This window comes from Cupriavidus sp. 09_S30, from assembly GCF_056930435.1.
This window is the reverse complement of the sequence record NZ_JBXOWI010000002.1, coordinates 909,970-967,039: the sequence shown is the minus strand read 5'-3', so window position 1 is coordinate 967,039 and position 57,070 is coordinate 909,970. Positions and strand designations below refer to the sequence as shown.

Genomic DNA, 57,070 nt, shown 5'->3' with positions numbered 1-57,070 from the left:
CGTTTATGCATGAAGCCTCGTTGATGCCGAAGTGGACCGTATCCTCTGTCGCACCTACTGCGCCAGTATCCCTGGTGTACCAGCCGAGCTTCGAGTCACGATATTGCAGAAGCGCGGGAACCAGCTCCGGTCGAAACCAAAGCCATTGCCCCTTCCTCGAAAGCGTTAGGCGAGATTCGCGAGTTCCGGAACCATCTACAGCGAAAAAAGCGGTTGGGGGGACATCATCGCCCTTGACTCGCGGGCTAGCGTCCGCCGGCGGAATCCACTCTTCCTTCCACAGCTCGCCCATCACACGGAAGAGTCTGCGACCTTGCGCTTGCACTCGCCACGTACTCGTCTTCCCGTCGACGTTACCAAAATCAAACTTTGGTACGTCCTCTTCAGTGTCGAGGCTCGAATTCGCGACGTGAAACACTGCTGTTTCGCTGTCATAGTGCTCTCCTCGACCTTCGTGGATTGCCCATGCTCGGCCCTCCCAGCGGCCACCTTCCCATTCTGTCTTCCTACCGTTTTCGGCCCAGTCGAGCGCAGAGACATCCTCCATAATCTCGTCCCGTGAGACGAATGTGGCGACGAAGAGACCCATTCCGCGCGCACACAAGTAGTCTCGAAGATGTTCCATGCGTATCAGCAATTCGACGGGGCGACCTCGCTCGTTCCTGGTGAGCTTTGCGACGGGCAAGTATCCTTCTCCAGGGCAGACCCAAATATCTGCCTCACGAAAAAGGCCAAATGCCAGTACTATGTCTTGATGCAGGTGCCACTCGGTATCCTTTGAGCCCTGGCCTTCCTGCTCCAAAACCAGATGTAGTCCTGCCAGGTTGTCTCCAAAGCCCTCAAAACGGTCGGAAGGTAGGTATTCCTTGTCACGAATCCACGGCCGGTGGCTATGGCTGGGGCTGACATCCATCCACCCAAGTTTTTTGGTACCGGGTTCACAGGCGACAGGGAATGCTACCGAACCGGCGCCCCAATACTCTTCAAGATACCCGGCGTAAGCGTACCTCCCCTTCTGCTGAATGGACATTGATTGCCGCAGCGGAATCCAAGAGGCATTCACTAGACGCCGCTTGCAGATTGCATCCATCTCGAACCATGCTTGGTCCATACTTGTCCTAGTTCAATCGCTGTGCTCAAAATTCCTCGGGAAGTTCTTCTTCCATGTCAGGCAACTGGAGTCCGAGCAGACGCCGCAACAACATCGTTAGTGGCGTGTCGTCTCCAAGTACGTTCGAGGCTAGCTCTTTGAGTCGAGCGAGGTCTTCGTTACGCAGTTTCAGTCGACCGGTATGTAGTGCGAGAGCGAACTCTGCAGCGGCCTCACCTTGGCGCTTCGATGACTGCTGAAAGATTCTCAATAGGAAATCGAGCATGAAGCCACTGCATGTGGCCTCTCGCGAATAATCGAGTTCGCTGGGATGCGCCGCACGAAGCATTGCAGTCTGAATAATTCCGTCGTTGTACCGCGCAAAGTTGTCTGGCGCGAGCACCACCTGCTGAAATGCGTCGGTGTTTAACCGGTGTTCCGACTCGGTGAACTGCTCGTCCCGAGCTCGCTGAAGGATTGCCGCAATGGTCGCGAAGACAGCCGGGCCGCTATCCTCGTCTTCCGTATAGATAGCGGGCCAATACGCAAAATCCTCTCTAAGGTGAAGAGGCACATCAAGAGATGCCCCTGACGGTAGAAAGCAGTTGGCTGTGAGCCCGTCAGTGCTGCCGGGAAGGAGCTTATGTCGCTGAGATACGTAGTTGCCTAGCGAGCTTGCTATGCTCTGGAAGGAGGAATACTCAGCATCAAAGGAGTCTGACAGTCCCTTCCCGACCGCCAATGAAAGATAGGGCTCGACACCAATGACGGCCTTTTCGGCGGAGTACTTGAGGTTGTGGCCAAGGGTCGTAGTCTCAGAGCGCGTTTCAGCAATCTGCACCCCAATGATGTACGTCCGTGCTCCCTTATGCACATTGCGCAGGTCGCGGCTGATTGATAGCAACTTTGTTCCGCGGCCAACAACTGCTGCCACGACCACAATAGCATCGTGCTCATCGAGAGAAATGGCCCCGTCCTCAAGAGACATTTGCGAAATGACTGGAAGCGGCCCTTGACGCTTTGCAAACTTCGCCAGTCTCTCACTACATGCCGTTGCAAGCCTCAAAGAAGCTTCGTCATCCTGGTGGACAATCGCTTGAACGCTAGCAGCGACTTTCTGGCGAAGAATCTTATCGAGGTGCTTCGAGAACGCGTCGACCTCGAGTAGCTTGTTTCCGTCAAAATAGATAGCACGCGGCTTTGCTGTCGGATGCACACGAGTCCTCACGCTGAAGCATCCGAACCTAAAATGTTTGGCAATGAGGTCAGCCTCCTTCAGTTCGTGCTCCTTCTTTCGCAAAATGACCTTCTTGGGGAGGAACTCCTCAGGCAAAAAGCGCTCGCCAACAATTGGAAGGTCCTTGAGAACTGTGGACCCGCCGGAACCGTCTTTGGAAATGGTGTTGCCATCCAGTGCGTGAAGTGCTTTCACAGCATTCTCAGCACTATCCAGCGTCAAGAGCGTGACAACTTCGCTCGGGAAGCAGTTGGTCTGGTCTCGCCAATCCTTTTCCAGGCTCATCGACGAGGATGCGGATATCAAACAGAACGAGGTACCAGGGAGAGGAGACCTCAGCTTTGCCAGACCTTCATGCGAATGAAAGCTCTCAACGCGCGGATGGCGCTGCTCGTAGAGGGCACAGTAGAGGTCACGAAGGGCGTAGGCGACCGTAGCAATTGCCATCGAATCGATAAATATGACGTCGATGGGAGCTTTCACCTCCTGTTGACGCGTAGCGATTCGTTGTAGCAGGCAGAAGGCTAGAAACTGTACGTTCTCGGTTTCAGTCAGTGCCTCTTCAGCGCGAAGAAAATATGTCGAGCGCTTTTGAGACGGCTTCACGAAAGTGAATCCCGGTGGGGCCGTAACAAGCACGTGGGGAGATGAAAAGAGTTCTGCGAGGCCCGCTTTCCTGATGTCGTCCGAGTGCGTATTGAGAAGCAACGGAAGCCCATCGATGGGGTTGCGAATTTGCTTCCTCATTCGAATTGAGCCGGACTTGTCGAATGAGCACAAAGCAATGCAAACCTTCGACGATGCTCGCCGTGCCGCCTGTACGAGTTCGGCGCGCTTAAACGCGTCGAGTAGCTCTTTTACCTCGGACTCCGCGCAGATGAGCACAATAATGTCAGGTGCAAGGACTGCATCTAAACACTGTTCGATGGCGCTTGCCAACTCAGCGTCATTACAAGACCCCGACGGCTTAAACAGGACGCGAACGTTTGTATGAGCGCCGTTGGCCTTCGTCACGCCAGCCCATTCAAAGGCAAAGTATCCTTTCATGGCTGCGTCCGGGAGAGTGGAATAATGATGGAATAGACAGCCCCTGCGGTCAGGGGTAGTTCCTCTTGAGCAGTGTCCCAGTGACGAGGCGAGAAGGTGCGGGACTTGTCCGAGGAAAAATCCTGAACAAGACACACGCGTCCCGTCCGAAGGCGTAGAAATCCTTTGAGTTCCATGAGAGTCTGGACGACGCGGTCAAGGCCGCCACCACTGGAACGATTCTCTTTCGTTGAAGCATGCATCTCGAAACAGCGCTTGACGATTTCTACCTCGTCCTCAATGGACAAATCACTCAATGCCTTCCCTGGGAATCTAGAGAGCCAGCGACGGACCAAGCCCGGTCCCGTATCCAGAACGGTCAATTCTAGGAAGTGGGATTGCACTCCCGAACGGAGACGTCCATCTTCTTGCATATGCCGCTGTTTGTTTGCGAGGTTCCTCAGGAAAAAGAATGCATGGGAAGAGTCCTCACTAGATAGAATTCCCTCGGCATCCTTGTTGCCTTGAACGGAAACGAACTTGGCTAAAACTGCTCGGATATTCTTCTCATACCGAACACCCGATTCATCCGTAACCGCGTGTTCGTGGGTGTTTTTGAATAGCTCATATAAGAGCGCGCCGATGGCATTCAGTCTGTTCTCAGTCAGTCTCTTTTCGGTCAACGGAGCACAGGCACCAATTATCTTTCCGGTCAGCGTTATAAATTCATCACGAGAACGAAGACTCCCCTCAGAACCCGCAGCATAGAACGGCTTCAAATACTCGTTCTTCGCTCCCGCGAAACAAGCCAGAAATACCCCCCGACCGTGCATGGTCTCGAGATAGCGGCCTTCTTGCATCGCTGCGATACGTGGGACTGCAGGCTGTAAGGCCAAGCGCTTAGGTATTGACCCATCACTAGCATCACTCGTCTGTGACGCAAAATACAGTGCCGCTATACCATGTGGCTCCTGCGCCAACGATTCACTCGAAGCTTGCGTTTCAGCACTGCCATACAAGCGCAGATGGGAATGGGTAATTGCACGAGCCCAGTACGATATAAACTGGATTAACGCCCCTGGCACACCAATATTCCCACCAAATCTCAATGCAGAAGGCACGCGAAGAATAGCGCCCCTTTCGTCACCAACTAATTTGTAGGCCTCTTCGATTTCATGAAGAGTCACCTTCTGGCGAAACGAAATCATGTCTGTTTCTTATGCGTGAGTATTCTACGTTTGTTTCAGAGCTATAATTTCCAACGGTAGTATCGCACGTTTTCATCGGCTTTTTCATGACGCAACAGGAATCTACCCACAACACCCCTCTTTGGTGGGGAGGTCACACCTTATGAACTGCCGATGTAAACTATTCGCCTGAAGTTTAGTAGACATAAATAACGCTTATGCCTGGACTACGTTAGGTCGTCGCAGGTGCGCCGCCAGGACCCGTAAGCGTGCTCATAGGTATATCGCGGAATGCAAGAGAAGTCCTCATCGACAGGTTCACTGGCGGGCGCGTTTGACCGTATGGTTGAGCGTCATCCCATCGATGCTCGCATCAAGAGGGTTGACTTTGTCTCGCCGACGCAACCTTGCGTACGTGCCCATTTTCTGTACCCCATCTTCAAGGGGCGCAAACCGACAATGGAAGCGTTAGCGAAGATGCTAGTCCGAGAGATAACCAAGTTCTGCGCTACCCGTTCGGAGCGACGTGAGGCTCGACGTCGGGATGAAGAAGTTAGCGACTTAGAAACAGCGGCTTCTGAAGAAGTAGGGGCGATGGCTCGAAAGCTGTTCATGACCGCGGGAGGTGAGCGGTCTGGAGAAGGCGGGGAGCTCTTGCTGTACGCGCTTATCGAACACTATCTTAAGGCCCCCTTGGTTGTCTCCAAGATGCGACTGAAGACTAATCGCAACATGCCCGTCCATGGGGCAGATGGCCTGCATGCGGCGTGGTCTACTGAGACCGACTCGCTGATTCTCTACTTCGGGGAATCAAAGATGCACAAAGTCTTCGCGAACGCCATGAGGGATGCTGCAGAGTCGGTCGCAGGTCTGGCCTCAAATGAGGAAGGCCGGCTGGACCAAGAGCTGCGATTGATTGCGGCCTTTCAAGATTTGGACAAATTTCCACAGGCCGGTGTTGACCAATTACTTCGATTTCTGAATCCGTATGAAACGGAAGAGGCGAACCGAAGAATCGACCGCTTTGCAGTTCTGGTTGGTTTCGACTATCACGCTTACGGAAAACTAGAAAGCATTGCGCTGGCTGATATAGAAAAGACGTTTCTTCATTACTACAAGGCTGCAATGGCGTCGAAAATCCACACGGCACGAGGCCACTTGACGAGCAATGGTATCGAACTGGAGAACGTTGATTTGTTCATCTTCCCTGTGCCTTCGGTGGACGATTTCAGAGAGCAGTTCCAGGAGGCGATGAATGGCTGACTTCGCTTATAGGCTCGCAGAGCGCATCGAGACTAGTCCCTTGTTCCGTACAGCGCTGGCCGAGCTTCAGCATCAGAGCCTCGCATCACTGTTGGGCGAGGTTCCGACGCTTGCACCAATTCAGACTGCGAAGCTGAGCCAGGCAGCCGTCGCATTGGCGCGTTCATCTGACCCCAGACACATGGGGCTTGCTCAGGAAATTGCGTACTCTCTGGCGGCCTGCGAGTCCGAAGAATCGGACCTACGGAGCGTTTGGCGTCATGTTCTTGCTGAAATCGGAAACTTTCCTGCCGGCGACTACGTTTCGAACGGTTCGCTTGCGGATGACGATTTGCCCTGGTTGCTCAGGCTTCGCGAGGCGGCTCGCCGGCGTCAAAACACCATATCCGTTCTAGACCAAGAGATTGTGCTCACGGATTTTCAAGCTGACGTGTGGTCGCGGCTACATGCGCATCAGTTCGTAAATGTGTCGGCCCCGACGTCGGCTGGCAAGTCCTTTTTGGTACAGACCTTCCTGCTTGACCAACTGGCTAGTAGCAAGACGCCTAAAAATATTGTCTATGTCGTACCCTCTCGCTCTCTCATCTATGAGGTACAGGCGAGCCTGACGCAGGCACTTAAACCACTATCAGATAGGGTCGTCGTTACTAGCGCTCCTCTCCTGAACGACGAGCTATATGCTGCAAAGAGCCTCGTCTTCGTCATGACTCAGGAGCGGTGGCAAACGATTCTAAACGAATCTGACACCTGCTTCGATATGGTCGTAGTTGATGAGGCGCAGCAGATTGGGGAGGAAGACCGCGGCATCCTTCTGCTTGGCTGCTTGGAAGAAGCTCTTGAACGGTCCGCCACGACGAAGATGCTCTTCATTACGCCCAGCTCGAAGGATGCTCGTACGATTGCCCCACTGTTGGGTACAGCAAAACTCGAGACTATCCGAGGTGCCATCAGGCCTGTACGCCAAAACTTGCTCTTTGTTGCGGGCGCGGGCCGTGGCGCAGAGAAGCATCTGACGGTTCAGCTTTACCGACCAGGGCAAGATGCGTTGTCACTAGGCCGTGTACTCACCAAAAGGAGCATCGCGGACAGGAAAAGGCTCGTAACTGCAGCCTTAGAGTTGGGGCGAGAAGGGCAAAGTATCCTATACGCGTGGCGACCGTCTGCTGCAGACGCTTCGGCCTTTGAGCTCTCGTCCGAGTTGCCGGAGGTCGCCGACTATAAGGGGTCACCGCTGGAGGACCTCGCAAACTTTGTGGCTGAGCACATTCATCCAGAGTTCGCGCTGGCGAAAGTACTGAAGCATGGGGTAGGCATCCACTACGGAAGGCTGCCGACAACCATTTCGAAGTCCGTTGAGGAGTACTTCGACGATGGCCACATCAAGTATCTTGTCTGTACATCTACGCTCTTGCAGGGAGTCAACCTCCCCGCACGAAACATCTTTCTAAAGAATCCACGAAAGGGAAGTGCAGGCCCGCTAGAGGCCGACGAGTTTTGGAATCTCGCCGGAAGAGCCGGGCGACTGAAACGCGATACGCATGGCAATGTGTTTCTGGTTGACTACGACGATTGGGAAACTAAGCCAGTTGAAGACCAGCAGACGACCGATGTGGAGCCGGCCATATGCGATGCACTGTGCGCTAGACAGGATGCTCTTCTGGCATTCGCAACCGACCACGAGCACCCTTCCGGCGACAAGAAGTTGGCGCTCGCCGAGAGCGTATTTTCGAGATTGTTTATTGACGCTCGAGAAGGAGTAATTGAACAAACCATCTCTCGTGCGTTGGCTCGACATCCAGATGTGGACACATCCGCATTAAAGGATGCGATTCTTGCCGTGCAGGGCAAGGTGTCGTTGCCGACATCACTACTTCGGCGAAACAATCTGGTGTCTCCTCTACGTCAGCAAAAGCTCTATGACCATTTCTCTCGGCAGCACAAGGAAGGGTTCTTGGACAGCTTGATTCCGGTTCATCCTTGGCAGAACTATCCTGAACCGCGCACGCGCCTCGAGGCTGTCTTCCGCGCAATTCATACACATCTCGAAGGCAAGCTGACGAGCGAAGAGGAGTACTACGGTTGGTTTGCACTGGCATGGATGCGTGGCGAGACTCTCCGCAATCTGATTGACAATCGCGTGAGCAGGGAGCGACGTGTGCGGAACCTTGATGAGGCCGATGCGAAGCTGGTCGGCTCGGTTGCACGCAAGGTTATGGAGCAGGTCGAAACCAAACTTCGGTACCACTATGTGAAGTTCTTGCGATGCTACCTCGATATCCTGAAATTCAAACTGGAGGAGGAGGGGCTTCATGAGGAAATGCCACCCATTCCACTCTTCTTGGAACTCGGAGCATCGGCGAAGACCATGGTGTCAGCAATGGAACTTGGGATGTCCCGAATTGCCGCTATGGAGGTTTCCAACCTCCTGCCGCGAGACAGGGATGCGGTGTACGTTCGGAATGAATTGAAGGCTTCAAACTTTAGGCGAGGAGGCCTCTCGCCATTTGTTCTGCGTGAGATTGACAGGCTAGGCTTGCTGAACTGAACCCTACTGATTGCGCCAGCGCGGCGCATATGAAGCCCTATCGCCTGGCGACATGGCCAGCCTGATGCTCCTTGCCGCTACAGTGAGTTGGCTGGACGTTTCACTACTGAGCCCCTTACGGAAGCTCTTCGTTTTCCGAATCATCATGGCGCCCGACGTTATAGTGTCAATCCGCAAGCAAGGCGTTCCGCTGGAAACGGCGACGGAGCAGGCAGACGGATACCGTCCGGGTCATCGCTAAGTACGGTACTCTGGACGCTACCCCATATGTGGTGAGACTGTGCATCTGCACGCAGAATGGAGGGAAATCCTGGGAAACTTGACCGAGTGATGCGAGGAGCACCCCGCCGAACAAGTCTTCTCTTTCGGAAGATAAGAAGTGGAAGCCCGCTAAGATAGTCCATCACGTCTCAAGGCGTACCGTCCAAGCCTAGTTGTCAATGACGAACCGCTTACCAGTGCCAGGATTCACCGCTCAATCCTTCCCCGCGCCCCTGCATGGCTCAGAGGTGCAGCTGCTACGGCAGCGTGCCGACGCAATTCTCTGGGTCAAGTCGCAAATGGCCCGCAACGGCATCTCCATTGATGACCTGGTCGCAGCCGGATGTTTCTCAGAAAGACCCTCTCCTGCCAATGCAGAAGCTGTAGCCTGCGTTCGCTATAAGGACGCCGATGGCCACACATGGGACGGCAACGGTGTTCTACCTGATTGGCTTCAGCGCGCGGTGAATGCAAGCCAGTCCGCCGAGCATTTCAAGGTAGGGGAACAAAGCACCTAACGGTGGTGACCCGAGAGCAATTGGCAGTTCCTCAAGGCGACCAAGACGCTAAGACGCCTCTGAATAGCATCGCACCGCCCGAAGCGATTCGGCGTGGCATGCTCCAACAGCTCATTGACGATGTCGAAGCTTTCGCTGAGGCCTAGTAGGCTACCTCAGGGCGCGGCTCATAGGAGCGAGCCAATTTCCCGTAAGTCGGCATCGGGTACGAAGATGTACCCATCATGGGCTTCCCCGTAAGCTCGCGTTTTCCCCTGGAGCAAGAGCCGTGCTGTCAATGCACAGAGCGCGGCGTCTATAGCATCAATCGAGGTTAGAGACCTAGTATCGATGCCGGCATCTTCCAGCAACTTGCGCCGCTGAATGCGCTTCAGTTTGGCCGACGCGACTTCCTTGCCCAGAAGCGCCCAGGTAATTGCGTGCGGAAATGTCTCGAAGGTGATTCGTCCCCCGGAGTAGCGCTTCTCAGTCAGCAGAGGGTACCCCGGCGCAAAGGTCTGAAAGACTCTCTCGCCGCTGAACATCCAACTATAGAATCCGCTGGTGCTTGCCAGGGCTCGCTCCTGTGTTGGAGTCGAAAAGCAGAATATCCTCTCCCTAGCGAGTTCCTTTTCCGCAAGCCTCCCCGCCCCTTCCAGACTCCATCGACATGGGGAATCGATGCCAACAGCTGCAACTTCGTGCCGAACACATTGCTCGTGCAAATCTTCCGGATTGCTGCTATTCACAACGCAGACAACGTCGCGACCTCGCAAGATGACAAGGTGACACCCCTTCCGTGTGCCGCCGATGTCAATGCCGGCCACAGTACCTGGAGCATTCATCTTCAATAGCGTCTCCTACTCTTGCAGAACGATTTGGCTCGCGTACCCGAAGGGTGGCTTTCCAAGCGCGGAGGTCCCGAGGTTCTTAGCCTCTAAGGGATACTGTGAGCACCGTTCCGACATGCTTTCCAAAGCCGTCCACAGGCGGCTTTGTCTTTTGCAGCGAGCAGTCCAACCCCATGTTGGTGAATTCGACGGTACCGCCGGACACCCGCCACGCATCCAGGGCTCCCCGACTCGTGTGCCAAGGTATTAGTGCCCCCAGCCAATCTCTCTAATCACGAACCCCGTTGCGTGCAACGCAAGCTCGGCGTCCGCGTTTGACACTGCCCGCAAGCTGTACCTCTCCCGCTCGTTGTCCTTCCCTCGAGGATGGAGAAGATTCACTGCCTCAAGAGCAGCGCGGACGAGCCGTTGTCCCTTGTCCCCAAAGTGGCTCTTGACAGCTGATATGCCCCCTCCAAGGTCATCGTGGAGCGATTTCTCGTTTCCCGTCAGCTGATATAACCAGCGAGCAATGAGAACCGCGCAGAGGTTCCGGCATTGGTCTACAACCGAGGTCGGGGAATCCCGATACGCTACGTTCATGACCCGGTCGTAGGCCTCGGTTACAGCTTGCCGCCCGTCCCCCGGGATTTGAGCCAGGTCGAGAGTAGGTAGAACGCCGTACGCGGATTCCGCTCGAAGGGTTACCAGCACGTCTTGGTTGACCGTTTGCTCAGTCTGCAGAATTCGCCAGAGCGAGTACGCCCCCGCGTGACCGATTGCAAGCTGAAGGCCTTCTCCTCGGTCGGAACGTGCCACAAGCTGAGTGCAGTGAATGAAGACCGTCATCTCCTTCTGCAATCGACCATCACCCCTGCCCCGGTTCAAGTCCGACGGTAGAAATGGATGCGCATCAACGGAGACCAACTCCCGATTAGTTCCGCTTAAGTGCTGAAACACGCGACCCCGACGCACTCGGGACACCGGGTCGAACGAGTCCTCTCTGAAAACCCAGCGAAACGGGTCGCCATCCATTCCTCGTGGTAGGTTTTGAAGGTCAGAGGGGGACTCTATGAGCGCGCACTGCGAGACCATCGGCGTCGGAACAGCGAGATTACTCGGATTGTCCCTGCCCTCGTAGATTAGGCCGTTCTGGTGTTCGATTCCCAAGCGAGACATGGCATTCGGTGCAGTGGAGGAGCACCTCACTATATCGCTTGAGCGCAACGCTGGGCACACCGCCGCCGACCGCATGGCCGATTTGCCCGCTTGGCTACAAAAATGGCCAGTCCGAGAGGACCCGCCATCTGGGGAGACGCGGCTTCCGACACTTTGGGCCTCAAGGTGGCGCCGCGAGCGCGCTCCCCCGGCTTGGCCGAGTATCTGGTATGGCGCCAGCCCGAGTTGCGAGTGACTCAAAACCGACACAGCCTCATCCTCTAGTTCATTGCGTACCAACCCTTGCGTGTTCTCGCAGGTGCGGCGCATGTAATCACTCGATGCCCCGCGCCAGATATGGAGAATCGAGTATCAGTGCGCTCGCTTACGCTCTTCGCGCCCATAGTGCCTCGCTCCCCAAACCCATCGTCCTCGGTCACGCACACCAGTTGGTAGCTGCGGCTCTGGGCTATAAGTCCCTGGCTGCTTACCAGGCTTCGCAAGAAGAACGGCCTGACTTGTCCGGCACGAAGCACATCGTGCTCGATGAAGAGTTGCTCCTGCAGCGTGCGCAAGAGCTTGGCATCGGCTACGCTGAGGAGGCCTTGGCTACCCTGCTGGTGGACACGTTCAAGCAAGCCTTGCATACCGTCCAAGTTCATAAAACCGATGACGCCCTCAACGATGCGTTAAGGGCCTACATTGACCACACAGTCTTGAACGACGGCGACACCGTCAGCGAGATGACCATGTCCAATGGCACTCTCGGCGAGGTCTACTTGCCCTTCGAAACATCGCTCAAGGACATCCCTTACGACGACGTTGAGGAGTTTCACATTTACGGACACGTCGGCATGGAGCAGGACCCCAACCGGCCGTACGTTGGGCATGTCGTCCGCGTGGACGCGTCACTGTTCCTCACCCGCTACGGTCGAGTCTGTGTGGGCACCCCTGAGTGCACGGTCAACTCTGCAAAGCTCCGGTGGTTCGGAGATGACGACCACGATGATGAGGGGCCAAAGCTGACTCTCGCGCAAGCGCTAGCCGGTGAACTCGGCATCGACCAGGAGGATGCGGAAGTCCTAGCAGACGCAGAGATTTTGCCGAACGAGAGCGACGATGGTGGGCTGGTTTACTCCCATACCCTCTACGCGGAACAGGTGGCCTCGCCCGAACTCGCAAAGAAGCTGCTGGATAAGTTCGGAACGTTGAACATCGAATTGCCATCGGACCTCTACGACCGGGTCCATTGGTCGCCTTATAACTAGGCTCTGTCACTAATCTGTGTTGGTGACCGGTACTCCAAACGCGTCTAGCAAGAGTTGGCGCGGCTCTGCGGCACCCGGCGCCCGGTCGAAGAATCGGAACCGGGCAAGGTAGACCGGCAGGTTTTTCGTCGCCACTCCTCGGAACGGACGCATGCGGGCCTTGATACGGCTGTGCAGCGCGTTGACGTTCTGGATGTGGTACGGGCCAAGCTTGTGGGTCCCCCGTGGAATCTGCCGGACCGTAATCATGAGGGCTCTTCCAGCCGTCTCTTGTAGGCGCTCGCCGAGTCAGAGCAGAGGACCGTATCGGGCTCCACAGTCGGAGCCAGGGCGGAAGTCACAGAGGCTGCGTTGGGCACGGAAGGCAGGGCGGCGATGAAGCTGTTGCGGAGTGACAGAGCCTTTTCAGGATTTGTTTCAGTTTGCCACAAGGGACCGCACCTCCCTCTTGGCCGCGAGCAATACTGCCAAAGTCGCCTTCGCATCATCAAGGGCGCGATGCGTCGGTGCAGTCGCTCCGACCTTTTCAGCCAGCACGGCGAGTCTGTACGAGCGCAGTCCGGGCCATGCCTGCCTTGACATTGATAAGGTGTCGTAGATGGGATTGGTCCATTTGACTTTGCACTGGGCAGCGGCATTCTGCAGAAACCCTTCGTCAAATGGGGCGTTGTGGAAGAACACGGGCAGGCTGCCAGCAAAAGTCAAGAAACCTGCCAATCCCTCATCGAGCGGTTTCCCCTGCTCATCGAGCATCCTCTGGGTAATACCGGTCAGAATAGTAATCTCCGGGGGGACGGGCTGTCCGGGCCGGACAAAGACAGCGTATTCGCCGCTTATCCTGCCGCTCGCGTCAACTTGAACGGCGGCAATCTCGATGATTTCGTCCTCGCTGGCGTCAAGGCCCGTGGTTTCCAGGTCGGCCACTATGAGGGGGCCATCTATGGCGACCCAGGCCTTGGCAAGAGTGTCCTCTTCCTTGGCAAATTCCGCATCGTGTGCAGCCATCCGCTGTTCCCATTCTTTGTAGTAGCTAATGTTCCTGCGGACCAGTTTGGTTAGCCAGTTCCGCATCGCCGTATCCGGGTCAGGCAGGCTTTTCTGCGAGCAACGAAGTTCTTGCCAGCAATAGCGGCTAATCGCGTTTTGTCTGAGGTGCGGGTAAGCAGCATCAAGAGACTGGTGTTCAGCCGGCTCTCCGAATGCTTCAACAAGCCACTTCACATCCGTTTTGCCCAAGGTCGAGATGGACTGGTAGCCCAACGTTGGAAAGCTGAATGCAGCGGCCTGTACCTCGGTGGTGGCCACAAAGCGCGCCATGTAGTGTGGCTGCAGACCTTCGAACGCAAGAGCGTTCACAAAGTCAGCAACTACCGCTGCCCCGTACAACGCCTGCAGCAAATCGGAGTGTGGCTCTTTACCCTTCCTTTTGGCGCGTATCTGGGCTCTCAGTGTTTTGACTGCCACGTGAGCTGTAGAGAGGCCCCATTTGGCCTGAATTTCAATCAGCTCGGGGAGCTTAAGAAGCCCCAATGGCACGAACGGGGTTAGCCAGGCATAGGCCTTGTCTGAACCGTCACGCATCCGGCGTTTCTGGGTCTCCTCATTCCACCATTGCTCTGCTGTTTTGAGTTCAGGCAAGTCATTTCGAAGAACAAAGTTGTATCGACCAACGCGTTCCTCGATTTCCGCTTGCTGGATAGTGACATCCACAGGTCCTTGGGGCCCCATGACCGATACGGAAACGGAGGCACTCCCAACCGCTTGACCTCGTTCCGCCGGAGAGGCCGCCTGAGAGGCAGGTGGTGGGCTTGAGGGGGGGTCTTGAGCAACCCAAACCTGTTCTGCTTCGCTTGGGGTACTTCTCTCTGCTTTGCTTGGGGTATTACCCCCGGTCAGTTTGGCAATCAAGCTGCTCAAAAAACCCATATCAGTCTCCTCGCCTAGTCGTAGAAAAAGTCCTGAAATGAAGAAGGCCCTGTAAGTCGTTGAACTTACAGGGCTCAACTATACCAACTAAGGCCCGAAGTTCCTGCCGACCATCAGCTTGTCTTCTATTATTCGTTTCCCCAGCTACGAGCATATTTGGGGTCATGAGCCAGCAGCAGGGCGCAGGTTTCGCCAACGGTCTGTCGCAAGTCTGGTCCTTGCGCATTCAGGATGAAAAGCTTGGACTTCGTTGGTTCAAACCGACGACGAACTGGGAGGACTTTGGTGAAGTCGTGCAGCAGGTTGAGCTGGTAACTTCGACGCACCCCTCTATGATGAGGACGAGTCTGACAGTGACGAAATCATGGGCTACTACTGTCGTTGCCACGGCTCGAAGCGACGGCCATCCGACGGTTGCCCGCAAGCCGACGTGATGCGCGATTCATTGCATGTGCGCCGGATATGGGTGTGAGTGCGGACTCGGTACAGGCCGCACTGCACTCCAGGCTTTCAGAAAGGTTCTGTCACTATCTTGTGTTGATGAAGCTACCTCGGAGCGTGTAGAGCCATATTCCAGGCGCCTTTGTGGTTTCGTGGCTGAGGGGGCAGCTGCCATCCGTCTGAAAGCCGTAGCGGACAACGCGTAGGCCCAATATGGGCACGACTACCAACACGGTTTGGTGACAGAGCCCATAACTAAGGGCTCAAAAAAGGGCTCAAAAAAAACAGCGGAAGCTTCTGCCTCCGCGCAGTCAGTTTCACGCCCGGACTTGCCCGACAACACGTAGCTCCGACCACTCATAGTGATTCCAGTGCGCGTGCTGGCATCAAGCGAGACGATGCCCTCCGCGAAAACCATAGGATTACCCGGTGGCGAGGCCTTCATGAAGCATTTGCGCTCCTGTTCTGGTCGGCAATAGGCGCTTGGTGGGTGGTACAGTTCTCGCCCTTGCTCGCAGGAGCCCTGCTGAACTCTCGCCAAGCCGAATCAGACTAGATTGGAATCATCGAGCCCTCCAGTGCGCTCGTCACCACATGTGATAACTCTACAATTGCGCTCCCAGGCAAAGGCAGCCGCAATCTCGCCCTCCCTCAGGTAGCCAGCACAACACCTCGTCCCGTCGCCAGCGCAGCGGGAAATTTGGTCCCAAATAGGCCCTTGGTGGCAAGGTCCAGGGTGCGAGCCGGTAGCGGCGGAGGATGGTCGCGGGGAGAACGCCCAGTAGCGAGGCTAGGTCGTGGGCGTCGAGGTAGTCGGGCAGCGCGACCGGGACCGGATTAGTGCCCGTGGAGGTGGTGGAGAATGTTTGCATTCTCCGTATAGCAACAACCCGCACCACTTCTCCCGGGCATCTGGACAGGCGTTTGAATCTCGGTCCTAAACTCTACTAACAGATGCCCAAGGCCCCCCGTCTCCGTGAGGGGTGCTCGGGAGGCAGCCTGATGCGGGCCACCTCCATTCAGAACGCTGCTTATAAGCTTTAACGGCCGGCGAACCCCAGGCCTTCATTATTCGAAATTATTCCGACCTAGGCCCAAAAACGCCCCTGTGGAGCCACATTGAAATGAGACTGATAATGCTCCCACTTGGCAAAAAAAGATGGGCCGGCCAATGGCGGCCGGCCCTGATTTTTGCCTACGCCAACTGAACCGGAACAGTTCCAAATAATGGTGTCTGACTGCGGTCCGCGAGCAGATTCGTGCCTCGTTATGCGAATCTTCCGGGAGGCATTATGAGAATCTGTTTGTAGATTGCATGTCTGAAGCACTCGTCTTCAATGACGTCTCCTGGTCTTGCAGACCCCTTTAATTATCCTAAAGTTGTGCTAATGGAGCCGATTGCGCAGCGCAGTGGCATAGGAAACCGGCTTCCCGGCATCGCTTGGAATGCACACTGAACTGGAGACTGCCATGCGCCGTCGCACGCCCGCCGCCGCAGCCGCCCACGCGGCGCTTGCCGAAGAACTCCCTGAACTCTGGCGCAACGGCTCGTGGCTCGTGTTGTCAAACCGGTTGCGACTACCGGACCGCGCCCCGGTCTTTCTGCACGTGCTGATTGATGTCCCGGCGGGCGCGTGCCGAGCAATCGCCATAGACGACGCCCCGCTCGGGGCACGGGTCGGCAGCTGGCTCGACGCCGCAGTGAAGGACGGCGGCCGACCGGTGCGGGTCTTTACTGACAATGCAGAGCACATTCATTTAGGCACGCTAGCGAGTTGGGGCCTTGCCCACTGCGTGTCAACAAAGTTCCATCGAGGCTGTTGTGCCCCTGACAGCGTGCACATGCTGATGGAATCGCTGGTAGACGCCCTCAACGGCTTGCTCATTGTCAATCCGACTGACAAGGCTGCCTACCAGGCGCTCGCACATGGGCTCGAGGATTGGCGACTGCGCTACAACCGTGCTGTAGCCGGCCGGCCTGCGGCGGCGCCATGAAGCCGCAACCAAGACAGCTAAAGGGCCTTCTGCGTTAGCCAGAAGGTGACGTCCGTCTGGTGCCATCGCAGCGGGAAATCTGGTCCCAAATAAGCCCTTGGTGGCAAGGTCCAGGGCGCAAGCCGGTAGCGGCGGAGGATGGTCGCGGGGAGAACGCCCAATAGCGAGGCTAGGTCGTAGGCGTCCAGGTAGTCGGGCAGTGCGACCGGATGAGTGCCCCCCGTGGGGATGGAGAATGTTTGCATTCCCCGTATAGCAACGGCCCGCCCGCGCACCTCATGGCACCGTCTTTAGAGGCATGCATCAAATTCATGACCTCATTCTCACACAGAAGCGTCTTACCGGATTTTTCGCAATGCGGGAACACTTGTGGCGAATTACCAAAATGGGTGAGGGGTACCAGCGACTCTATTTTGGGGGTGTGGTCCCCCATCGAATCGCCCGGAAAGTCTTACAGCACAAGACTTTCCAGGTTGATGTGTGCGGCTTTCGCGAGTGGCTTTTGTGCACTAGTGTTACAAAGCCGCAGACGAGGCGCACTCGAATCCCCCTACTCCACCGTGACCGACTTCGCCAGGTTGCGCGGCTTGTCGATATCAGTCCCACGCGCCAGTGCAGCGTGGTAGGCCAGCAGCTGCATCGGGATGGTGTGCAGGATCGGCGAGAGCGGTCCGTAGTATTCGCAGGCGCAGCACCTCGATGCCGGGGCTGGGCGCGATGCCGCAGTCGCTGTCGGCGAAGACGAAGAGCTGGCCGCTGCGCGCGCTGACTTCGTGCATGTTCGACTTGAGCTTCTCCAGCAGACGGTCGTTGGGCGCCACGGCCACCACCGGCATGGCGTCGCTGACCAGCGCCAGCGGTCCGTGCTTCAGTTCGCCGGCCGCGTAGGCTTCGGCGTGGATGTAGGAGATCTCCTTCATCTTCAGCGCGCCTTCCATCGCTACCGGATAGTGCATGCCGCGACCGAGAAAGAGTATGTTCTCGCGCCGCGTCAGCCGCTCGGACCAGGCGATGATCTGCGGCTCCAGCGCCAGCACCTTGCGCATGGCATCGGGCAGGTGGCGCAGCGCGCGCAGGTGTTCCTGTTCCTGTGCATCGGTCAGCCGCCCGCGAAGCTGAGCCAAGGTCAACGCCAGCAGAAAGAGCGCCACCAGTTGCGTGGTGAAGGCCTTGGTCGACGCCACGCCGATCTCGATGCCGGCGCGCGTGATGAAATGCAGCGCGCATTCGCGCACCAGCGCGCTGGTCGGCACGTTGCAGATCGCCAGCGTGTGCGGCATGCCCTGCTGCTTGGCGACTTCGACGGCGCCCAGCACATCGGCGGTTTCACCGCTCTGCGAGACGGCCACCACCAGCGTGCGGGGGCTGGGCACGCTGTCGCGATAGCGGAACTCGCTGGCGATCTCCACGGTGGCCGGAATGCCGGCCAGGCTCTCGAGCCAGTACTTGGCCGTCAGGGCGGCATGGTAGCTGCCGCCGCAGGCCAGCAGCAGCACGGCATCCACGCCATTCAAGGTGCGCCAGGCGCTGTCACCGAACAGCTCGGGCATGATGGCCGTAACGTCCTGCAGGGTGTCGGCCACGGCGCGGGGCTGCTCGAAGATCTCCTTTTGCATGTAGTAGCGGTACGGCCCCAGTTCGGCGCTGGCGCCGTGGGCGGCGACCTGCTGCACCGGCCGCTCGACGCGCTGCCGCGCAGCGTCGACGATCCAGTGCCGGTGCAGTTGCACGTCGACCACATCGCCGTTTTCCAGGTAGGCGATCCGGTCCGTCACGTTGGCGAGCGCGATAGCGTCCGAGGCGAGGAAATTCTCGCCCTCGCCCACGCCGACCACCAAGGGCATGCCGTCGCGCGCGCCGACCAGCCGGTGCGGCTCGTCGCGGCAGAGCACGGCGATAGCGTAGCTGCCGCGCAGGCGCGCCACGGCTGCCTGCACTGCCGCGAACAGGTCGCCTTCGTAAAGATGGTCGATCAGGTGGGCGATCGCCTCGCTGTCGGTCTGGCTGGAGAACACGTAGCCGCTGCGCTCCAGGCCGGCACGCAGTTCCTCGTAGTTCTCGATGATGCCGTTGTGCGACAGCGCGATGCGCGCGCCCTCCTCGCGCGGCGAGAAGTGCGGGTGGGCATTGTCGGTGACGGGCTTGCCATGGGTGGCCCAGCGCGTGTGGGCGATGTCGGTGTAGCCGGCCAGCGCCCGCGCGGCCACGTCTTCCTGCAGCCCGGCTACGCGCCCGACACTGCGCGCCCGCGCCAGCCGCCGGTCCTGGTGCACAGCCACGCCGCAGGAGTCATAGCCGCGGTACTCCAGACGCTTCAGTCCGTTGACCAGGTCCGGGACGATGTCCCGCTGCGCGACGGCGCCGACGATTCCGCACATGTTCTTTCCTTTTGACGGGCCCCGGATGGGGCGTTGCTCAGGATCTTATGTGCGGTGTTGTGTTATTTTCTTTCATAATTATCGCTGCTGTGAAATCATTGGACACGTCCTGGCCCCCATGAAATTTTCTTTCAAACCCTGCAAACCCCGACTTCCGTGACCCAGCCCGGCCTCTACCTGGACGATCTCGACCTGCGCATCCTGCGGGTCCTGCAAAGCGATGCGTCGCTTTCCAATGCCGCGCTGGCCGAGCGTGTCCATGCCTCCGCCCCGACCTGCCTGCGCCGCGTGCGCCGGCTCAAGGAGGAGGGCGTGATCCAGCGCGAGATCGCGCTTCTCGACGCCGCCCGACTGGGCGCCACGCTGACCGCCATCATCGAGATCACCCTGGATCGGCAGACGGCGGAGGACTATGCCGCCTTCGAGGCCTACATCTGTGCCGAGGGCGCGGTCACGCAGTGCTACCGGGTCTCGCCCGGACCGGACTTCGTCGTGGTGGCGGAATTGACCGACATGCCTGCCTACGATGCGCTGGCGCGCCGGCTCTTCACGGGCGTCGCCAATGTGCGCAACGTGCGCACCTTCTTCGCCACCCACTGCGCGAAGTTCGAGGGCAACGCGCCGGTTTCGGACGCCGCCGCAAGTGGGCGCGCGGCGGGTACGTGAGGGTCGTGGATCGCCCGCACCGCGCAGCCGCCTGAGACGCTGCGGCGGGGCAGCCGGCCGGGCCGGCGCCAGTACCGCCACGGCCCCGCACCCGCGGCCAACTTTGCCGCAGCCCAGGCCATCTTGCCGCCCGGCCAGCGCCCGCCGCTGTCGCGCGCGCGTATAGTCTTGCCCATGCCCGCGCGCTGCCGCAGCGCCGCCGCCCCACCCCCAAAGGAGCACGACATGAAGACCAAAGCCGCCATCGCCTGGAAAGCCGGCGCCCCGCTGACCATCGAAGACGTGGACCTGGACGGGCCGCGCGCCGGCGAGGTGCTGGTCGAGATCAAGGCCACCGGCATCTGCCACACCGACTACTACACGTTGTCCGGCGCCGACCCCGAAGGCATCTTCCCGGCCATCCTCGGCCACGAGGGCGCCGGCATCGTCACCGACGTGGGCCCCGGCGTGACCTCGCTCAAGCCGGGGGATCACGTGATCCCCCTCTACACGCCCGAGTGCCGCCAGTGCAAGTTCTGCCTGTCGCGCAAGACCAACCTGTGCCAGGCCATCCGCTCCACCCAGGGCAAGGGCCTGATGCCCGACGGCACCTCGCGCTTCTCCATCGACGGCAAGCCCATCTTCCACTACATGGGCACCTCGACCTTCGCCAACCACATCGTGGTGCCGGAGATCGCGCTCGCGAAGATCCGCCCCGACGCCCCCTTCGACAAGGTCTGCTACATCGGCTGCGGCGTGACCACCGGCGTGGGCGCGGTGATCTTCACCGCCAAGGTCGAAGCCGGCGCCAACGTGGTGGTGTTCGGCCTGGGCGGCATCGGCCTGAACGTGATCCAGGGCGCGAAGATGGTGGGCGCCGACAAGATCATCGGCGTGGACATCAACCCCGCGCGCGAAGCCATGGCGCGCAAGTTCGGCATGACCCATTTCGTCAATCCGAAGGAAGTCGAGAACGTGGTCGACCACATCGTGCAGCTGACGGACGGCGGCGCGGACTACTCCTTCGAGTGCATCGGCAACACCCAGGTCATGCGCCAGGCGCTGGAGTGCTGCCACAAGGGCTGGGGCAAGTCCATCATCATCGGCGTGGCCGAGGCCGGCGCGGAAATCTCCACCCGCCCCTTCCAGCTTGTGACCGGACGCGAATGGAAGGGCTCGGCCTTCGGCGGCGCGCGCGGCCGCACCGATGTGCCGAAGATCGTCGACTGGTACATGGAAGGCAAGCTCAACATCGATGACCTGATCACGCACACGCTGCCGCTGGACCGCATCAACGAAGGCTTCGACCTGATGAAGCGCGGCGAGTCGATCCGCTCGGTGGTGCTCTACTGAGAAGCCAGGCCATGCTCGAACTGCTCTCCGAACACTCCTGCCACGGCGGCGTGCAGCGCTTCTACCGGCATGATTCGGCGACCATCGGCCTGCCGATGCGCTTCTCCGTTTTCCTGCCGGCGCAAGCCCTGGCCACGCCAGCTCGGCGCGTACCGGCGCTGTTCTACCTGGCCGGCCTGACCTGCACCGAGGAAACCTTCGCCATCAAGGCGGGCGCCCAGCGCTTTGCCGCCGAGCACGGCCTGATGCTGGTGGCACCCGACACCAGCCCGCGCGGCGCCGGCGTGCCGGGCGAGGCGGACAACTGGGACTTCGGCCTCGGCGCCGGCTTCTACGTGGATGCGACTGAAGCCCCCTGGTCCGCCCACTGGCGCATGGAAAGCTACGTCGCGCAGGAACTGTTCGGGCTGGTCACCACCGCGCTGCCTGCCGATGCCTCGCGCATCGGCATCTTCGGCCACTCGATGGGCGGCCACGGGGCGCTGGTGCTGGCGCAACGCCATCCGCAGCGCTTCCGCTCGGTGTCGGCCTTCGCGCCGATCGCCGCGCCCATGCACTGCCCCTGGGGCCAGAAGGCCCTCTCGGGCTACCTCGGCCAGGACCGTGCCCGCTGGGCGCAGTACGACGCCAGCGCACTGATGCAGGCCCAGGCAGCGGCACCCTTCCCGCGCGGCATCCTTGTCGACCAGGGCCTGGCCGACAAATTCCTCGCCGAGCAGCTCCACCCGGAGGCCTTCGAGACCGCCTGCGCGGCGGTGGGCCAGCCGCTGACGCTGCGCCGCCATGCCGGCTACGACCACGGCTACTACTTCATCGAAACCTTTATCTCGGACCATATCCGCCATCACGCCGCGCAACTCGCGGACTGATCTGGCGGCAGACCGTTCTGCCAGGCGTTGAAGCTTGCTCCCCTTGGTCCCCGCGCAGGCCGGGACCAAGAGGAGCAACGGCCGCCGACGCACCCAAGACGCTGAGTGGCGGGCCGGGGCCCGCGCTGCGGCATTGCGGCATCTCCCGCGGACGTCCGATGACCTGTGGCCGTTTACCTGCCCGCGCAAAACCATGGCCCCTGTTTGACTGAACGCAATCGGCCATCCGGCGGGCCTTTTGTCGTCTGTGAGCTACGCGCCTAGAATGAAACCAGGCGCTCACTCAGGAGACCGCCATGCTCACCGCGCTAATTCTCGCCGCCGTCATCGTCGCGCTCTACGTCTTCGCCATCCGGGCCGAGTTCTTCCACAAGTCCCTGCTCTACCCCGAACACGAGCACCCGATCCAGTATTGGTGGGACCGCCTTATCCATCACAAGAAATAGCGCCGCCATGACGCCGGCAAGGTGACGCCCGACACCGGCAAGACAGGTCGTGGCAGCGCCCGGAATGGAAGATGGCCCCAGATGGATTCCAGGGTGGCCGCGATGCTCAAGCTCCTTCTGTATGTGGCAACCGTACTGGTTGCCTACCACCTGATGAAGCAGGCTGGCGGCTTCAGCCAACCTGTCCTGTATCCGGACCCCGACCACCCCTTGCGCTACTGGTGGGCCCGGCGCATTTCGCAGCACCGCCCACGGGCGCCCACGGCCATCCCTCGCGGCCGATGAGCCAGCAGCCGTTTCGGATCCCACCCTCACTCTAGACTTGCCAGACCGGCCGGCACGACCGACATGCGCCTCCGTGGCGGACCGGCGGGCAGAACGGCGAAACCCGCCCTCGGCCCTAGCGCCCTGCGCCGAATCGCTCGCGGTATTCGCGCGGAGTCACGCCCACGCGGCGCAGGAAGGCGCGCCGCAGGGCCTCGTCGGAAGCGAAGCCGGACTGGGCTGCAATGCCCTTGAGCGGCATGCCGTCCTGCTCCAGCAGGCGCCGCGCGGCTTCCACGCGCGCCGCCTCGATGAAGGCCACCGGGCTGCTGCCGGTCTCGCGGGCGAAGACGCGACGGAAGTTGCGCTCGCTCATGGCGGCACGCGCGGCCAGTTCCGCCATGCTGAACTCCTGCTCGAGATTGCCCAGGATCCAGTCCTGCACGCCGCGGATGCCACCATGGCCCGTCGCCTGGCTGGCCAGGTGCACGCTGAATTGCGACTGTCCGCCCGGCCGCTTCAGGAACACCACCAGTTCGCGCGCCAGGTGCAGCGCGATTTCGCGGCCCAGGTCTTCCTCCACCACCGCCAGCGCGAGGTCGATGCCGGCCGTGACGCCGGCCGAGGTCCACAAATTGCCCTGGCGGATAAAGATCGCGTCCGCATCGACTTCCACCGCCGGAAAGCGCTGGCGCAGCAGGCCTGCCACACTCCAGTGCGTGGTGGCGCGCCGGCCGTCCAGCAGGCCGGCGGCAGCCAGGAAGAAGGTGCCCGAGCACAGCGCGATCAGCCGCCCGATGCGCGGCGCCACAGCGCGCGCCCACGGCACGATGGCCGGCGCCTGCGCCACGGCGCGCTCGATGTCGCGCGCACCGACGATCAGCGCGATATCCGGCAGCAGCACGGTGTCCAGCCGGCCCGTCGCCTCCAGCGTCATCAGTGTGTCAGAGCGCACCGGACCGGTTTCCAGCGACACCACGCGCACCGCGTAGGCGGGCGGCAGGCCGCGCTGGGCCAGCTGCACGTTGGCGTAATCGAACACCGTCATGGGGCCGACCGCCTCCATGGCCTTGAAGCCGGGGTACACCACGATATCCACGCGCCGGGGCGCGGCCACTGCCTTTGCTTGCATCGATCTGAGCGGAATGGAACCGCGGCGAGTTTACCGCAGGGCCGCCCGATTCCGCGCTTGTGCGGGTGCCGCCGGCAGTTCTCGCCCGTCGTTGCGCGCAAGCGCCCGCTACGAAGCAGCCCCAGGGAGCCGGACTCTTCTGCTCCTGATCAGGACGGACTCGGGACCAGGGGCAAAGCCCCCTATGGCTTGGCGCTCACCTGCGCCTCGAGTTCGGCGATTCGGTTGCGCAGGGCCTTCTCCTCGTGAAAGCGTACCGTCTCGTCACGAATGACCGCCAGGATGCCCGACACCTGACCATCGGGCGAGCGCAACAGCGCCACGGAGAATGCGATCGACATCGCCTTGCCGTCCTTGCCGACGGCGGGGACCTTCAACAGATCCTGGCCATAGCGGGTGATGCCGGTGGCCATGGTTTTGTCGTAGCCTTCCCAGTGACGCTTGCGCAAACGCTCGGGAATGATCAGGTCCAGCGACTGACCCAAGGCCTCTTCCTGCGTATAGCCGAACAGGCTTTCGGCCGCGGGATTCCACAGTGTGATGGCCCCGTTGGCGTCGGCAACGATGAGCGCGTCGCCGATGGCGGAAATCAGTTGTTCGTAGTCGAGCTGGGCTGGCATGGAGATCCGTTCCTGTTTGCATGCGCAATGCGGTGCCCCTAGTGTACTGCGCGCGGTATCGCCGCACGGCCTCGGGCGGACGATCCTCGGCGGCGATCGCGCCGATATGCCAACGGCTCAGTATTGGCTAAGTCTGCCCCGCTATGCTCCGGGCCAGACCAGTCCGCGCACGTGCGCACAGCCATGGCGTCGGCGGCAAGCGAGTTGATCCCGCGGGCCTGTGCGCCGGGCCTTCTCCCGGCTCCCGGCCGCGCGCCCCTGATGCCCCCTTGATGCCCTATGGAAACCATCAATCACACGCTCTTTCTTTGGCTCAATGCGCCTGCGCACCCCGATCGTCTCGTCGTGGCCGTAGCCACCTTCCTTGCCGAGTATGCGATCTGGGCAATCCCTGCCGTGATCTTCATCGGCTGGCTGCGCGGCAGCGAGCCGATCCGCAAGGCGGCCCTCGAAGCCACGGTCGCGGGACTGGCGGGCCTGCTGGTCAACCAGATCATCGGGGCGCTGTGGCAGCACCCCCGGCCGTTCATGATCGGGCTGGGCCATACCTTTCTGTCCCATGCGCCCGACTCCTCATTCCCGAGCGATCACCTGACGCTGCTGTGGTCTGTCGCCTTCAGTCTCGTGATACAGCGCCATCTGTGCCCGGCGGGAACGGCGCTGGCCTTGCTGGGGCTCCCGGTCGCCTGGGCGCGCATCTACCTGGGCGTCCATTTTCCGCTGGATATGGCCGGGGCCGCCGCGGTTGCCGTGCTGAGTGCCTGGCTGGCGCGCCAGGCGGAAAGCCTCTACCTTCCCCCTGCCTACCGCCTGGCCAGCCGCATCCATCGCCTCCTATTCGGCAGGCTGATCGAACGCGGATGGGTGCGCAGCACGCATTGAACGCCGGCAGGCCCGACGGAGGCGGCGATGCGGCGAGGGCGGTACCCCGCTAGCTCTTAGGCGTCTCCAGCTTCATCTTCTTCGGCTCGATGAGTCCGACGTCGCTCCACAGCTTCGTGTCATAGCGGAATTCAGCGACCGCGCAGGTGGGCATATCGAGGCCCCTGCCCAGCAATTGGCTGGCGAGTGCGCTAATCGCCGGATTGTGGCCGAACAGCATGACACAGCTCAGCTTTTGGTCGAGCTCGCGAACCACGGCCAGCATGCTTTCCTCGTCACCGGGATACAGCCGGTCATCGACAACGATTTCCTGGCGAGCATAGCCAATCTCGTCGGCCAGCAATTGCGCAGTCGTCAGCGCACGCAGCGCCGGGCTCGACAGGATCAGGTCGGGTTTCACCTTGCGATCGGCCAGGCGATGACCCATATCCGGCGCCTCATGCTGGCCGCGATTGTCCAGAGGACGGTCACGGTCAGGCAGGTCCGGATCGTCGCGACTCGACTTGGCATGTCGGACAAGAAACAGTGCTTTCATGGCGGTCCTCCCTTGCCCCTCACCCATAGTTCCCTCGGTTGCAGATCCGGTCGACATCTGCCCCAGCGGGCCGATGAGCATCGCTCCAGTAGTCTAGCCCAGAGCAATGGCGGAAGTTCCGCAAGAAGATTCCTGGCACGGCCCGGCCCTGTGCCCGGGAACACCGGCAGCATGAGAAAAAGGGGCGCCATTTGAACGCGCGGCAGTTTATTGGCCTCTCGCCCACGTCGGGGCCAATCAGAACCATACGCATTCGCAATTGGCCAGCATTCGGCACGATCGTTCGCGATTTTGGATGACTTGATGTTCCGTCAGGCCCGGCTAACATGAAGGTTCGCGAATCATCTCGGGGCGGGAAGAGGGAATCGGCGCCCGCGTTCTGGCAACAGGGGAAATGCCATGAAAAGCGACAAGAAGACAATCCAGCTTCTCAACGTCCAGCTCCGGCATGAACTGACCGCGATCAATCAGTATTTCCTGCACGCCCGCATATACCGGCACTGGGGGCTCGCTGCGCTTGGCAAGCACGAATACGACGAGTCGATCGAGGAAATGAAGCATGCGGACAAGCTGATCGAGCGCATCCTCGTATTGGACGGGTTACCGAATCTCCAGGATCTCGACAAACTGCTGCTCGGTGAGAACACGGAGGAAATGCTCGCCTGCGATCTCAAGCTGGAGCAGGTATCCCAGGCCAGCTGCAAGGAGGCGATCAAGCATTTCGAATCGGTCGGCGACTATGTGTCGCGCGAGATTATCAGCGAGATTCTTGAAGCCACCGAGGAACATATCGACTGGCTCGAGCAGCAGATCGAACTGGTGGGCAAGGTCGGCGCGCAGAATTACATTCAGTCGGCGATGGGCGGCCTTGATTGATAAGGGGCCGGCGCACAGCGGTGCCGCAGTGAGCGCGATCAGGGCCCTCAGCGCAAGTAGTCCAGATCCGCGCGTCGGTTTTCCGCCCAGGCTGCTTCATCATGCTCGCCTGCCTTGGGCTTTTCCTTGCCATAGCTCACTGATTCCATCTGGGAGTCTGGCACACCATCCAGCCTGAGAACATTGCGGACAGCTTCGGAGCGCTTCTGACCCAATGCCAGGTTGTATTCGCTTGGGCCCCGCTCATCGGTGTTTCCTTCTATGCGGATGCGACGATCGCCATGCGCCACCAGATAGTTTGCATGCGCGCTGAGTAGTCCAAGATACTGCTCTTGGACGACATAGCTGTCGAAATCGAAGTAGACACTGCGCTTGGCGAGCGGGCCGTTTGCTTGATCGAGCTCATCGCCCGGAATCGACGACGCAGTAACGCTCGACTCCTCGGCACCCGTGCCTCCGACAGGCGCCGTCACCGAGAATTCTGACTGTTTGACGCCGGAGCTGCAGGCGGTGACCGCCAGTGCGGCAAGCGCTACAAGGCATGCCTGGCGAAGCCAAATGTACATGGAAAGCTCCTTGTCTTGCATCGCGTCATCTACTTAGAGCTACCTGCCCGCGAGGGGGCAGCGTCCATGTGAGGCTCTTGGGTCGGCAGACCGGATCAAGGCATCTTTGCCCGAAGGGTTGGACAGAGGAAAGCGGCGTCGCGTTTCCCGTTTCGAGACGCCGGAAGCGCAGATCGTGGCATCGGCGTGGTCCTGCCCCCGAATCCGTGCCGGTCTGAGCAACAGTCGACCCGTCCTGAAGCGCAGTGCCGGCTGTGCCGAGGTCCCTGCTTTCGTCGGTTTTTGTCGATTCGACCGGGCGATGACTATAGTGAAAAACCGATCCGGTGGCACTCGCCCTCGAGCCGAGTGCGAAGCGCCCCATCCACTAGCCTCCGAGAAGGAAAGCCATGCCCACCTATCAATACCGTTGTGAAAAGTGTGGTGAGACGTTCGAGCATACGGAACATGTCTCTGAGCACGCTACCGCGCAACCGCCATGCCCTCGGTGTGGCAGCACGAACGTTCAGCACGTGCCGACGCCCTTCGTTGCGCGAACTGAGAGAAAGAGTTGAACCCGGCTGCGCTTCGCGCGTGACGAACGTGCGGATGCGCTCCGCGCAAAGAAGATCCGAGTCCTGTACCCGGAGCCCCACCAGCGCCGCATGGGCTCATGCGGCGCTCTGCCCCGCGCCGACCGCTGCGATGCGGCCTTGACGCTCGCTCAAGCTTGATCCGGCGCCAACGGCGGTCCGATCGCACCCCGTCCAGTTGGCCGTCCGCTTCCTCACCCTCTGCCGCACCGCGGCAAGCGGAAACCGTGCGCAGACACACGAGCAGGACATTTCCTGCTTACCCCGCGGAATTCCCTGGCACGGCAGCGCCGCTGCCACCGGCTAGAATCCTGGGCTTGCCACCATGCGCCGGCCGGCGCATGCCCGCCATGCTGTTAACTTGAAAAGGTCAATGAAGCCGGAAGTCCTGCTCGATACCCTGACAGATCTGCTGCCCCAGCACCCCTGGGCGCAACTCGCACTCAATCTCGGCCTGCTCGCGCTGGCCGCCGTATTCGCCCAGTGGGTGGTCGCGAGAGTCGTGCTCTACCTGGCGCACCACCTGCTCGACCTGAGCGGCCGCCCCGCCTGGAGCGAGGCCCTGCTGCGCCACCGCGCCTACCACCGCCTCTGGTACGCCACGCCCTTCGCGGTAGTGGCGCTGGGCATCGGCGAAGTGCCGCATTTCGGGAACGCCGCGCATATTGTCGAAAGAGTCGCCCATGCCGGCGCCTGGATCTGCCTGTACATGGCCCTGCGCAGCCTGCTGAGGGCCTGGCAGGATGTCTACGCGGGCAGCACGCGGGCGCAGACCCGCTCGATCAAGGGCTACATCCAGATCGCCAAGCTGGCGCTGGGCCTGATCTGCGCCGTGCTGGTGCTCTCCATCCTGCTCAACCGCTCGCCGCTGTGGATGCTGTCCGGCCTGGGCGCGCTGTCGGCGGTGCTGCTGCTGGTGTTCAAGGACACGCTGCTCTCGCTGGTGGCCAGCACCCAGCTCACCTCCAACGACATGCTGCGCATCGGCGACTGGATCGAGATGCCGCAGTCGAACGCCGACGGCTTCGTGCAGGACATCGCGCTGCACACGGTCAAGGTGCGCAATTGGGACAATACCGTCACCACGGTGCCCACCTACAAGCTGTTCTCCGAGAGCTATCGCAACTACCGCCAGATGTTCGAGTCCGGCGCGCGGCGCATCAAGCGCACGCTGCGCATCGACGCCAGCGGCGTGCGCTTCCTGCGCGACGAGGAGATCGCCGGGCTGAAGCGCTTCCGGCTGCTGCACGAGTACCTGGAGGAAAAGCAGGCCGAGGTGGAGCGCACCAACCAGGAACTGGGCGATTCGGCCCTGGACCCGGTCAACCGGCGGCGCCTGACCAATCTCGGCACCTTCCGCGCCTACGCCTTGGCTTACCTGCGCCAGCACCCCGAGATCCGCCATGACCTGCTGCTCATCGTGCGGATGATGGAACCAGGCTCCGAGGGCGTGCCGATCGAGATCTACTGCTTCAGCGCGCTCACCGCCTGGAAGGAGTACGAACGCATCCAGGGCGATATCTTCGACCATCTGCTGTCCATCCTGCCCGAAATGGGACTGCGCCTGTACCAGTCGCCCTCCGGCGCGGATGTCGTCGGCATGAAGGCCCAGCTCATGGCTGACGCCGCAGCCGGGCGGCCATTGCAGCCGTAGCGACCATCGCGGCGCCCTTGGCCCCGGGCTGCCCGAGCGGACGGCCCGGCGCCCGCTACCCAGCCTGGGCGAGCCGGTAGGCGCCCGGGCGCGACCCCGTCCAGCGCCGGAAGGCGCGATGGAAGGCGCCCGGTTCGGCGAAGCCAAGCTCCGCCGCGATGGCCACGATGGGTTCCTCCGAATGGGTCAGCGCCTCGATCGCCAGGTCGCGGCGCAACTCGTCCTTCAGCTGCTGGTAGGTCGCCCCCTCGTCCATCAGGCGGCGGCGCAGCGACGAGGCCGACAGGTGCATATCCTGCGCCAGTTCTTCGAAGGTCGGCCAGGACTCCGGCCGCAAGGCGCGCAACTGGCGCCGGATGCGTGCCACGATGCCGGCGCGGTCGGAGTACTTGACGACCAGATTGTGCGGCGCACCACGCAGGAAGATCTTGAGGCTGCGCTCGTCGTGGCGTACCGGATGGTCGAGCCAGTCGGCGTCGAACTCCAGCGCGGTATGCGCCTGGCCGAAGGACAGCCGCCGCGAATACATGACGCGGTACTCGGCGCTGTAGGCCGGTTCGGGATAGGCGAACAGGGCTTGCTGGATAGGCACGCGCCGGCGCGCCAGCCAGCTCATCAGCCCGTGCAGCATGATCAGCATCGTCTCCTGGGCGAACACGCCCGGCGTGCGCGACGAGGACGCCGTCAGCACCAGCGCCGCGCGCCGCTCCCTGGCGCCCCGCCCCTCGGCCGGGCGCTCCAGCCGCACGCCGATGTCGTCCAGCAGCAGGCCGAAGAATCGCGCCACGCGCTCCAGCGCCTGCCCCAGCGTCTGACTGCCGGCCACGGCATGGCACAGCATGGTGAAGCTGCCGCATTTCATCCGGCGCGAATCCTGCCCGAAGAACTCATCGTCCAGCACGCGCGCCAGCTCCAGCCACAGCGCGCTGTAGCTGTCGGCGGACACGCGCGCCTGCGGCGCGTCCAGCAGGGCCGGGGCGATGCCGGCGGCGCGCAGCACCGGCTCGGGCGCCAGTCCGCGCGCGGGCAGGCCGGAGATGGCGTGGTGGACGAAACAGATGGCAACAGTGCCTTTTTCCATAAGCAGTGAGGGAAAGCCTGCCAGCCGGCGCGGATGGCGGCGCCGGCAGTGGCATACGAGTTCAGCAAGATTGGCGGATTTTGGCATAGGAGCGCCAGGCCACGCTTCCTACACTGCCCCATATCGATCGCTAACTCCGATCCGCCCCCACCCGCAAAACCGCGATCCAACCAGCCGACGCCTACGCCATGCACCACGACTACACCGAAGAGCAGATCATGATCCGCGACACCGCGCGCGCCTTCGCCAGCGAACGGCTGGCCGCCGGCGCCGCGCAGTGGGACGAGGCCGGCGCCCTGCCGCCGGAAGTGGTCGAGGAGATGGGCGCGCTCGGCCTGCTGGGCATGATCGTGCCCGAGGAATGGGGCGGCACCTACACGGACTATGTCGCCTACGCCATGGCCATCGAGGAGATCGCCGCCGGCTGCGCGGCCTGCGCCACGCTGATGAGCGTGCACAACTCGGTGGGCTGCGGCCCCATCCTGCACTACGGCACCGAGGCGCAGAAAGACCGCTACCTGTCCCGCCTGGCGAGCGGCGAAGTGGTCGGTGCCTTCTGCCTGACCGAGCCGCAGGCCGGCTCGGAGGCCCACAACCTGCGCACCCGCGCTCGTCTGGAGAACGGCCGCTGGGTGCTAGACGGCAGCAAGCAGTTCGTCACCAACGGCGCGCGCGCCGGCCTGGCGGTGGTATTCGCCGTGACCGACCCCGAGGCCGGCAAGCGCGGCCTGTCCGCCTTCCTGGTGCCCACCGACACGCCGGGCTTCGTGGTCGGCAAGCCCGAGAACAAGATGGGCATCCGTGCCTCGGACACCTGCCCGATCACCCTCGACAATTGCTCGGTGCCCGAGGAAAACCTGCTCGGCGCGCGCGGCGATGGCCTGCGCATCGCCCTGTCCAATCTGGAAGGCGGCCGCATCGGCATCGCCGCGCAGGCGGTGGGCATCGCCCGCGCCGCGTTCGAGAAGGCGAAGGCCTACGCCGGCGAGCGCACCCAGTTCGGCAAGCCCTTGCTGGAGCACCAGGCCATCGCGCAGAAGCTCGCCGACATGGCCACCCGCCTGAATGCCGCGCGCCTGCTCGTGCACCACGCGGCGCGGCTGCGCACCGCCGGCCGCCCCTGCCTGTCGGAGGCCTCCCAGGCCAAGCTGTTTGCCTCCGAGATGGCGGAAGCAGTATGCTCGGATGCGATCCAGATCCATGGCGGCTACGGCTACCTTGCCGACTACGACGTCGAGCGCCACTACCGCGATGCCCGGATCACGCAGATCTATGAGGGGACCAGCGAAGTGCAGAGGATGGTGATCGCGCGGCAGCTGTAATCCCCCGCGCGGGAATGCCGGCGACAGGCACGCGCTGCAAGGGCTGCAACGGCCGCAATATGGATGGAGACGACATCATGACCGCACAGGCTTTCCTCGAGGCGCGCGACTTCCTGCTGCGCCATCGCACCGACTACGACACCGCCTACCGCGACTTCCGCTGGCCGCAGCTGGGCACCTTCAACTGGGCGCTCGATTACTTCGACGCCATGGCGCGCGGCAACGACAAGCCCGCGCTGTGGATCGTCGAGGACGGCGGCGGCACGGGCACGCAGTACTCCTTCGCGCAGATGTCCGAGCGCTCGGCGCGCATCGCCAACTACCTGCGCGGCGCCGGCGTCGGCCGCGGCGACCGCATCCTGCTGATGCTGCCCAACAGAGTCGAGCTGTGGGACACCATGCTCGCGGCGATGAAGCTGGGCGCCGTGGTGCTGCCGGCCACCACGCAGCTCTCGGCCGAGGACGTACGCGACCGCGTGCAGCTCGGCGGCGCGCGCTTCGCCATCGTCGACGAGAACGAGGCCGCGAAGTTCGAGGACCTGGACCTGCCGCTGACCCGCTTCGTGGCCGGCGCCCCGCGCGCGGGCTGGCTGACGTTCAGCGACGGCTACTCTGCTTCCGCCGAGTTCGTGCCGGACGGCACCACCCAGGCGGACGACCCGATGCTGCTCTACTTCACCTCGGGCACCACCTCCAAGCCCAAGCTGGTCGAGCACACGCACCGCACCTATCCGGTCGGCAGCCTGTCGACCATGTACTGGGTCGGCCTGCAGCCGGGCGACGTGCACTGGAACATCAGCTCGCCGGGCTGGGCCAAGCATGCCTGGAGCTGCTTCTACGCGCCCTGGAACGCGCAGGCCTGCGTGTTCGCCTTCAACTATGCCCGCTTCGAGCCGCAGGCCGTGCTGGAAACCCTGGTGCGCTGCCGCGTGACCACGCTGTGCGCACCGCCCACGGTCTGGCGCATGCTGGTGCAGCAGCCGCTCGCCACCTATGAGATCGCGCTGCGCGAGATCGTGGGCGCCGGCGAGCCGCTCAACCCCGAGATCATCGAACGCGTGCGCCAGGCCTGGGGCATCACCATCCGCGACGGCTACGGCCAGACCGAGACCACCTGCATGATCGGCAACCCGCCCGGCCAGCCGGTCGTGCCCGGCTCGATGGGCCGGCCGCTGCCCGGCTACCGCATCGCGCTGCTCGATCCGGACGGCAAGCCGGCGGAAGAAGGCGAAATCGCCCTGCCGCTGGACGCCGGCGCGCCGGCCGGCCTGATGCGCGGCTACGCCAACAACCCCGATGCCACCGCATATGCGATGCGCGAGGGCCACTACCGCACCTCCGACATCGCGCTGCGGCGCGACGACGGCTACTACGTCTATGTCGGCCGCGCCGACGATGTCTTCAAGTCCTCCGACTACCGGCTGAGCCCGTTCGAGCTGGAAAGCGTGATGATCGAGCACGCAGCCATCGCCGAGGCCGCGGTGGTGCCCAGCCCGGACCCGGTGCGCCTGTCCGTGCCGAAGGCCTTCGTCTCGCTGCGCCAGGGCCATGCGCCCAGCGCCGAGCTGGCGCGCGACATCTTCCGCTTCTCGCGCGAGCGGCTGGCGCCGTACAAGCGCATCCGCCGTCTGCAGTTCACCGAGTTGCCCAAGACCATCTCGGGCAAGATCCGCCGCGTCGAGCTGCGGCGCCAGGAAATGGCGCGCGGCGACGATGCCGCACAGCGCATGCCCGGCGAGTACTGGGAAGAAGACTTCGCCGACCCGAAACCCTGAGGCCACGGACAGCCCCACTGCCATTCCTGACACGCCCCGACCCTCGTCCATTCCAATTCGACCTTTCGCCATTCGAAGGAGACACCCCAGATGAACGCCCCATCCACCCAGGCCGTGCCCACCGTCAAGCTGCTGATCAACGGCGAGTGGGTCGAATCCGCCGCCACCGAATTCCGCGAGGTCATCAACCCCGCCACGCAGGAGGTGCTGGCGCGCGTGCCGCTGGCCAGCGCCGCCGAGGTCAACGCCGCCGTGGGCGCGGCCCACCAGGCCTTCGCCACCTGGCGCCACACCCCCATCGGCGCGCGGCTGCGCATCATGCTGCGCTACCAGGCGCTGATCCGCGAGCACAGCAAGCGCATCGCCGCCATCCTGACCGCCGAGCAGGGCAAGACGCTGGCCGACGCCGAGGGCGACATCTTCCGCGGCTTGGAAGTGGTGGAGCACGCCTGTTCGATCGGCACGCTGCAGCAGGGCGGCTTCGCCGAGAACGTGGCATCCACCGTCGACACCTATACGCTGCAGCAGCCCATCGGCGTGTGCGCCGGCATCACGCCGTTCAACTTCCCGGCCATGATCCCGCTGTGGATGTTCCCGATGGCCATCGTGTGCGGCAACACCTTCGTGCTCAAGCCCTCCGAGCAGGACCCGCTATCGACCATGGAACTGGTCAAGCTGGCCATCGAGGCGGGTGTGCCGGCGGGCGTGCTGAACGTGGTACACGGCGCCAAGGACGTGGTCGACGCGCTGTGCACGCACCCGGACATCAAGGCGGTCTCCTTCGTCGGCTCCACCGCCGTGGGCACCCATGTCTACAACCTGGCCGGCGCGCACGGCAAGCGCGTGCAGTCGATGATGGGCGCCAAGAACCATGCCGTGGTGCTGCCCGACGCGCACAAGGAACAGACGCTGAACGCACTGGTGGGTGCCGGCTTCGGCGCCGCCGGCCAGCGCTGCATGGCGACCTCGGTGGCGGTGCTGGTGGGCGCCGCGCGCGAGTGGGTGCCGGAGCTGATCGCCAAGGCCCGCACGCTGAAAGTGGGCGCCGGCGCCGAGCCGGGCACCGATGTGGGCCCGGTGGTATCGGCGGCGGCCAAGGAGCGCATCCTCGGTCTGATCGCCTCGGGCGAGCGCGAAGGCGCCACGCTGGCGCTGGACGGGCGCGGCGTGCAGGTGCCGGGCTATCCGCAAGGCAACTTCATCGGCCCGACCGTGTTCACCGACGTGGGCACCGAGATGGCCATCTACACCAATGAGATCTTCGGCCCGGTGCTGCTGGTAATCGGCGTGGACACGCTGGACGAGGCCATCGCGCTGGTCAACCGCAACCCCTTCGGCAACGGCACCGGCGTGTTCACCCAGAGCGGCGCCGCCGCGCGCAAGTTCCAGAGCGAGATCGACGTCGGCCAGGTCGGCATCAACATCCCCATCCCGGTGCCGGTGCCCTACTTCAGCTTCACCGGCTCGCGCGGCTCCAAGCTGGGCGATCTCGGGCCCTACGGCAAGCAGGTGGTGCAGTTCTACACCCAGACCAAGACCGTGACGGCGCGCTGGTTCGACGATGCCACGGTGAACGACGGGGTGAATACTACGATCAGCCTGAAGTAAGGACGGGTTGCGGGAGGCGCCGGCATGCGGCATCGGCAAACGGCACGGCAGCGCTGCTGCGCGCGCCTGCCCTCTCCCCCGGCCCCTCTCCCACGGGGTGGGAGAGGGGAGCAAGACCTCGCGCACGCGAATGTCTGCGCTTCTGCGCCTGTTGTCGCCCCTCTCCCGCTTGCGGGAGAGGAGCGGGGGAGAGGGCAAGCGCTCGCCAGAGCGAAGGCACGCAACCTACGCAAGCCCCCTCCACCGCCCGCCCGCATCCCGCCTGCCTCCACACAACAAGAACGCCCACCCCGCTGACACTAACGAACACCCATCAGGAGACCCCATGCAAATCGCATTCATCGGCCTCGGCAATATGGGCGCCCCCATGGCGCGCAACCTGCTCAAGGCCGGCCACTCGCTGACCGTCTTCGATCTCAATGCCCAGGCCGTCGCCGCGCTGCGCGAGGCGGGCGCCGCCAGCGCGGACAGCGCCCGCCTGGCCGTGGCCGAGGCGGATTTCGTCATCACCATGCTGCCCGCCGCAGCCCACGTGCGCAGCGCTTACCTGGGCGAGGACGGCGTACTGGCCGGCGTGCGCGCCGGCGTGCCGCTGGTGGATTCCAGCACCATCGATCCCGCTACCATCCGCGAACTGGCCAAGGCCGCCGCGGCGCACGGCAACCCCATGGCCGACGCCCCCGTCTCGGGCGGCACCGGCGGCGCGCAGGCCGGCACGCTGACCTTCATGGTCGGCGCCGAGCCGGCGCTGTTCGAGCAGATCAAGCCGGTACTGGCCAGCATGGGGCGCAATATGGTGCACTGCGGCGGCACCGGCACCGGCCAGGTGGCCAAGATCTGCAACAACCTGATCCTGGGCATCTCCATGGTCGGCGTGGCCGAGGGGATGGCGCTGGGCGAGAAGCTGGGCATCGACCCCAAGGTGCTGGCCGGCATCGTCAACACCTCCACCGGGCGCTGCTGGGCCTCGGACACCTGCAACCCCTACCCTGGCGTGATCGAGACCGCGCCGGCGGCACGCGGCTACAGCGGCGGCTTCGGCGCGGCGCTGATGCTCAAGGACCTGGGGCTGGCGGCGGACGCCGCGCGCAGCGTGGGCCAGCCGCTCTTCCTGGGCGCGCAGGCACAGCAGGTCTACCAGTCCATGACCCAGCACGGCGAGGGCCAGCTCGACTTCTCGGGCGTCATCCGCCAGTACCAGGGGAAACCGCAAGCATGATCGAACACGTCATCGACGGGCATACCGCCCGCCTCACACTCAAGCGCCCACCGGCCAATGCCTTCCACGCCGAAGGGCTGGAGCAACTGCGCCAGCTGGTCGCCACGCTCAACGACGATGCGCGCGTGCGTGCCATCGTCATCACCGGCGACGGTGCGAAATTCTTCAGCGCCGGCGCGGACCTGAACGGCTTTGCCGACGGCGACCGTGCCAACGCGCGGCTGATGGCGCAGCGTTTCGGCGCCGCCTTCGAGGCGCTGCAGAACGCGCGTCCCGTGGTGATCGCCGCAATCAACGGCTATGCCATGGGCGGCGGGCTGGAATGCGCGCTGGCCTGCGATATCCGCATCGCCGAGGAACACGCGCAGATGGCGCTGCCCGAAGCGGCCGTGGGGCTGCTGCCCTGCGGATGCGGCACGCAGACGCTGCCGTGGCTGGTGGGCGAAGGCTGGGCCAAGCGCATGATCCTGACCAACGAACGGGTCAACGCCGCCACCGCCTTGCGCATCGGCCTGGTGGAAGAGGTGGTGCCGGCGGGGCAGTCGCTGGATGCCGCGCTGCGCCTGGCCGAGCGGGCCGCCTCCTTGCGTCCCCGCGCCGCCGCCTACAGCAAGCGCCTGGTGCACCTGGCGCGCGAAGGCGTGGCGCGCGGCCCGGCGCTGGCGCTGGAGCGCGAGCGCTTCGTCGACCTGTTCGACGGCGAGGACCAGCGCGAAGGCGTCAATGCCTTCCTGCAGAAGCGCGCGCCGCAGTGGCGTGGCGACTGAACGCGCCAGACCGGAACCATGACCATGCGAAGCAACCCTGCCAACACCCCCGCCGCCGGTGACGGCGGCACGCCCGCTGCCGAAGCGGAAGTGCTGTTCGCCGAAATCAACGGCGTCGGCGTGATCACGCTGAACCGGCCGCGCCAGCTCAACGCCCTCTCCTATCCGATGATCGGCGTGCTGGCCGAGCGCCTGCAGGACTGGGCCGCGCGCGACGACATCGCCGCCGTGCTGCTGCGCGGCGCGGGCCCCAAGGCCTTCTGCGCCGGCGGCGATATCCGCGCGCTGTACGACAGCTTCCACGCCGGCACCCCGCTGCGCCAGCAGTTCTTCGTCGACGAATACCGGCTCGACTACGCCCTGCACCGCTATCCCAAGCCCGTGGTCGCGCTAATGGATGGCATCGTGATGGGCGGCGGCATGGGGCTGGCCCAGGCCGCCCACCTGCGCATCGTCACCGAACGCTCGCGCGTGGCCATGCCGGAAACCGGCATCGGCCTGGTGCCTGACGTAGGCGCCAGCCACTTCCTGTCGAAGATGCCGGTGGAACTGGCGCTCTATGTCGGCCTGACCGGCGTCTCGCTGGGCGCGGCCGACACGCTGCTGTGCGGGCTGGCCGATGTGGCGGTGGACAGCGCCACCCTGGCCGACGTCGATGCGCTGCTCGCCGCCATCCGCTGGAACGGCGACCCGCTGTGCGCGCTGCGCGCCGCGCTGGCGCCGCAGCCCATGGCAAGCGCCGCCGACGCGCCACTGCTGCCGGTCCTGCCCGCCCTGCTGCGCCATTTCCGCGCCGATGCGAGCCTGCCGCAGCTGCTGGCCAGCCTGGCCGGCCTGGCCAGCGAAAGCGACCCGGCCAGCGCCGGCTGGGCCACCCGCACCATCGACACGCTGCGCAGCCGCTCCCCCCTGATGACGGCCGTCACGCGCGAACTGCTGCTGCGCGGGCGCCGGCTGGACCTGGCGGACTGCTTCCGCATGGAGCTGGATGCGGTCTCGCACGCCTTCACCGATGGCGACTTCATCGAGGGCGTGCGCGCGCTGATCGTGGACAAGGACAACGCGCCGCGCTGGCGCGTGGACAGCGCGGAGGCGGTCGACGCGGCGAGCGTGCAGCGCTTCTTCGCCAGTCCCTGGGCCCGTGCCGAGCATCCGCTGGCGAGGCTGGGGATGCCCGCCTAGCCCCCGGACCTGCTCCGGACTGACGGTTTGGCCGTTCCCGTTGTGAGTGCGATGTGACATCGCATGCCGACTCATCGTGTTCGGCCAGCAAGCTGGCCGAACACCCGCCACCCGATGCGAAGCGAGGCGTGGCGTCTTTACCCTGTCGTATGCGGCGAGGGGGGGTTAAGCCGCATCCGACGCGCCTTCTTTGCCTACTTTCTTGGCAAGACAAGAAAGTAGGTCGGCTCCCCGCAGGGGAGTCGAAACAGGCCTTTGGCTAGAACGACCCGCGCCGATTGAACGAGCCTAGGCCGGCTCCCCCGCAGGGGGAGTCGAAACAGGCCGTTGGCCCCACCAGCCAACGCCCCGCCCGTGCGGCCCGCTTGCGGGTCGCCAAGCGAGTGCGGCCCGCCATCGCATCCCACCCCTGCATCGCCCCGATTCCAGCACCCCGCGTGGCCGAGATGGCTTGGCTGTCACAGCCTTTCCGGTAAAGTAGCCGAAGCAAGCCGCCCCGCTTCCTGGGAGCGGCGCACCTCACTTCCCGACCGGAACCCAAAACCATGGACTGGCTGACTGACCCATCACTCTGGATCGGCCTGGCGACACTGGTCGTGCTCGAGATCGTGCTCGGCATCGACAACCTGATCTTCATCGCCATCCTGGCCGACAAGCTGCCGCCCGCCCAGGGCGACAAGGCGCGCGTCGTCGGGCTGTCGCTGGCGATGCTGATGCGGCTGGGGCTGCTGTCCATCATCTCCTGGCTGATCACGCTGACCCGGCCACTGCTCTCCCTCGGTACGCTCTCGTTCTCCGCGCGTGACATGATCCTGCTGGTGGGCGGGCTGTTCCTGCTGTACAAGGCCACCGCGGAGCTGCACGAGCGCATGGAGGGCATTTCCGTCGCGGCTGGCGAAAAGCCCGCCCCTGCGGGGTTCTGGACGGTGGTGATGCAGATCGTCATCCTCGACGCGGTGTTCTCGCTGGACTCGGTGATCACCGCGGTCGGCATGGTCAACCACCTCGGCGTGATGATGGCCGCCGTCGTGATTTCCATCGGCGTGATGCTGTTCGCCTCCAAGCCGCTGACCCGCTTCGTCAACGCCCACCAGACCGTGGTGGTGCTGTGCCTGAGCTTCCTGCTGATGATCGGCCTGAGCCTGATCTCGGAGGGCCTGGGCTTCCACATTCCCAAGGGCTATATCTATGCCGCGATCGGCTTCTCGATCGTGATCGAGTTCTTCAACCAGGTGGCGCAGCGCAATGCCCTGCGCCACGAGGCGCGGCGCCCGATGCGCGAGCGCACCGCCGACGCGGTGCTGCGGCTGCTCGGCGCACGCCGCGCGGAACACCAAGCGGCCGAGCAACACGCGGCGCAGCCGGCCGGCGCGATGCCTGCCTTCGCGCCCGAGGAGCGCAGCATGGTGAGCGGCGTGCTGACGCTGGTCGAGCGTTCGGTGCATTCCATCATGACCAACCGCACCGATCTGTCCTGGGTCGACCTGGACGCCACCCCGGACGCCCAGCGCCAGCAGATCCTGGCCGCGCCGCACAGTTTCTTCCCGGTCTGCCGGGGCCAGCTCGACGACATCGTCGGCGTGGCGCGCGGCAAGGACCTGATCTGGGACCTGACCAACAAGGGCAGGATCGACGCGGCGGCGCTGCGCCCGCCCATCATCGTGCCCGAGTCGATCGGCATCCTGCCGCTGATGGACACCCTGCGCGCCTCGCGTGGCCAGCTCGTGCTCGTCGGCGATGAATACGGGGTCATCCTCGGGCTGGTCACGCCCGTGGACATCCTGGAGGCGATCGCCGGCGAGTTCCCCGACGAGGACGAGACACCGGACATCGTGCCGGCCGGCAAGGAGCACTGGCGCATGGACGGCGCGGCCGATCTCCACAGTGTGGAACAGGCACTGGACACCAGCCTGGGACAAGCCCCGGATCGCGACCGCCCCTACGCCACGCTGGGCGGCCTGCTGCTGGCCCACTTCGGCGCGCTGCCGGCTGCCGGCGCCACCCTGGAGCTCGCCGGTTTCCGTTTCGCCGTGACCGAGGTCTCGGAGCGGCGCATCGAGCGGGTCGACGTCAGGCGGGTGGGCGCCGCCGCGCCAGGCCAGACGTTCGGCCAGGCAGAGGATTCCACCGGCCCGAACGGCTGAGGGCTGAGGGCTGCGCCCGCTTCAGCGCACCGCGCCGTAGATGCGGCGGGCGTCTGCCGCGTCGGCGAGGGGACGGCCCAGTACCCGCCCGCCCTCCGCGGCCTGGGCCACCAGCGCCGCATTGGCCGGCGCCCGGCTGCCGTCGCGCAGCAGCAGATTGTTCTCGAAGCCCACCCGCACATGGCCGCCGAAGGCAGCCGCCGTGGTCACGCAGGCGTTCTCCTCGCGCCCGAAGGCGCAGACCGCCCACGGCAGCGTGCCATCCGATACCTGCAGGAAGGGCAGCAGGTCGCGCGGCGATGACACCTGTCCCGCTGAATAGCGACCCAGCACATACAGCTCCGACCACGCGCCCGGCGGCACCATGCCGCGTGCGCGCAAGGCCTGCCAGCGCGCCACGTCGGCCGTGTCGTACAGGATGATCTGCGTCATGATGCGTTCGCGCGCGAGCCAGGCCAGGAAGGCCGCCAGTTCCGCCTCGGCGATCTCGGGCACGGCGATCTCGCGCAGGCCGATGGAAACGGCCTCGGGCCGCAGCTCGCGCACCATCGCCATCTGCTCGGCGGCACGGTAGACGCCGGCCGCCTCGCTGGTCACCTGCACCAGCAGCGCCTCGCCCACCGCCTGCTTCACCGCCGCCAGCGCCTCGCGGTAGGTCTGCGCGTCGAGCGAGTGGCGGCCGTCGGCATCGCGCACGTGCATGTGCATCATGGCGGCGCCGGCATCCAGGCAGGCCTTGGCCTCGGCAGCCAGCGCAGCGGCCGTCAGCGGCACTGCCGGGTGGTCGCTGGCACGCTTGTAGGCGCCGTTGGGGGCCACCGTGATGATCAGCGGGGAGTCGGCCAACGGCGTGGCGGGAAGTGAAGCCTGGGAAGGCTGGGCGGTCTGGGTCATGGCTGGATCTCGGGCAGTTCGGGGGCGATCAGGTCGAGGCCGGCGCGCAGCAGGCGGTCGTAGCGCGCGCGCTCGGCGGCGATGGTTTCTGGTGTCCAGGCATAGAAGCCCTCGCCGCGCTTCATGCCGTGGCGGCCGTCGGCGGCGCGCTCGGCGAGGCAGCGCGCGGGCTCGGCGTCGTTGCAGAAGGTCGGGTACATGGTGGCGCCGGCCGCGGCATGCACGTCGATGCCGGCATGGTCGCGCTGCAGCACCGGGCCCGCCGCCAGGAAGCGGAAGCCGAAGCCGAAGCGCACCGCGGCGTCCACGTCCTCGGGTGAGGCGATGCCGCGGTCGATCAGGTTGAAGGCCTCGCGCGACAGCGCATGCTGCAGGCGGTTGGCGAGGAAGCCCGGCAGATCCTGGCGCACCTTGACCGGCACCATCGCGCAGCGCCGCATGAAGGCGATCAGCGCGTCGGCGCAGGCCTCGCTGCTGCCCTCGCCCATCACCACCTCGACCAGCGGCACCAGATGGGCCGGCATGAAGAAGTGCAGGCCCAGCATGCGCTCGCACGTGGCCAGGCCGGCGCCGATGGCGCTGATCGGGAAGCTGGAGCTGTTGCTGGCCAGCACGGCGTCGGGCCGCGCGCGGCGCTCCAGGTCCGCGAACAGCGCCTGCTTGATATCGAGCCGTTCAGGAATGCACTCAATCACCAGGTCGACCGTGGTCCAGTCGATGGCGTCAAGGTCAGGCGCCACGCGCAGCGCGGCGGCACCGTCCTCGCGGCCGATGGCGGCCAGGTTGGCGGCAACGCGTGCCGGCAGCGCCGCGGCGCGGCCGCTGTCCGGCTCCACCACGGTGGTGTGGCACAGCGCGCGCGTCAGCACCACGGCGACGTCGGCGCCCATGGTGCCGCCTCCCACCACCACCGCGTGCGCGGTGCCGGGGCGGGCCAGCACGGTGGCGGCTTCATTCGGGTTCTGCATAGGGTCTCCTCGAAAGCTGGGGGGCGCCCACCAGGGTGTCCGCGCTGGGCGCTGGGAATGGGCCGCAGTGTAGAGAACCCGCTTTGATTGAGGAAGTCGAATTTATGGATTAAATGATCTGCAATCCAGATCAATATAACCTCTCGTCGACCATCCCGCCGCACACTGCCCGCCTGCCAAGCTCAATGGAGGCGGCATGCGGCCGACGCCCTCATGGGCGTTCCTGCCTCTCCGTCGCAACCTCCTGCGCGTCTTCGCGGCCCATCACTGCCGAAGGCCGCCAATGGTGCGGACAGCACCTCGGAAAACTCACATCGCCGCATCAGGTGCGTTTGTGCTGTCACGAAACAAACATACACGTTTGTTTATATTGCGCCCTTGCCAGGCCATGAGCCAATGGGCTGGCACCAAACGGACAAGAAAGAGGACCGTCCCAATGCACAAATTTCTCCGAGCAGGTTGGCTGGCCGCCGCCTGCGCGGCCGTCGTCGCGACCCTGGCCGTGGCCGCATGCGGCTCCGACACCGACAGCAGCAGTCCCAATCCGCCAGCCGTATCGACGCCTGCGCCGAAGTCCATCCAGTCCATCAAGCATGTGTTCGTCATCACGCTGGAGAACCAGAACTACGCCACCACGTTCGGCAGCGACTCGAAGGCGCCTTATCTCTCCAAGACCCTCGTGAGCCAGGGCGCGCACCTCCAGCAGTATTTCGGCACCACGCACGTCAGCCTCGGCAATTACGTCGCGATGCTCAGCGGCCAGGCCGTCACCGCGGACACCCAGAACGACTGCATGGTCTACAAGGACTTCACCCTGACGGGCATGGCTGACCACGGCCAGGCCATCGGCAGCGGCTGCGTCTACCCCGCGTCGATCAAGACGCTGCCGGACCAGCTCAAGGCTGTGAACCTGAGCTGGAAGGGATATATGGAAGACATGGGCAACGATCCTGCCCGCGAGTCGGCCACCTGCGGCCACCCTGCCCTGAACACCCAGGACAAGACCCAGTCCGCGCAGGCGGCCACGGCCGGTGGTGCGCCCGCCGACATGTACGCCACCCGCCACAACCCCTTCATGTACTTCCACTCGATCATCGATTCGCCGGATTGCGCGACGAACGTGGTCAACCTCAACAAGCTGAGCGGTGACCTGAAGGCAGTCGAGACCACTGCGAACTTCACCTTCATCACGCCGAGCCTGTGCAACGACGGCCATGACGCGCCGTGCGTCGACGGCGCGCCGGGCGGACTGGTGTCGGCCGACGCGTTCCTGCAGAAATGGGTGCCGCTGATCATGGCATCGCCCGCGTACCAGAAGGACGGCCTGATCATCATCAACTTCGACGAAAGCTCGTTCGCGACGCAATCGATGGACACATCGACCACGCCGCCGACGATGAACCTGGTCTTCAGCGGACAGAACTGCTGCAACCAGCAGCCGGGCCCGAACGTGACGTTCCCGATCACGCACAGCTATCCCGCGTCGCTCACGCACGCCCCCTACAACATCAACCTCATCACCCAGAGCCACGGTGGCGACCGCACCGGCGCCGTGCTGCTTTCGCCGTTCATCAAGCCGGGAACGGTGTCGACCACGCCGTACAACCACTACTCGATGCTCAAGTCGCTGGAGGACATCTTCCAGGTCGGCGGCTACCTCGGCTATGCCGCTCAGGAAGGCTTGGCCACGTTCGGCACCGACGTTTTCACCAACCTCTAGAAAACGGCCGTAATGGTGTGACAGCCGGCCGCCGGGATTCCCCCCCCCCCCGGCGGCAGCCTCCCGACATGAACTTCAGTCTCCCCTTCAGCCTTCCCATCGCGCGGCGCGGCGGCGCACGCCGCGCCGCCGCGCTCGGCTTGCTGCTGCTGACCCTGCTGGCCGGATGCCGGCCGAAGGATGCCGCGCCACCACCGGCCGATACGCCGATCGCTCACGCACCGGACGCCGCCGTGCTCGCCCGGCTGGGCAAGGCGATGTTCTTCGATCCATCCTTGTCCGCCTCGGGCCGCCAGTCCTGCGCAAGTTGCCATGATCCCGCCTACGGCTACGGACCGCCCAATGGCCTGGCCGTGCAACTGGGCGGTCCGGACCTCGATCGCCAGGGCAAGCGCGCCGCGCCGGCCTTGGCCTATACGCTGAACCGCGCGCCGATCTGGCACAAGGTGCAAACGGCCAGCCTGACCGAGCGCTTGACCGAAACCGATAACCCGCCAACCGGCGGCCTGATGTGGGACGGCCGCTTCGACAGCCTGCATGCGCAGGCCGGCGCGCCACTGCTGGACCCCAACGAAATGGCCAATGAGAACCGGGCGGCGGTGGTGGAGAAGCTGAAACGGGCGGCCTACGCCGATGCATTCCGCGCTGCCTTCGGTGCGGCCGTGTTCGACAACCCCGACCAGGCCTTCAATCTCGCCATGGGAGCGCTGGAGCGGTTCGAGCTCGACGACCCCAGCTTCCACCGCTTCGACAGCAAATTCGACGCCTACCTCGACGGCAAGGCGACGCTCAGCGCAGCGGAAATGCGCGGACTGCGATTGTTTGCCGACCCGCAGAAGGGGAATTGCGCTGCCTGTCACCTGATCGACAAAGGCGCGGACGGCTCCCACCCGCTGCTGACCGATTACCAGTTCGCCGCGCTCGGCGTGCCGCGCAATCCGGAGATCCAGGCCAATGCCGATCCCGCCTACTACGATCTCGGCCTCTGTGGCCCGCAGCGCAAGGATCAAGCGCACCAGACCGCGTATTGCGGCATGTTCAGGACACCGAGCCTGCGCAATACCGCGAAGCGCGGCGCATGGTTCCACAACGGACGATTCCACCGCCTGGACGATGTGGTGCGCTTCTACGTGGAACGCGACCTGCATCCGGCCAAGTGGTACGGCCGCGACGCGCGCGGCAAGACCGCGGCCTATGACGACCTGCCGCCGTCCTTGCGCGGCAATGTGGACGACTTCGACGCACCGCTCGACCGCAGACCAGGCGACCGGCCGGCCTTGAACGATCGCGAAATCCAGGACGTGGTGGCATTCCTGCGGACGCTGGATGATGGCTTCCGGCCTTGAGGTGGAAATGCCCCGCCCTTCATCCCGCAGGAATCACCGGTGCTCCGCGCACCACAGCAACCGGGAAAGGCTCGTTCCCATTCTTCCGAGCCACTAAGCGCTAGCCCCTCACTTTCCAGTCCTATGAATCGAAATGCACCCCCGCTCCGTCGCCGGACCTTCCTCGCCATCGGATCGGCATTGACCGCGTCGTCGGCGCTGTCCGCCTGTGGCGGCGATGGCGGAACCGATGGCGGAACCGTCGCCGCCACCCCGCTCAGCGATGCCGAACTTCGTGCGCAGATGATCGGCAAGCTGACGGCGCAGCTCGGCGATGCGGCGACCGCCAACGCGATCCAGCCAGCCTTGATGGACATCGGCTTCACCTGGGACCTGCCACAGATCCCGGCCGCCCAGGTCGATACCATCATCGCGTATAGCTTCGGCAATCGCCCCAATGCGGCTAGCGGGAACACGTCCAGCACCGCTGGCAACCAGGCGGCCATGCCGGACCCGGGCCCCGTCAACGAGGCGCTTGCCGATGCCGTCCACCAGATCTATCAGCTGAAGCCGGCCAAGGTGTACGCACAGTGGGAAATTGCCCGCTTTCTGGTGTCGAAGTACCAGATGAGCACCAATGTGCTGACGTCGATCGAGCCGGTCGTTGCCAGCGATGGCTCCATCGTTTACCTGAGCACCGATGGCGTCGCAGCCGCCGTGGTCACGCGCGCGGGGAGCGCCGCCGCGTTGGGCAATGTGGCAGTGGTCGGCCACCGCGATCACGCCAAGCGCTGCATCCAGACCACGCAGCTACAGGGCATGAAGGCCTACGCGGCCAAGGAAGTCCCGCTGCCGGTCACCTATGACCCCCAGTCCGGCCAACCCTGGACGCGCAGCCGGAGCCTCTATCTCGTACACGATATGTTTGCGCAAATGATGATGCAGTCGATGCTGCTCACCAAGAAGGCCTATCCCAATGGCTGACGTTACCCGCTTGCCCAAGACAACCGACATCATGCCGACACGCCGCAATTTCCTGGCCTCCGCCCCAGCGCTCGCAGCCTTGTGTACCATCAGCCCACCTAGCTTCGCCGACGGCGCTCCGATCTCGGATGCCGAACTCCAGCATCAGATGCTGGGCAAGCTGACCGCGGAATTGAACGACGCCAGCGTCGCCACCATCGAGAGCGGCTATCTGTTCGACGTGTTCTTCTCCTGGACCGCACCGCCTGTCGACGTCAGCCAGATCAACACGATCGTTGCCTACAGCTTCGGCAACCAGGCTGCATCCGCCAGCACCGGCAACATGCCGACTCCAGGCCCCGTCAACGAGCAGATCGCCGATGCCGTCTTCCAGCTTCACGCGAAGACTCCCGCCCGGATCTATGCACAGTGGGAAGTCGCCAGCATCCTGGCCTCGAAATATCAACTGAGCAGCGGAGCCGTCATCTCGGTGGCACCACCGGTCGTCGCCGCCAATGGCACCGTTACGATGCCGTCGCTCGACGCGGTGGCTACCGCAATCGTCAATCAGGCAAGCACGGCCTCCGCCCTGGGGAACGTAGCCGTCGTCACGCATCGGGACCAGGCTTCGCTCGCCGTCCAGACCTCGAACGCGCACGGCATGAAAGCCGCGGTGCCGGCAAACCTGCCCCTGCCTGCGCTGTACGACGCAACGGCGCTGCAGGCGAGCAACCGCCGCCGAGACCTTTACCTGCTCAGCAATCTGGGCGCTCGGCTCGGCGCGCTGAGACTCGCCTTGATCGCCAAGGAGTACCCGAACGGCTAGTGCCCTGATCTGCAAATATGCAGGCAAGGTGAAATCGTCCGCTTGCCTGTCATGCTAGGTGTGAGGAGGCGCTATGGCGGTAGCGATGGCGCCTCCTCACGGGGCTCACCGGCGCGAAACTACCCCACGGACAGAGCGGCAACCAGTTCCTGACGTGCGGCGCCGTATTCAACGCTGCGGGTACCATGGTTCACCGCAGCCCCGGCCAGCGCCTTCTGTATCCTCGGATCTACCGAGCCGAAGGGAAACGGCACCGCCATTTCCCTGAAGGTTTTCGGCAATGACGGGAACGAGGCCAACCACGCGAATGAAGATGGATCAGCCAGACTATCGGCTTGCTGGCCGTCGGTCATATTGATGCCTGCTCCCCGCCCGAATGCCGTCACCTCGCCAAGGAACAATTCGAGATGTTCCTCCCAGACCAACAGCCTGGCGAGTCTTGCGAGCCGGCTGTTGGGGCGATGCCGGTCTGGCAGAACGGGCGGGCGTCTCGTTTCCAACCACGCTGTCATCTGCGACGCCGGCATGGGCCGGGCGATCACGTAACCTTGGGCAGCGTCGGCGCCCAGCAGCGTCACCGCTTCCAGTAGATCTTCGTTCTCCACCCCTTCTACCACGACCGACTTTCCCAGCGAATGCCCGAGGCGTGTCAGCTGAAAGATGAAGCGCAGCACCGTGGAGGAATCCTCTCCGGCAAGGGCCGTGATGCTCCGATCGATCTTGACGGAATCGAACGGCAACCTGCGCAGGCGAGTCAGGCTGCTGTGCCCGGCCCCGAGATCATCTTCCGCAAGATTGACGTTCAGTGCCTTGAACCTTGCCAGTTCCTCTGCGACATCCACCCCACTCGGCACGTCATCCGTTTCGAGAAGCTCCAGGGTCAGTCTTTCCCCCGGGCAGCCGTGTTCAAGCAAGATCCGCCGTGTCGCATCGTAATATCGGCTGTCGCCCAGCGCCTTGGGCGGCAAGTTGATGGAGACATCGATATCCAGGCCGCGCTGCAGCCATCCGCTTCTCTGTGCCAGCGCCTTGCCCAGCCCGCGCACATAGAGTTCCAGGAAGTCGTCCGAGGACAGCACAGGAAGGAACACCCCGGGCACCAGAAGCCGATCGCCGTCCCACAGGCGCGCCAGCACCTCTACCTTCCTGACCTCGCAGCTGCCCAACTCCAGCAGCGGCTGGTAGTACATTTCAAGCGCATCCGATCTCAGCAGCGTAGTCCAGCGCTGCCGCGTCGCATAGGGAACGGTGTACGTGCGCCCTTGATGGACTTCGATCCGAGCGATGGCAAACACCAACAGGTTCTGCAGACTGCGAGATGAAGGCAAGCTGGTCAGGCGCCGTATAGCCACCCGGAAAGGCACTATAAAGGGTGAGGACAGCCATTGGGGCGGCATCGGGCTGGCACAGCGGGATTGCCGCACTCGAGCGAATTCCTCTTTGCGCTGCGAGCGCTCTCCATGGGCTCATCCTCGCGTCGGTAGCGAAGTTGATGCAGTGCTCCACTTTGCCGCTATACCAAGCCCTGCCCGTCGGCCCTCGTCCCTGCGCACGATTGCCGGTCATGATCGGGCCCGCCTCGGACTGTTCGAGCGCAGCGAGATAACTTTCCACGCTGCTGCCGGAGACGGACTCGAAGCGAAATAACCCCTGCTTGTCAGGTCGGCCGAAGGAACAGCCGACAATCTCCTCGTGAGCGCCCAGTACCTTGGCGGCATTCCCGATCAGGTCAGTGTAGCTGTCCGCTTTCCACGCCAGCTGGGTAATATCAACCAGCACCTTGTTGCGCGCGGCTTGCAGCTGCTGGTAGGCCTCCATCTGCCAGGCCAGATCGCGGATCAGGCGCCTGACCAGGATGGATAGCGCATCGCCATGCAGACCGACATTCACGTGGCGCCGAACAGACGCGTGAAGGATGTCCTGGCTGCACACCAGGTCCTTTCTTTGCAGCCCCGCGATAAAATGAGCCCGTCCTACCTGCAAGGCGATGGCACGGTGCTTCGCCGCCGTCAGATCGGGCGCAGCGAGCATCAGCAAGTTCTCGATCTGCAGCGACTTGAAACGCTGGAGTTCGGAATCGGACAAGGCCTCGATCAGCCGTCTTGCATCGGCAAGGCAAAGCAAGCGGCTGTAGAACTCGTCGGCAATTTCGGCAGCTCTTTTCCGCAGTGCTTCGCCCATCGCAGCCAGCGCCGGCGACCAGGCCGGGCCATACAATTGGGAAGCATCGTCCAGCGATTCTTTTCCTCCCTGCGAATCAGAATGGCTCGGCATTTCTTTATTGGTATTCCATTGAGCGATCGTGTTCGATCTTCATCATCATGCCTTGCGCGCTCCTGAATGCGGCTTGCGTGCTCGCTATTGACCGCCTTGTCGATGTCGACCAGAATAAGCACCCGATTTTCAAGGGAGCCGAGGCCGAGGATGTGATCGGTGTCCATGCTTGCACGGAGCAACGGCGACTTCCCGGTGATTGTGGTTAACGGCCGGAACCGGCACCGACTCCAGCCCCTCTTCGGTGGGGGGAAGCCAACCCAGCTCCAGTGCAAAGCACTCGCCGTGGAGCGCATGTCTTGCCGTCGCCGGCTCGGGCCTTCGAAGCCGCCTCGGCATCCCGTCAGGTCAGATCCAAGATGTCCTTGCCTCCGGAACCATCGAGCACTCCAGCCCGAATCAACCTTTCGATGCGCGATATCGAGACCGTGCTGGTCCTCGGGCGCACCCTCAATTTCCGCCAGGCCGCCGGCCAGTTGCACCTGTCGCAGTCCGCGCTGTCCACCCAGGTGCTGCGTATCGAGGACGCACTGGGCGTGCGCTTGTTCGACCGCACCACCCGCACGGTGCGACTGACCGCCGCCGGCAAGGTCTTCCTGCAACAGGCCGCGCTGCTGCAGTCGGCCTTCCGCGACGCCATCGATGCGGTCGGCGGCATCGCCAGCGCCGAGCGCGGCCAGGTCGCGGTGGCGGCCCTGCCCTCGCTCGCGGCGCGCATCTTGCCGCGCGTGCTGATGGCCTACCACCGCGAGCGGCCGGAGGTGGCGCTCAAGGTCTTCGACACCCTGTCGGGCCCGGCTTTCGACCTGGTGCGCGCGGGCGAGGTCGACTTCGCACTGACCGCGGCCGACCCGCAGCAGGCCGACCTGCATTACGAGCCGCTGATGTCCGACCGCTTCCTCCTGCTGATCCCTGCCGCGCACCCGATGGCCCGCGCCACCGGGCCGCTGCGCTGGGCCGACACGGCCAGCGCGCCGCATGTGTCGATGACCCACCCCAGCAGCGTGCGGCAATACGCCGAGTGGGCGTTCCTGCAGAACCGCATCCGCTTTCAGCCGGTATTCGAGGCCGAGCACCTGGCCACCATCGCCGCGATGGTCGAGTGCGGCTTCGGCGTGGCCGCACTGCCGGAGATCGCGGCAGGCACGGTACGCCAGCCAGGCATCGTCGAGCGCCTGCTGACCGGCCCGGTGGCCGAGCGCTCCATCGGCCTGGTCACGCTGCGCAACCGCAGCCTGTCACCAGCCGCGGCCGAACTGGCCGAGGCGGTACGTAGACACCTCGCTCTTGCCGGACACTAGGCGGCCGGGGCCGGCAAGGACTGAATCTCTTGCTGAGATTGACCTTCATTCTGCTTTTCCTGCGTCTCTTCATCGCATAGCGAGATGAAGAGCTTGCAGTTCGAGTCTTGTCAGGTCCCGCCCCTCTTCCCTTCGCTCTTGCCCTGCCCGGCAGCCCGCCGCAGCGGTGGCGCGCACGATTCGCCGGGCACCAGATCCATCGGGATGACCACTTGCCTGGCTTCGCCCGTATGCCGGGCCTCGAGCCGGTCCAGCATCAGTTGCGCAGTGCACTCGGCCGACAGCGCCGTATTGAAGCGCAACATGGTCGGCGGCGGATACATCAGCTCCAGCGTCTCGGGCGTGCCCATGGCGATGACCGACAGGTCGCGCGGAATCTCCAGGCCGGCGTTGCGCGCCTCGTACAGCGCGCCGGAAAGCAGGCGTGTACCCAGCCCGATCAGCGCCGTCGGCGGCTGACGCAGGGCCAGCATCTCGCGCATCTGCGCGCGCGAAGAGTCCATCGACGAGCGCGACATACTCACCAGCGCTGGGTCATAGGGCAGCCCCACTTCTGCCAGTCCCTCTTGGTACCCGACGAGCTTCTCACGCCCCGGCCGGATGTGCACGGCCGGGCCGAACAGCGCGATGCGGCGGTGCCCCAGCACGTGCAGGTGTTCCACCGCTCGCCGCAGTCCGGCCCGGTGGTCGTTCAGCACTGCGTCGCGTGGCGCGGGTACTTCGCGGTCCAGGATGACCACCGGCAGGCGTGAGTCGCCGAACAGGTCGTCTGCCGGATCGCTGCTTTCCAGGCTCGGCGCGGCAATGATGCCTTCCAGCCGCCGCGTCTCGAACAGCGCGACCAGCGCGCGGTCCCGGTTCGGCTGATTCATGGTGTTGCCGATCAGCATCGAATAGCCGGCGGCCTGCATGTGCCGCTCTACCTCGCTGAAGTGCGCGGCGAGCAGCGGATTGCTGATGTTCGAGGTCAGGTAGCCGACGGTGTGGCTGCGGCCGGTACGCAAGTGCCGCGCGGCAAAGCTGGGTGCGTAGTCGAGCGCCTTCACCGCCGCCATCACGCGCGCCCGCACGTCCGGGCTGGCGTAGCCGCTGCTATTGAGCACGCGCGACACGCTGCCCACCGAGACCCCCGCGGCTTGCGCCACGTCCCGCACCGATGCCTTTCCCTTCATGGTCTTCCCTAATGAAAACGTTCCACGGTTAGACGCGAATTTCCTGCGTTGCTACGCTACGTTATCAGCAAGCTGAAATCGATTCCACATCTGGCGGTCACTGCTTTCGTAAGCTGGCTGTCACAGGCTGCGGGGAGATCGCCCGGACTGCCACCTATCTCTCATGGAGGTCGCCACAATGACTGCAGTGCGAGCGGTACAAGCGGAAGTGCAGATGTTCGACGAAGCGCTGGGGCAATTGCCTCCGGCGGGCGGCCGCCTGAAGGGGCGGCGCATCCTGGTGGTCGGCGCCGGGCAGCGTGCCATCGATGATCCGCACCCCCCGGTCGGCAACGGACGGGCCATTTCGCTGCTGTTCGCGCGGGAAGGGGCGACGCTGACCTGCGTGGATGTGTCGAAGGAGGCCGTCGACGAGACCTGCCGGCTGGCCCGCGAGACTGGCGCCAACGTGTTCGCCGAGGTGGCCGACGTCGCCCGCGCCGACGACATCGCGCCGCTGGCCGAGCGTGCCTGCCGGCAGATGGGCGGGCTGGACGGACTCGTCATGGTGGTCGGCATTGCCAGCGGGCTGCCACTGGACCAGCAGAACGCCGCCGCATGGGACCATGAGCACGCTGTCAATGTGCGCAGCAATATGTTGTTCGCCCAGCAGGCACTGCGGTTGATGGACTCGGGGGGTTCGATCGTGCTGATGTCGTCGCTGGCGGCGTTGCGCAATTCGAGCGGCAATCCCGCGTATGAGACCACCAAGGCCGCACAGGTCGCGCTGGCGCGTTCGATTGCGATGGCGGGGCAGAAGAAGGGCATCCGCTGCAACAGCGTCCTGCCTGGCTTGATGGACACGCCGTTGGGCCGCGCTGCCACCGCGCGCCGGCCGGGGCGGCTCGGCGCGCCGCTGCCTTTCGGCCGGCAGGGCACCGGCTGGGAAGTGGCATACGCCTGCCTGTTCCTGATTTCGCACGAGTCATCCTACGTCAACGCACATGCCTTGCAGGTGGATGGCGGACTGGCGGCCGGCATCGCCCTGGCGCAGTGAGGTCGCGCCCAAGCGCAAACTGACCCGCTTTCTCTGCGCCGCGGGAGACGCTGAAGTGGCAGGCGGTCATCCGCAACAACGGCATCAAGCTCGACAAACTCGCAGCACATTTGAGAACGCATCCACGGAAGCAAACCATGGCACGCATCCCTTATTTCGATCTGGAACAGGCCTCGCCGGCCTTTCGCGCGCTGGTCGCCTCGCGGCCGCCGCTGAACATTTATCGCATGATCGCCCACGGTGGCCCGGTGGCCGACGGCTTCCTCGCGCTGGGAGGCGCCATCCTGCGCAATTCGGAGATCGACCCGACCCTGCGCGAACTGGTCATCCTGCGCGTGGGAGCCATCTCGCGCGCGGGCTATGAAGTGCATCAGCATTGCCGCGTCGCCCGTCAGGCCGGGGTGCCGGACGCCAAGATAGACGCAGTGTTGGCGAACCCGGACGGGGACCCGGCAGCCGGCGTCTTTTCTTCGCTGGAACTAGACGTTCTGCGCTTCACCGATGCGGTGGTCCGCCAAGTCAAGGCACCCGAGCCGCTGTTCGATGCCGTGGCGCGGGTGCTGCCGCACAAGCAACTGGTGGAGCTGATGCTGACGATAGGGTTCTACATGCTGGTGAGCCGGTTTCTGGAGAACCTGGAGGTGGACCTGGAGGATCCGCCCGTGCTTTGAGCGGACTGACTTTTGCCGGAAGGAGCCACTCACTGGGCATCCTCTCGGCATGCATACAGCTTGCCGTAGCTGATTCCAAAGGAGGTGAACAATGAGCAAGACATTCGATTTGGTGATCCGCGGTGGCATGGTGGCGGACGGGCTGGGAAATCCGCTGTTTGAGGCCGACGTGGCGGTAGCTGCTGGCCGGATAGCGGCGGTCGGGAAGGTATCGGGTGCGGCGAAGGAGGAGATCGACGCACGCGGCAAGCTGGTGACGCCGGGCTTCGTGGATATTCATACGCACTTCGATGGCCAGGCTGTATGGGATTCGCGGCTGGCCTCATCCAGTACGAATGGCGTCACGACGGTGGTGATGGGCAACTGCGGCGTGGGCTTTGCGCCGGTCAGGGCGAGTGACCGGGACTGCCTGATCGAACTGATGGAGGGGGTGGAGGATATCCCGGGCGTTGCGCTGCATGAAGGGCTGGACTGGCAGTGGGAGAGCTTCGAGGAGTATCTCGCCGCGTTGGAGCGGCGCCCGCATGACATAGATTTTTGCGCTCAGTTGCCGCATGGCGCGTTGCGCGTCTATGTGATGGGAGAACGCGCGACTCGCTTGGAGGCAGCCACCGCCGATGACATCGCGCGGATGCGGGAATTGGCGGCGCAGGCGATGCGAGCCGGAGCCATTGGCTTCTCGACTTCCCGTTCCATTAACCACCGCAGTCTGAGGGGCGACCCGACGCCGTCGTTGCGTGCGGCGGAAGACGAGCTGCTGGGCATCGCGATGGGCCTGAAAGACGCCGGCCGCGGCGTGATCTCCTTGTTGTCCGATTTCGACGCGCCGGACCTGGAAACAGAATTCGCCATGCTGCGGCGAGTGGTGGAACGCTCCGGCCGGCCACTGTCCTTCTCCTTGGCGCAGAGGCACAGCCGGGGCTATGAGAACGACTGGCGCAGGCTGCTCGCGCTGACCGCCGATGCCGTCAAGGCTGGCCTGCCTATTCGTGCGCAGGTGGCCCCGCGTCCAATCGGCACGCTGCTGGGCATCCAGGCCAGCCGCAATCCGTTCTCCCGGTGCCCGAGTTATATCGACATCGCCGACCGCCCCGTCAGGGAGCGCGTGGCCTTGATGCGTGAGCCCTCCCGTCGCCAACGCCTGCTGGAGGAAGTGGAGCGCCCGCCAGCGAGCGAGTTCGCGCGGCGGCTGACTTGCTTTGAGTTGATCTTTCCGCTTGGCAAGCCGGCCAATTATGAACCGGACCGGGATAGCTCAATTGCGGCCCAAGCGGCCCGGCAGGGCCGCACGCCGGCGGAACTGGCCTATGACCTGCTGCTGGAGGACGAGGGGCGCAGCTTCCTGTATGCGCCGTTCGCCAACTACGCGGACTGCAACCTCGATGCATGCGGCGAGATGATTGCGGATCCGAACACGGTGATCGGGTTGGGAGATGGCGGCGCGCACGTCGGCCTGATCTCCGACGCGAGCTTTCCCACCTATCTCCTGTCCCACTGGGGCCGCGATCGCGAGCGCCGCAGGTTTGAGTTGTCGTGGCTGGTCAAGCGGCAGACCTCGGACACCGCGCGCGCCGTGGGGCTGCTCGATCGCGGGGTGATTGCGGTGGGTATGAAGGCCGACCTCAATGTGATCGATATGGATCGGCTCGGCGTGGATCAGCCAACCATGCATTATGACCTGCCGGCCGGCGGCAAGCGCTTGCTGCAAGGCGCGCGCGGCTATGTTGCCACGGTGGTTTCGGGCGTACCAGTCTACCGGGAGGGCGAGGCCACGGATGCATTGCCAGGGCGCCTGGTGCGCGGCCCGCGAGCGGCTTCGGCATTTGCTTGATACTCGTGACGACCGCTCCCGCATGGCTTTGCCTGTGATTCCGGCTCAGTTTCGTTTCCCAAGACCAGGCAAGCCCCCCGGCCACGACAACGGGATCACGCCCGTTCGCCTCTTTGTGCGTGTCGCTATAGCGCGTATCGCGCTTTGCGGCGCTGGCGCTGCAGCGCCAGCGCCGCCGAGGCGCCGTACGTAACCTGCATTGGCTCGCAGAGACCACGCAAGTGCGCAAACTAGCTATGGGATAGGCTTCCGATCAGCTTGCCCAGGAGACGATCGAGCTGCCCGCGTTCCGTCTTGCTTAGTACCCCGAGCGCTTCCTGCTCGTTCGCAACATGCAGGGGAAGCATCTCCTCGATCAGAGCAAGGCCCTTCTCCGTCAATCGCACACGGACGCCCCGCCGGTCGGCGGGATCGGGATGTCGCTCGATCAGGTCCGCGCGCTCAAGACGATCAAGCCGGCTGGTCATTGCGCTCGATGTCATCAGCAGCGACTCATAGAGTACCGTGGGTGTCAGTTCGTAGGGGGCGCCTGACCGCCTTAGCGTGGCGATCACGTCGAATTCGCCCTTCTGAAGACCGAAGCGCGCCGCGAAGGGCGCGAGCCACTCGCGGTCAAGGAGCTTGGCTGCCTCCAGAATCCGCCCGACCGTCGCCATCACGCTGGCATCGAACTCAGGGTGCTCCTGATGCCATTCCTTTTTCATCCGGGCCGCACGGTCTGTCATCATCTATCTCGACAAAAAGAAACTTGATGTCGAATTATATCTTGAGGGCGATGCCTGTCGTGCGTAGAATGTCTCGATATCGAGATACACGACATAAAGTTACCTGGAACCTAGCATGCGCCCCCTCCATGGAATGCCAACGCTGGCCGGCATCGCCATCATTGGCCTGTCGCTCAATCTGCGGCCTGTCATGGCCGCAATCGGCCCTCTGCTCGACCAGATAGAGACATCTACCGGTTTCAGCCACACCGAGGCAAGTCTTCTTACCACCCTTCCGGTGGCAGTCATGGGGTTGTGCGCTCTATTCGGACGGCAACTCAGGCAATGGTTTGGCGAGGGGCCTGGGATTGCCGTCGGCGCGGCATTGCTCGTTCTGGCTTGCCTCGGGCGGCTTGCTTGGCCCTCGAAGGCAGGACTGATCGGGACAGCGGTCCTGGCTGGAATTGGGATCGCCTTTGTCCAGACGCTGCTGCCAAGCTTCATCAAACGAGACTACGGCGCAAAGGCGGGCCGCATCATGGGGCTCTACACGACTGGCATCATGGGAGGCGCCGCCATTGCGGCGGCCTCCGCTCCTGGTCTTGCCGACCTGGTGGGCTGGGCGGGCGCACTCGCAATCTGGACAGTACCTGCGTTCGCCGGCCTGGTCCTGTGGTTCGCGGCGACGCCTATGCGGATGAATATCCCACAGAGGATCACGCCTGCGCGCGCTCCAAGGCAATTCTGGCGCAAAAAGCGCGCCTGGGCATT

Annotated in this window: 46 protein-coding genes and 2 pseudogenes (2 of these 48 running past the window's edge); 30 read left to right on the top strand and 18 right to left on the bottom strand. The window is 63.5% G+C overall.

The window, feature by feature from the left end:
- The 3 genes in view from AC1Z3O_RS24485 to AC1Z3O_RS24475 are tightly spaced (at most 25 nt apart) and all read right to left on the bottom strand, a layout consistent with a single transcriptional unit that may run on beyond the window.
- Window positions 1-1,111, bottom strand: the 5' portion of a protein-coding gene (locus AC1Z3O_RS24485) for a hypothetical protein (protein ID WP_483518452.1). 644 nt of this gene lie to the left of the window's left edge; 1,111 of the gene's 1,755 nt are visible here — the first part of the coding sequence; its start codon is at window positions 1,109-1,111; the stop codon falls past the left edge of the window.
- 25 nt (window positions 1,112-1,136) lie between these two features.
- Complete coding sequence (locus tag AC1Z3O_RS24480; RefSeq protein ID WP_483518451.1) at window positions 1,137-3,374, bottom strand: hypothetical protein; 2,238 nt, start codon at window positions 3,372-3,374, stop codon at window positions 1,137-1,139.
- Entirely contained in the window at window positions 3,371-4,561 is a 1,191-nt protein-coding gene (locus AC1Z3O_RS24475) for a hypothetical protein (protein WP_483518450.1), read from the bottom strand. Before AC1Z3O_RS24475 ends, AC1Z3O_RS24480 begins: the two co-directional genes overlap by 4 nt.
- Before the next feature lie 270 nt (window positions 4,562-4,831).
- On the opposite strand from AC1Z3O_RS24475, the gene AC1Z3O_RS24470 reads away from it, so the two are divergent.
- The 3 genes from AC1Z3O_RS24470 (at window position 4,832) to AC1Z3O_RS24460 (ending at window position 9,127) form a co-directional block, all read left to right on the top strand.
- Complete coding sequence (locus AC1Z3O_RS24470; RefSeq protein ID WP_483518449.1) at window positions 4,832-5,803, top strand: HamA C-terminal domain-containing protein; 972 nt, start codon at window positions 4,832-4,834, stop codon at window positions 5,801-5,803.
- Window positions 5,796-8,348, top strand: a complete 2,553-nt coding sequence (locus tag AC1Z3O_RS24465; protein WP_483518448.1) for a DEAD/DEAH box helicase — start codon at window positions 5,796-5,798, stop codon at window positions 8,346-8,348. The genes AC1Z3O_RS24470 and AC1Z3O_RS24465 overlap by 8 nt, the downstream gene beginning before the upstream one ends.
- Window positions 8,349-8,788: 440 nt before the next feature.
- The gene (locus tag AC1Z3O_RS24460; protein ID WP_483518447.1) at window positions 8,789-9,127 is read left to right on the top strand and encodes a histidine biosynthesis protein; all 339 of its coding nucleotides are present in this window, start codon (window positions 8,789-8,791) and stop codon (window positions 9,125-9,127) included.
- A 167-nt stretch (window positions 9,128-9,294) separates the two neighbouring features.
- Here AC1Z3O_RS24460 and AC1Z3O_RS24455 read toward each other — a convergent pair whose 3' ends face one another.
- Entirely contained in the window at window positions 9,295-9,951 is a 657-nt protein-coding gene (locus tag AC1Z3O_RS24455) for a DUF429 domain-containing protein (protein ID WP_483521963.1), read from the bottom strand.
- 1,661 nt (window positions 9,952-11,612) lie between these two features.
- Here AC1Z3O_RS24455 and AC1Z3O_RS24450 point away from each other — a divergent pair.
- Window positions 11,613-12,362, top strand: coding sequence for a peptide ABC transporter permease (locus tag AC1Z3O_RS24450; protein ID WP_483518446.1), 750 nt, complete (start codon window positions 11,613-11,615; stop codon window positions 12,360-12,362).
- Between the two features lie 9 nt (window positions 12,363-12,371).
- On the opposite strand, the pseudogene AC1Z3O_RS24445 reads toward AC1Z3O_RS24450, so the two are convergent.
- Window positions 12,372-12,751: pseudogene (locus AC1Z3O_RS24445) on the bottom strand (IS1595-like element ISCARN43 family transposase); the annotation flags it as partial.
- Window positions 12,752-12,779: 28 nt separating this feature from the next.
- Complete coding sequence (locus AC1Z3O_RS24440) at window positions 12,780-14,288, bottom strand: 3'-5' exonuclease (RefSeq protein ID WP_483518445.1); 1,509 nt, start codon at window positions 14,286-14,288, stop codon at window positions 12,780-12,782.
- A 164-nt stretch (window positions 14,289-14,452) separates the two neighbouring features.
- Here AC1Z3O_RS24440 and AC1Z3O_RS24435 point away from each other — a divergent pair, with 164 nt between their 5' ends.
- Both AC1Z3O_RS24435 and AC1Z3O_RS24430 read left to right on the top strand, forming a co-directional pair.
- Window positions 14,453-14,722 carry a hypothetical protein gene (locus AC1Z3O_RS24435; protein ID WP_483518444.1) on the top strand — a complete coding sequence of 90 codons (270 nt, stop codon included), beginning with the start codon at window positions 14,453-14,455 and terminating at the stop codon, window positions 14,720-14,722.
- A gap of 1,477 nt (window positions 14,723-16,199) precedes the next feature.
- Entirely contained in the window at window positions 16,200-16,724 is a 525-nt protein-coding gene (locus AC1Z3O_RS24430) for a hypothetical protein (protein ID WP_483518443.1), read from the top strand.
- Between the two features lie 550 nt (window positions 16,725-17,274).
- On the opposite strand, the pseudogene glmS reads toward AC1Z3O_RS24430, so the two are convergent.
- Window positions 17,275-19,102, bottom strand: a pseudogene (glmS, locus tag AC1Z3O_RS24425) (glutamine--fructose-6-phosphate transaminase (isomerizing)).
- A 156-nt stretch (window positions 19,103-19,258) separates the two neighbouring features.
- Between glmS and AC1Z3O_RS24420 the strand changes: the two are divergent.
- The 4 genes from AC1Z3O_RS24420 to AC1Z3O_RS24405 all read left to right on the top strand — a co-directional run bounded on the left by AC1Z3O_RS24420 (window position 19,259) and on the right by AC1Z3O_RS24405 (window position 22,415).
- Window positions 19,259-19,768, top strand: a complete 510-nt coding sequence (locus AC1Z3O_RS24420; protein WP_483518442.1) for an Lrp/AsnC family transcriptional regulator — start codon at window positions 19,259-19,261, stop codon at window positions 19,766-19,768.
- A 225-nt stretch (window positions 19,769-19,993) separates the two neighbouring features.
- Window positions 19,994-21,100 carry an S-(hydroxymethyl)glutathione dehydrogenase/class III alcohol dehydrogenase gene (locus AC1Z3O_RS24415; protein ID WP_483518441.1) on the top strand — a complete coding sequence of 369 codons (1,107 nt, stop codon included), beginning with the start codon at window positions 19,994-19,996 and terminating at the stop codon, window positions 21,098-21,100.
- Between the two features lie 11 nt (window positions 21,101-21,111).
- On the top strand, window positions 21,112-21,969 hold the full coding sequence (fghA, locus tag AC1Z3O_RS24410; protein WP_483518440.1) for an S-formylglutathione hydrolase: 858 nt from the start codon (window positions 21,112-21,114) through the stop codon (window positions 21,967-21,969).
- A 296-nt stretch (window positions 21,970-22,265) separates the two neighbouring features.
- Entirely contained in the window at window positions 22,266-22,415 is a 150-nt protein-coding gene (locus AC1Z3O_RS24405) for a hypothetical protein (protein ID WP_483518439.1), read from the top strand.
- Window positions 22,416-22,815: 400 nt separating this feature from the next.
- Here AC1Z3O_RS24405 and AC1Z3O_RS24400 read toward each other — a convergent pair whose 3' ends face one another.
- Window positions 22,816-23,811 (bottom strand): GlxA family transcriptional regulator, encoded by a 996-nt coding sequence (locus AC1Z3O_RS24400; RefSeq protein ID WP_483518438.1) that lies wholly within the window; start codon window positions 23,809-23,811, stop codon window positions 22,816-22,818.
- A gap of 182 nt (window positions 23,812-23,993) precedes the next feature.
- Window positions 23,994-24,431 (bottom strand): PAS domain-containing protein, encoded by a 438-nt coding sequence (locus tag AC1Z3O_RS24395; protein ID WP_483518437.1) that lies wholly within the window; start codon window positions 24,429-24,431, stop codon window positions 23,994-23,996.
- 279 nt (window positions 24,432-24,710) lie between these two features.
- On the opposite strand from AC1Z3O_RS24395, the gene AC1Z3O_RS24390 reads away from it, so the two are divergent.
- Window positions 24,711-25,313, top strand: a complete 603-nt coding sequence (locus AC1Z3O_RS24390) for an undecaprenyl-diphosphatase (RefSeq protein WP_483518436.1) — start codon at window positions 24,711-24,713, stop codon at window positions 25,311-25,313.
- A gap of 49 nt (window positions 25,314-25,362) precedes the next feature.
- Here AC1Z3O_RS24390 and AC1Z3O_RS24385 read toward each other — a convergent pair whose 3' ends face one another.
- Window positions 25,363-25,848 (bottom strand): SixA phosphatase family protein, encoded by a 486-nt coding sequence (locus tag AC1Z3O_RS24385; protein WP_483518435.1) that lies wholly within the window; start codon window positions 25,846-25,848, stop codon window positions 25,363-25,365.
- A gap of 399 nt (window positions 25,849-26,247) precedes the next feature.
- Here AC1Z3O_RS24385 and bfr point away from each other — a divergent pair, with 399 nt between their 5' ends.
- Complete coding sequence (gene bfr, locus AC1Z3O_RS24380; RefSeq protein WP_483518434.1) at window positions 26,248-26,724, top strand: bacterioferritin; 477 nt, start codon at window positions 26,248-26,250, stop codon at window positions 26,722-26,724.
- A 47-nt stretch (window positions 26,725-26,771) separates the two neighbouring features.
- On the opposite strand, the gene pal is transcribed toward bfr, so the two are convergent.
- Window positions 26,772-27,311: a peptidoglycan-associated lipoprotein Pal gene (pal, locus tag AC1Z3O_RS24375; protein ID WP_483518433.1), complete on the bottom strand. Its 540-nt coding sequence runs from the start codon at window positions 27,309-27,311 to the stop codon at window positions 26,772-26,774.
- A 368-nt stretch (window positions 27,312-27,679) separates the two neighbouring features.
- Between pal and AC1Z3O_RS24370 the strand changes: the two genes are divergently transcribed.
- A complete protein-coding gene (locus AC1Z3O_RS24370) occupies window positions 27,680-27,844 on the top strand; it encodes an FmdB family zinc ribbon protein (protein ID WP_483518432.1) in 165 nt (54 codons plus the stop codon).
- 391 nt (window positions 27,845-28,235) lie between these two features.
- Complete coding sequence (locus AC1Z3O_RS24365; protein ID WP_483518431.1) at window positions 28,236-29,516, top strand: mechanosensitive ion channel family protein; 1,281 nt, start codon at window positions 28,236-28,238, stop codon at window positions 29,514-29,516.
- Window positions 29,517-29,571: 55 nt separating this feature from the next.
- Here the strand turns inward: AC1Z3O_RS24365 and AC1Z3O_RS24360 are convergent, their stop codons facing one another.
- Window positions 29,572-30,597, bottom strand: a complete 1,026-nt coding sequence (locus AC1Z3O_RS24360; RefSeq protein ID WP_483518430.1) for an AraC family transcriptional regulator — start codon at window positions 30,595-30,597, stop codon at window positions 29,572-29,574.
- 188 nt (window positions 30,598-30,785) lie between these two features.
- Between AC1Z3O_RS24360 and AC1Z3O_RS24355 the strand changes: the two genes are divergently transcribed.
- The 7 genes from AC1Z3O_RS24355 to AC1Z3O_RS24325 all read left to right on the top strand — a co-directional run bounded on the left by AC1Z3O_RS24355 (window position 30,786) and on the right by AC1Z3O_RS24325 (window position 40,614).
- Complete coding sequence (locus tag AC1Z3O_RS24355) at window positions 30,786-31,919, top strand: acyl-CoA dehydrogenase family protein (RefSeq protein ID WP_483518429.1); 1,134 nt, start codon at window positions 30,786-30,788, stop codon at window positions 31,917-31,919.
- A 77-nt stretch (window positions 31,920-31,996) separates the two neighbouring features.
- On the top strand, window positions 31,997-33,694 hold the full coding sequence (locus AC1Z3O_RS24350) for an AMP-binding protein (RefSeq protein ID WP_483518428.1): 1,698 nt from the start codon (window positions 31,997-31,999) through the stop codon (window positions 33,692-33,694).
- A gap of 90 nt (window positions 33,695-33,784) precedes the next feature.
- Complete coding sequence (locus AC1Z3O_RS24345) at window positions 33,785-35,302, top strand: CoA-acylating methylmalonate-semialdehyde dehydrogenase (RefSeq protein ID WP_483518427.1); 1,518 nt, start codon at window positions 33,785-33,787, stop codon at window positions 35,300-35,302.
- A 325-nt stretch (window positions 35,303-35,627) separates the two neighbouring features.
- Window positions 35,628-36,521 carry a 3-hydroxyisobutyrate dehydrogenase gene (gene mmsB, locus AC1Z3O_RS24340; RefSeq protein WP_483518426.1) on the top strand — a complete coding sequence of 298 codons (894 nt, stop codon included), beginning with the start codon at window positions 35,628-35,630 and terminating at the stop codon, window positions 36,519-36,521.
- Window positions 36,518-37,288, top strand: a complete 771-nt coding sequence (locus AC1Z3O_RS24335) for an enoyl-CoA hydratase (RefSeq protein WP_483518425.1) — start codon at window positions 36,518-36,520, stop codon at window positions 37,286-37,288. Before mmsB ends, AC1Z3O_RS24335 begins: the two co-directional genes overlap by 4 nt.
- 24 nt (window positions 37,289-37,312) lie before the next feature.
- A complete protein-coding gene (locus AC1Z3O_RS24330) occupies window positions 37,313-38,470 on the top strand; it encodes an enoyl-CoA hydratase/isomerase family protein (protein ID WP_483518424.1) in 1,158 nt (385 codons plus the stop codon).
- 545 nt (window positions 38,471-39,015) lie between these two features.
- Complete coding sequence (locus AC1Z3O_RS24325) at window positions 39,016-40,614, top strand: TerC family protein (RefSeq protein WP_483518423.1); 1,599 nt, start codon at window positions 39,016-39,018, stop codon at window positions 40,612-40,614.
- A gap of 21 nt (window positions 40,615-40,635) precedes the next feature.
- Here AC1Z3O_RS24325 and AC1Z3O_RS24320 read toward each other — a convergent pair whose 3' ends face one another.
- Both AC1Z3O_RS24320 and AC1Z3O_RS24315 read right to left on the bottom strand, forming a co-directional pair.
- Window positions 40,636-41,508: a beta-keto acid cleavage family enzyme gene (locus tag AC1Z3O_RS24320; RefSeq protein WP_483518422.1), complete on the bottom strand. Its 873-nt coding sequence runs from the start codon at window positions 41,506-41,508 to the stop codon at window positions 40,636-40,638.
- Window positions 41,505-42,476 carry a 3-hydroxyacyl-CoA dehydrogenase family protein gene (locus AC1Z3O_RS24315; RefSeq protein WP_483518421.1) on the bottom strand — a complete coding sequence of 324 codons (972 nt, stop codon included), beginning with the start codon at window positions 42,474-42,476 and terminating at the stop codon, window positions 41,505-41,507. The genes AC1Z3O_RS24320 and AC1Z3O_RS24315 overlap by 4 nt, the downstream gene beginning before the upstream one ends.
- Window positions 42,477-42,912: 436 nt before the next feature.
- Here AC1Z3O_RS24315 and AC1Z3O_RS24310 point away from each other — a divergent pair, with 436 nt between their 5' ends.
- The 4 genes from AC1Z3O_RS24310 (at window position 42,913) to AC1Z3O_RS24295 (ending at window position 47,310) form a co-directional block, all read left to right on the top strand.
- Complete coding sequence (locus tag AC1Z3O_RS24310; protein WP_483518420.1) at window positions 42,913-44,196, top strand: alkaline phosphatase family protein; 1,284 nt, start codon at window positions 42,913-42,915, stop codon at window positions 44,194-44,196.
- 68 nt (window positions 44,197-44,264) lie between these two features.
- Window positions 44,265-45,542 (top strand): cytochrome-c peroxidase, encoded by a 1,278-nt coding sequence (locus tag AC1Z3O_RS24305; protein WP_483518419.1) that lies wholly within the window; start codon window positions 44,265-44,267, stop codon window positions 45,540-45,542.
- A 123-nt stretch (window positions 45,543-45,665) separates the two neighbouring features.
- Window positions 45,666-46,505: a hypothetical protein gene (locus AC1Z3O_RS24300; RefSeq protein WP_483518418.1), complete on the top strand. Its 840-nt coding sequence runs from the start codon at window positions 45,666-45,668 to the stop codon at window positions 46,503-46,505.
- Window positions 46,506-46,536: 31 nt separating this feature from the next.
- Complete coding sequence (locus tag AC1Z3O_RS24295; protein ID WP_483521962.1) at window positions 46,537-47,310, top strand: Tat pathway signal protein; 774 nt, start codon at window positions 46,537-46,539, stop codon at window positions 47,308-47,310.
- A 119-nt stretch (window positions 47,311-47,429) separates the two neighbouring features.
- On the opposite strand, the gene AC1Z3O_RS24290 is transcribed toward AC1Z3O_RS24295, so the two are convergent.
- Window positions 47,430-48,605, bottom strand: coding sequence for an EAL domain-containing protein (locus AC1Z3O_RS24290; protein WP_483521960.1), 1,176 nt, complete (start codon window positions 48,603-48,605; stop codon window positions 47,430-47,432).
- Complete coding sequence (locus AC1Z3O_RS24285; RefSeq protein WP_483518417.1) at window positions 48,502-49,584, bottom strand: GAF domain-containing protein; 1,083 nt, start codon at window positions 49,582-49,584, stop codon at window positions 48,502-48,504. Before AC1Z3O_RS24285 ends, AC1Z3O_RS24290 begins: the two co-directional genes overlap by 104 nt.
- A 410-nt stretch (window positions 49,585-49,994) precedes the next feature.
- Between AC1Z3O_RS24285 and AC1Z3O_RS24280 the strand changes: the two genes are divergently transcribed.
- Window positions 49,995-50,885, top strand: a complete 891-nt coding sequence (locus AC1Z3O_RS24280; protein WP_483518416.1) for a LysR family transcriptional regulator — start codon at window positions 49,995-49,997, stop codon at window positions 50,883-50,885.
- Window positions 50,886-50,995: 110 nt separating this feature from the next.
- Here the strand turns inward: AC1Z3O_RS24280 and AC1Z3O_RS24275 are convergent, their stop codons facing one another.
- Window positions 50,996-52,057: a LacI family DNA-binding transcriptional regulator gene (locus AC1Z3O_RS24275; RefSeq protein WP_483518415.1), complete on the bottom strand. Its 1,062-nt coding sequence runs from the start codon at window positions 52,055-52,057 to the stop codon at window positions 50,996-50,998.
- A 178-nt stretch (window positions 52,058-52,235) separates the two neighbouring features.
- On the opposite strand from AC1Z3O_RS24275, the gene AC1Z3O_RS24270 reads away from it, so the two are divergent.
- From AC1Z3O_RS24270 to AC1Z3O_RS24260, 3 genes are all read left to right on the top strand, one after another.
- Window positions 52,236-53,093, top strand: coding sequence for an SDR family NAD(P)-dependent oxidoreductase (locus AC1Z3O_RS24270; RefSeq protein ID WP_483518414.1), 858 nt, complete (start codon window positions 52,236-52,238; stop codon window positions 53,091-53,093).
- A 137-nt stretch (window positions 53,094-53,230) separates the two neighbouring features.
- Window positions 53,231-53,764, top strand: coding sequence for a carboxymuconolactone decarboxylase family protein (locus AC1Z3O_RS24265; RefSeq protein WP_483518413.1), 534 nt, complete (start codon window positions 53,231-53,233; stop codon window positions 53,762-53,764).
- 91 nt (window positions 53,765-53,855) lie between these two features.
- Complete coding sequence (locus tag AC1Z3O_RS24260; protein WP_483518412.1) at window positions 53,856-55,595, top strand: N-acyl-D-amino-acid deacylase family protein; 1,740 nt, start codon at window positions 53,856-53,858, stop codon at window positions 55,593-55,595.
- Window positions 55,596-55,825: 230 nt separating this feature from the next.
- Here the strand turns inward: AC1Z3O_RS24260 and AC1Z3O_RS24255 are convergent, their stop codons facing one another.
- On the bottom strand, window positions 55,826-56,323 hold the full coding sequence (locus AC1Z3O_RS24255; RefSeq protein ID WP_483518411.1) for a MarR family winged helix-turn-helix transcriptional regulator: 498 nt from the start codon (window positions 56,321-56,323) through the stop codon (window positions 55,826-55,828).
- A 112-nt stretch (window positions 56,324-56,435) separates the two neighbouring features.
- Between AC1Z3O_RS24255 and AC1Z3O_RS24250 the strand changes: the two genes are divergently transcribed.
- Window positions 56,436-57,070, top strand: partial view of an MFS transporter gene (locus tag AC1Z3O_RS24250; RefSeq protein WP_483518410.1) — the 5' portion only. It continues 547 nt past the right edge of the window; the window shows 635 of its 1,182 coding nt (coding positions 1-635); it begins with the start codon at window positions 56,436-56,438; the stop codon falls past the right edge of the window.

Excerpts from the sequence above, each read along its gene's own strand:
- AC1Z3O_RS24480 (WP_483518451.1), bottom strand. The coding sequence starts at position 3,374 with ATGAAAGGATACTTTGCCTTTGAATGGGCTGGCGTGACGAAGGCCAAC.
- AC1Z3O_RS24475 (WP_483518450.1), bottom strand. The coding sequence starts at position 4,561 with ATGATTTCGTTTCGCCAGAAGGTGACTCTTCATGAAATCGAAGAGGCC.
- AC1Z3O_RS24470 (WP_483518449.1), top strand. The coding sequence starts at position 4,832 with ATGCAAGAGAAGTCCTCATCGACAGGTTCACTGGCGGGCGCGTTTGAC.
- AC1Z3O_RS24465 (WP_483518448.1), top strand. The coding sequence starts at position 5,796 with ATGGCTGACTTCGCTTATAGGCTCGCAGAGCGCATCGAGACTAGTCCC.
- AC1Z3O_RS24460 (WP_483518447.1), top strand. The coding sequence starts at position 8,789 with ATGACGAACCGCTTACCAGTGCCAGGATTCACCGCTCAATCCTTCCCC.
- AC1Z3O_RS24455 (WP_483521963.1), bottom strand. The coding sequence starts at position 9,951 with ATGAATGCTCCAGGTACTGTGGCCGGCATTGACATCGGCGGCACACGG.
- AC1Z3O_RS24440 (WP_483518445.1), bottom strand. The coding sequence starts at position 14,288 with ATGGGTTTTTTGAGCAGCTTGATTGCCAAACTGACCGGGGGTAATACC.
- AC1Z3O_RS24435 (WP_483518444.1), top strand. The coding sequence starts at position 14,453 with ATGAGCCAGCAGCAGGGCGCAGGTTTCGCCAACGGTCTGTCGCAAGTC.
- AC1Z3O_RS24430 (WP_483518443.1), top strand. The coding sequence starts at position 16,200 with ATGCGCCGTCGCACGCCCGCCGCCGCAGCCGCCCACGCGGCGCTTGCC.
- AC1Z3O_RS24415 (WP_483518441.1), top strand. The coding sequence starts at position 19,994 with ATGAAGACCAAAGCCGCCATCGCCTGGAAAGCCGGCGCCCCGCTGACC.
- fghA (WP_483518440.1), top strand. The coding sequence starts at position 21,112 with ATGCTCGAACTGCTCTCCGAACACTCCTGCCACGGCGGCGTGCAGCGC.
- AC1Z3O_RS24405 (WP_483518439.1), top strand. The coding sequence starts at position 22,266 with ATGCTCACCGCGCTAATTCTCGCCGCCGTCATCGTCGCGCTCTACGTC.
- AC1Z3O_RS24400 (WP_483518438.1), bottom strand. The coding sequence starts at position 23,811 with ATGCAAGCAAAGGCAGTGGCCGCGCCCCGGCGCGTGGATATCGTGGTG.
- AC1Z3O_RS24395 (WP_483518437.1), bottom strand. The coding sequence starts at position 24,431 with ATGCCAGCCCAGCTCGACTACGAACAACTGATTTCCGCCATCGGCGAC.
- AC1Z3O_RS24390 (WP_483518436.1), top strand. The coding sequence starts at position 24,711 with ATGGAAACCATCAATCACACGCTCTTTCTTTGGCTCAATGCGCCTGCG.
- AC1Z3O_RS24385 (WP_483518435.1), bottom strand. The coding sequence starts at position 25,848 with ATGAAAGCACTGTTTCTTGTCCGACATGCCAAGTCGAGTCGCGACGAT.
- bfr (WP_483518434.1), top strand. The coding sequence starts at position 26,248 with ATGAAAAGCGACAAGAAGACAATCCAGCTTCTCAACGTCCAGCTCCGG.
- pal (WP_483518433.1), bottom strand. The coding sequence starts at position 27,311 with ATGCAAGACAAGGAGCTTTCCATGTACATTTGGCTTCGCCAGGCATGC.
- AC1Z3O_RS24370 (WP_483518432.1), top strand. The coding sequence starts at position 27,680 with ATGCCCACCTATCAATACCGTTGTGAAAAGTGTGGTGAGACGTTCGAG.
- AC1Z3O_RS24365 (WP_483518431.1), top strand. The coding sequence starts at position 28,236 with ATGAAGCCGGAAGTCCTGCTCGATACCCTGACAGATCTGCTGCCCCAG.
- AC1Z3O_RS24360 (WP_483518430.1), bottom strand. The coding sequence starts at position 30,597 with ATGGAAAAAGGCACTGTTGCCATCTGTTTCGTCCACCACGCCATCTCC.
- AC1Z3O_RS24355 (WP_483518429.1), top strand. The coding sequence starts at position 30,786 with ATGCACCACGACTACACCGAAGAGCAGATCATGATCCGCGACACCGCG.
- AC1Z3O_RS24350 (WP_483518428.1), top strand. The coding sequence starts at position 31,997 with ATGACCGCACAGGCTTTCCTCGAGGCGCGCGACTTCCTGCTGCGCCAT.
- AC1Z3O_RS24345 (WP_483518427.1), top strand. The coding sequence starts at position 33,785 with ATGAACGCCCCATCCACCCAGGCCGTGCCCACCGTCAAGCTGCTGATC.
- mmsB (WP_483518426.1), top strand. The coding sequence starts at position 35,628 with ATGCAAATCGCATTCATCGGCCTCGGCAATATGGGCGCCCCCATGGCG.
- AC1Z3O_RS24335 (WP_483518425.1), top strand. The coding sequence starts at position 36,518 with ATGATCGAACACGTCATCGACGGGCATACCGCCCGCCTCACACTCAAG.
- AC1Z3O_RS24330 (WP_483518424.1), top strand. The coding sequence starts at position 37,313 with ATGCGAAGCAACCCTGCCAACACCCCCGCCGCCGGTGACGGCGGCACG.
- AC1Z3O_RS24325 (WP_483518423.1), top strand. The coding sequence starts at position 39,016 with ATGGACTGGCTGACTGACCCATCACTCTGGATCGGCCTGGCGACACTG.
- AC1Z3O_RS24320 (WP_483518422.1), bottom strand. The coding sequence starts at position 41,508 with ATGACCCAGACCGCCCAGCCTTCCCAGGCTTCACTTCCCGCCACGCCG.
- AC1Z3O_RS24315 (WP_483518421.1), bottom strand. The coding sequence starts at position 42,476 with ATGCAGAACCCGAATGAAGCCGCCACCGTGCTGGCCCGCCCCGGCACC.
- AC1Z3O_RS24310 (WP_483518420.1), top strand. The coding sequence starts at position 42,913 with ATGCACAAATTTCTCCGAGCAGGTTGGCTGGCCGCCGCCTGCGCGGCC.
- AC1Z3O_RS24305 (WP_483518419.1), top strand. The coding sequence starts at position 44,265 with ATGAACTTCAGTCTCCCCTTCAGCCTTCCCATCGCGCGGCGCGGCGGC.
- AC1Z3O_RS24300 (WP_483518418.1), top strand. The coding sequence starts at position 45,666 with ATGAATCGAAATGCACCCCCGCTCCGTCGCCGGACCTTCCTCGCCATC.
- AC1Z3O_RS24295 (WP_483521962.1), top strand. The coding sequence starts at position 46,537 with ATGCCGACACGCCGCAATTTCCTGGCCTCCGCCCCAGCGCTCGCAGCC.
- AC1Z3O_RS24285 (WP_483518417.1), bottom strand. The coding sequence starts at position 49,584 with ATGCCGAGCCATTCTGATTCGCAGGGAGGAAAAGAATCGCTGGACGAT.
- AC1Z3O_RS24280 (WP_483518416.1), top strand. The coding sequence starts at position 49,995 with ATGCGCGATATCGAGACCGTGCTGGTCCTCGGGCGCACCCTCAATTTC.
- AC1Z3O_RS24275 (WP_483518415.1), bottom strand. The coding sequence starts at position 52,057 with ATGAAGGGAAAGGCATCGGTGCGGGACGTGGCGCAAGCCGCGGGGGTC.
- AC1Z3O_RS24270 (WP_483518414.1), top strand. The coding sequence starts at position 52,236 with ATGACTGCAGTGCGAGCGGTACAAGCGGAAGTGCAGATGTTCGACGAA.
- AC1Z3O_RS24265 (WP_483518413.1), top strand. The coding sequence starts at position 53,231 with ATGGCACGCATCCCTTATTTCGATCTGGAACAGGCCTCGCCGGCCTTT.
- AC1Z3O_RS24260 (WP_483518412.1), top strand. The coding sequence starts at position 53,856 with ATGAGCAAGACATTCGATTTGGTGATCCGCGGTGGCATGGTGGCGGAC.
- AC1Z3O_RS24255 (WP_483518411.1), bottom strand. The coding sequence starts at position 56,323 with ATGATGACAGACCGTGCGGCCCGGATGAAAAAGGAATGGCATCAGGAG.